The 56,208-nt window shown below is 68.7% G+C and carries 55 protein-coding genes and 1 pseudogene (2 of these 56 running past the window's edge); 33 read left to right on the top strand and 23 right to left on the bottom strand.

The features are described from left to right. On the top strand, positions 1–684 hold the 3' end of the coding sequence (locus AC0VYB_RS01525; protein ID WP_475384944.1) for an FAD-binding and (Fe-S)-binding domain-containing protein. 2,211 nt of this gene lie to the left of the window's left edge; 684 of the gene's 2,895 nt are visible here — the last part of the coding sequence; its start codon lies beyond the left edge, outside the window; its stop codon occupies positions 682–684. Between the two features lie 3 nt (positions 685–687). Here the strand turns inward: AC0VYB_RS01525 and AC0VYB_RS01520 are convergent, their stop codons facing one another. Together AC0VYB_RS01520 and AC0VYB_RS01515 are read right to left on the bottom strand one after the other, a co-directional pair. Next, entirely contained in the window at positions 688–1,077 is a 390-nt protein-coding gene (locus AC0VYB_RS01520) for a universal stress protein (RefSeq protein WP_009377457.1), read from the bottom strand. 43 nt (positions 1,078–1,120) lie between these two features. Then, entirely contained in the window at positions 1,121–2,089 is a 969-nt protein-coding gene (locus AC0VYB_RS01515; protein ID WP_063250441.1) for a helix-turn-helix transcriptional regulator, read from the bottom strand. Positions 2,090–2,223: 134 nt separating this feature from the next. On the opposite strand from AC0VYB_RS01515, the gene AC0VYB_RS01510 reads away from it, so the two are divergent. Beyond that, positions 2,224–2,811, top strand: a complete 588-nt coding sequence (locus tag AC0VYB_RS01510) for a DinB family protein (protein WP_009377461.1) — start codon at positions 2,224–2,226, stop codon at positions 2,809–2,811. A gap of 141 nt (positions 2,812–2,952) precedes the next feature. Here the strand turns inward: AC0VYB_RS01510 and AC0VYB_RS01505 are convergent, their stop codons facing one another. Further along, positions 2,953–4,557 (bottom strand): malate synthase, encoded by a 1,605-nt coding sequence (locus AC0VYB_RS01505; RefSeq protein ID WP_082834980.1) that lies wholly within the window; start codon positions 4,555–4,557, stop codon positions 2,953–2,955. Positions 4,558–4,760: 203 nt separating this feature from the next. Beyond that, complete coding sequence (gene aceA / locus AC0VYB_RS01500; RefSeq protein WP_009377464.1) at positions 4,761–6,050, bottom strand: isocitrate lyase; 1,290 nt, start codon at positions 6,048–6,050, stop codon at positions 4,761–4,763. A gap of 177 nt (positions 6,051–6,227) precedes the next feature. On the opposite strand from aceA, the gene AC0VYB_RS01495 reads away from it, so the two are divergent. Then, positions 6,228–7,679, top strand: coding sequence for a helix-turn-helix transcriptional regulator (locus AC0VYB_RS01495; RefSeq protein ID WP_082834979.1), 1,452 nt, complete (start codon positions 6,228–6,230; stop codon positions 7,677–7,679). A gap of 79 nt (positions 7,680–7,758) precedes the next feature. Then, positions 7,759–8,040: a hypothetical protein gene (locus tag AC0VYB_RS01490; RefSeq protein ID WP_063250438.1), complete on the top strand. Its 282-nt coding sequence runs from the start codon at positions 7,759–7,761 to the stop codon at positions 8,038–8,040. Positions 8,041–8,119: 79 nt separating this feature from the next. Here the strand turns inward: AC0VYB_RS01490 and AC0VYB_RS01485 are convergent, their stop codons facing one another. Then, entirely contained in the window at positions 8,120–9,610 is a 1,491-nt protein-coding gene (locus AC0VYB_RS01485) for an FAD-dependent oxidoreductase (protein ID WP_475384943.1), read from the bottom strand. Between the two features lie 36 nt (positions 9,611–9,646). On the opposite strand from AC0VYB_RS01485, the gene AC0VYB_RS01480 reads away from it, so the two are divergent. From AC0VYB_RS01480 to AC0VYB_RS01465, 4 genes are all read left to right on the top strand, one after another. Next, positions 9,647–10,936, top strand: a complete 1,290-nt coding sequence (locus AC0VYB_RS01480; protein WP_475384942.1) for a site-specific DNA-methyltransferase — start codon at positions 9,647–9,649, stop codon at positions 10,934–10,936. A 265-nt stretch (positions 10,937–11,201) separates the two neighbouring features. Further along, positions 11,202–11,486 carry an FmdB family zinc ribbon protein gene (locus tag AC0VYB_RS01475; RefSeq protein WP_009377477.1) on the top strand — a complete coding sequence of 95 codons (285 nt, stop codon included), beginning with the start codon at positions 11,202–11,204 and terminating at the stop codon, positions 11,484–11,486. A gap of 155 nt (positions 11,487–11,641) precedes the next feature. Continuing rightward, complete coding sequence (gene fmdA / locus AC0VYB_RS01470; RefSeq protein ID WP_475384941.1) at positions 11,642–12,892, top strand: formamidase; 1,251 nt, start codon at positions 11,642–11,644, stop codon at positions 12,890–12,892. A gap of 344 nt (positions 12,893–13,236) precedes the next feature. Next, positions 13,237–13,533: an antibiotic biosynthesis monooxygenase family protein gene (locus AC0VYB_RS01465; protein WP_475384940.1), complete on the top strand. Its 297-nt coding sequence runs from the start codon at positions 13,237–13,239 to the stop codon at positions 13,531–13,533. A 114-nt stretch (positions 13,534–13,647) separates the two neighbouring features. On the opposite strand, the gene AC0VYB_RS01460 is transcribed toward AC0VYB_RS01465, so the two are convergent. Next, a complete protein-coding gene (locus AC0VYB_RS01460) occupies positions 13,648–14,223 on the bottom strand; it encodes a TetR/AcrR family transcriptional regulator (RefSeq protein ID WP_475384939.1) in 576 nt (191 codons plus the stop codon). A 142-nt stretch (positions 14,224–14,365) separates the two neighbouring features. Here AC0VYB_RS01460 and AC0VYB_RS01455 point away from each other — a divergent pair, with 142 nt between their 5' ends. Together AC0VYB_RS01455 and AC0VYB_RS01450 are read left to right on the top strand one after the other, a co-directional pair. After that, entirely contained in the window at positions 14,366–15,310 is a 945-nt protein-coding gene (locus AC0VYB_RS01455) for an ABC transporter ATP-binding protein (RefSeq protein ID WP_475384938.1), read from the top strand. Continuing rightward, a complete protein-coding gene (locus AC0VYB_RS01450; RefSeq protein ID WP_475384937.1) occupies positions 15,311–16,144 on the top strand; it encodes a hypothetical protein in 834 nt (277 codons plus the stop codon). 57 nt (positions 16,145–16,201) lie between these two features. Here the strand turns inward: AC0VYB_RS01450 and AC0VYB_RS01445 are convergent, their stop codons facing one another. Together AC0VYB_RS01445 and AC0VYB_RS01440 are read right to left on the bottom strand one after the other, a co-directional pair. After that, positions 16,202–16,936: a potassium channel family protein gene (locus AC0VYB_RS01445; RefSeq protein WP_475384936.1), complete on the bottom strand. Its 735-nt coding sequence runs from the start codon at positions 16,934–16,936 to the stop codon at positions 16,202–16,204. A gap of 46 nt (positions 16,937–16,982) precedes the next feature. Next, complete coding sequence (locus tag AC0VYB_RS01440) at positions 16,983–18,284, bottom strand: TrkH family potassium uptake protein (protein WP_232252546.1); 1,302 nt, start codon at positions 18,282–18,284, stop codon at positions 16,983–16,985. Between the two features lie 193 nt (positions 18,285–18,477). Here AC0VYB_RS01440 and AC0VYB_RS01435 point away from each other — a divergent pair, with 193 nt between their 5' ends. Together AC0VYB_RS01435 and AC0VYB_RS01430 are read left to right on the top strand one after the other, a co-directional pair. Next, on the top strand, positions 18,478–19,935 hold the full coding sequence (locus AC0VYB_RS01435) for an APC family permease (protein ID WP_095375137.1): 1,458 nt from the start codon (positions 18,478–18,480) through the stop codon (positions 19,933–19,935). 106 nt (positions 19,936–20,041) lie between these two features. Next, on the top strand, positions 20,042–20,761 hold the full coding sequence (locus AC0VYB_RS01430) for a class I SAM-dependent methyltransferase (RefSeq protein WP_259800869.1): 720 nt from the start codon (positions 20,042–20,044) through the stop codon (positions 20,759–20,761). A 225-nt stretch (positions 20,762–20,986) separates the two neighbouring features. On the opposite strand, the gene AC0VYB_RS01425 is transcribed toward AC0VYB_RS01430, so the two are convergent. Then, entirely contained in the window at positions 20,987–22,207 is a 1,221-nt protein-coding gene (locus AC0VYB_RS01425; protein ID WP_082834859.1) for a glycine cleavage T C-terminal barrel domain-containing protein, read from the bottom strand. 256 nt (positions 22,208–22,463) lie between these two features. On the opposite strand from AC0VYB_RS01425, the gene AC0VYB_RS01420 reads away from it, so the two are divergent. The 3 genes from AC0VYB_RS01420 to AC0VYB_RS01410 all read left to right on the top strand — a co-directional run bounded on the left by AC0VYB_RS01420 (position 22,464) and on the right by AC0VYB_RS01410 (position 24,873). Next, a complete protein-coding gene (locus AC0VYB_RS01420; RefSeq protein ID WP_095375140.1) occupies positions 22,464–23,324 on the top strand; it encodes a methylenetetrahydrofolate reductase in 861 nt (286 codons plus the stop codon). 165 nt (positions 23,325–23,489) lie between these two features. Beyond that, a complete protein-coding gene (locus tag AC0VYB_RS01415) occupies positions 23,490–23,951 on the top strand; it encodes a carboxymuconolactone decarboxylase family protein (RefSeq protein ID WP_095375141.1) in 462 nt (153 codons plus the stop codon). A gap of 31 nt (positions 23,952–23,982) precedes the next feature. Beyond that, on the top strand, positions 23,983–24,873 hold the full coding sequence (locus AC0VYB_RS01410; RefSeq protein ID WP_375545982.1) for a sigma-70 family RNA polymerase sigma factor: 891 nt from the start codon (positions 23,983–23,985) through the stop codon (positions 24,871–24,873). Positions 24,874–24,880: 7 nt separating this feature from the next. Here the strand turns inward: AC0VYB_RS01410 and AC0VYB_RS01405 are convergent, their stop codons facing one another. Together AC0VYB_RS01405 and AC0VYB_RS01400 are read right to left on the bottom strand one after the other, a co-directional pair. Further along, a complete protein-coding gene (locus AC0VYB_RS01405; protein ID WP_063248993.1) occupies positions 24,881–25,630 on the bottom strand; it encodes an IclR family transcriptional regulator in 750 nt (249 codons plus the stop codon). 98 nt (positions 25,631–25,728) lie between these two features. After that, positions 25,729–26,910, bottom strand: coding sequence for a CaiB/BaiF CoA transferase family protein (locus tag AC0VYB_RS01400; RefSeq protein WP_119296849.1), 1,182 nt, complete (start codon positions 26,908–26,910; stop codon positions 25,729–25,731). A gap of 75 nt (positions 26,911–26,985) precedes the next feature. Between AC0VYB_RS01400 and AC0VYB_RS01395 the strand changes: the two genes are divergently transcribed. Further along, complete coding sequence (locus AC0VYB_RS01395; RefSeq protein WP_009377501.1) at positions 26,986–27,399, top strand: acyl-CoA thioesterase; 414 nt, start codon at positions 26,986–26,988, stop codon at positions 27,397–27,399. Between the two features lie 120 nt (positions 27,400–27,519). After that, positions 27,520–27,921 carry a VOC family protein gene (locus AC0VYB_RS01390; RefSeq protein ID WP_009377502.1) on the top strand — a complete coding sequence of 134 codons (402 nt, stop codon included), beginning with the start codon at positions 27,520–27,522 and terminating at the stop codon, positions 27,919–27,921. A 21-nt stretch (positions 27,922–27,942) separates the two neighbouring features. On the opposite strand, the gene AC0VYB_RS01385 is transcribed toward AC0VYB_RS01390, so the two are convergent. Next, positions 27,943–28,635 (bottom strand): helix-turn-helix domain-containing protein, encoded by a 693-nt coding sequence (locus AC0VYB_RS01385; protein WP_009377503.1) that lies wholly within the window; start codon positions 28,633–28,635, stop codon positions 27,943–27,945. A gap of 100 nt (positions 28,636–28,735) precedes the next feature. Between AC0VYB_RS01385 and AC0VYB_RS01380 the strand changes: the two genes are divergently transcribed. The 6 genes and pseudogenes from AC0VYB_RS01380 to erm form a co-directional block, all read left to right on the top strand. Continuing rightward, a complete protein-coding gene (locus AC0VYB_RS01380; RefSeq protein WP_144588875.1) occupies positions 28,736–29,353 on the top strand; it encodes an HAD domain-containing protein in 618 nt (205 codons plus the stop codon). Beyond that, the gene (locus AC0VYB_RS01375) at positions 29,350–30,207 is read left to right on the top strand and encodes a glutamate racemase (RefSeq protein WP_144588873.1); all 858 of its coding nucleotides are present in this window, start codon (positions 29,350–29,352) and stop codon (positions 30,205–30,207) included. Before AC0VYB_RS01380 ends, AC0VYB_RS01375 begins: the two co-directional genes overlap by 4 nt. A gap of 102 nt (positions 30,208–30,309) precedes the next feature. Then, on the top strand, positions 30,310–31,590 hold the full coding sequence (locus tag AC0VYB_RS01370; protein ID WP_119296848.1) for a slipin family protein: 1,281 nt from the start codon (positions 30,310–30,312) through the stop codon (positions 31,588–31,590). 56 nt (positions 31,591–31,646) lie between these two features. After that, positions 31,647–32,243, top strand: a complete 597-nt coding sequence (locus tag AC0VYB_RS01365; RefSeq protein WP_009377507.1) for an HdeD family acid-resistance protein — start codon at positions 31,647–31,649, stop codon at positions 32,241–32,243. A 63-nt stretch (positions 32,244–32,306) separates the two neighbouring features. Further along, positions 32,307–32,780 carry a VOC family protein gene (locus AC0VYB_RS01360; protein WP_009377508.1) on the top strand — a complete coding sequence of 158 codons (474 nt, stop codon included), beginning with the start codon at positions 32,307–32,309 and terminating at the stop codon, positions 32,778–32,780. Positions 32,781–33,339: 559 nt separating this feature from the next. Beyond that, positions 33,340–34,113 (top strand): annotated as a pseudogene (gene erm, locus AC0VYB_RS01355) (23S ribosomal RNA methyltransferase Erm); the annotation flags it as partial. Positions 34,114–34,581: 468 nt separating this feature from the next. Here the strand turns inward: erm and AC0VYB_RS01350 are convergent. Beyond that, positions 34,582–36,318 carry a thiamine pyrophosphate-dependent enzyme gene (locus AC0VYB_RS01350; RefSeq protein ID WP_205772276.1) on the bottom strand — a complete coding sequence of 579 codons (1,737 nt, stop codon included), beginning with the start codon at positions 36,316–36,318 and terminating at the stop codon, positions 34,582–34,584. Between the two features lie 301 nt (positions 36,319–36,619). Here AC0VYB_RS01350 and AC0VYB_RS01345 point away from each other — a divergent pair, with 301 nt between their 5' ends. Next, entirely contained in the window at positions 36,620–36,829 is a 210-nt protein-coding gene (locus AC0VYB_RS01345; RefSeq protein ID WP_009377511.1) for a hypothetical protein, read from the top strand. A 15-nt stretch (positions 36,830–36,844) separates the two neighbouring features. Here AC0VYB_RS01345 and AC0VYB_RS01340 read toward each other — a convergent pair whose 3' ends face one another. The 5 genes from AC0VYB_RS01340 to AC0VYB_RS01320 form a co-directional block, all read right to left on the bottom strand. Further along, on the bottom strand, positions 36,845–37,507 hold the full coding sequence (locus AC0VYB_RS01340; RefSeq protein WP_119296846.1) for a metal-dependent transcriptional regulator: 663 nt from the start codon (positions 37,505–37,507) through the stop codon (positions 36,845–36,847). 116 nt (positions 37,508–37,623) lie between these two features. After that, positions 37,624–38,619 carry a sucrase ferredoxin gene (locus AC0VYB_RS01335; protein ID WP_009377513.1) on the bottom strand — a complete coding sequence of 332 codons (996 nt, stop codon included), beginning with the start codon at positions 38,617–38,619 and terminating at the stop codon, positions 37,624–37,626. A 56-nt stretch (positions 38,620–38,675) separates the two neighbouring features. Next, complete coding sequence (locus tag AC0VYB_RS01330) at positions 38,676–39,884, bottom strand: cupin domain-containing protein (protein WP_009377514.1); 1,209 nt, start codon at positions 39,882–39,884, stop codon at positions 38,676–38,678. Beyond that, the gene (locus AC0VYB_RS01325; protein ID WP_081590988.1) at positions 39,881–40,270 is read right to left on the bottom strand and encodes a BatC protein; all 390 of its coding nucleotides are present in this window, start codon (positions 40,268–40,270) and stop codon (positions 39,881–39,883) included. Before AC0VYB_RS01325 ends, AC0VYB_RS01330 begins: the two co-directional genes overlap by 4 nt. Before the next feature lie 177 nt (positions 40,271–40,447). Beyond that, a complete protein-coding gene (locus tag AC0VYB_RS01320) occupies positions 40,448–41,110 on the bottom strand; it encodes a hypothetical protein (RefSeq protein WP_063248983.1) in 663 nt (220 codons plus the stop codon). Positions 41,111–41,362: 252 nt separating this feature from the next. On the opposite strand from AC0VYB_RS01320, the gene AC0VYB_RS01315 reads away from it, so the two are divergent. After that, positions 41,363–42,898: a lipase maturation factor family protein gene (locus AC0VYB_RS01315; protein ID WP_144588863.1), complete on the top strand. Its 1,536-nt coding sequence runs from the start codon at positions 41,363–41,365 to the stop codon at positions 42,896–42,898. A 226-nt stretch (positions 42,899–43,124) separates the two neighbouring features. On the opposite strand, the gene AC0VYB_RS01310 is transcribed toward AC0VYB_RS01315, so the two are convergent. After that, positions 43,125–44,384, bottom strand: coding sequence for an Nramp family divalent metal transporter (locus AC0VYB_RS01310; protein ID WP_040341612.1), 1,260 nt, complete (start codon positions 44,382–44,384; stop codon positions 43,125–43,127). Between the two features lie 129 nt (positions 44,385–44,513). Between AC0VYB_RS01310 and AC0VYB_RS01305 the strand changes: the two genes are divergently transcribed. From AC0VYB_RS01305 to AC0VYB_RS01280, 6 genes are all read left to right on the top strand, one after another. Then, entirely contained in the window at positions 44,514–45,131 is a 618-nt protein-coding gene (locus AC0VYB_RS01305) for a TetR/AcrR family transcriptional regulator (RefSeq protein ID WP_063248981.1), read from the top strand. Between the two features lie 52 nt (positions 45,132–45,183). Then, positions 45,184–45,543: a DoxX family protein gene (locus AC0VYB_RS01300; protein WP_009377520.1), complete on the top strand. Its 360-nt coding sequence runs from the start codon at positions 45,184–45,186 to the stop codon at positions 45,541–45,543. A 219-nt stretch (positions 45,544–45,762) separates the two neighbouring features. Beyond that, complete coding sequence (locus AC0VYB_RS01295; protein WP_009377521.1) at positions 45,763–46,578, top strand: class I SAM-dependent methyltransferase; 816 nt, start codon at positions 45,763–45,765, stop codon at positions 46,576–46,578. A gap of 385 nt (positions 46,579–46,963) precedes the next feature. Further along, entirely contained in the window at positions 46,964–47,395 is a 432-nt protein-coding gene (locus AC0VYB_RS01290) for a hypothetical protein (protein ID WP_095375159.1), read from the top strand. 69 nt (positions 47,396–47,464) lie between these two features. Then, entirely contained in the window at positions 47,465–48,958 is a 1,494-nt protein-coding gene (locus AC0VYB_RS01285) for a cryptochrome/photolyase family protein (protein ID WP_101624343.1), read from the top strand. A gap of 347 nt (positions 48,959–49,305) precedes the next feature. Further along, a complete protein-coding gene (locus tag AC0VYB_RS01280) occupies positions 49,306–50,712 on the top strand; it encodes a uracil-xanthine permease family protein (protein WP_101624342.1) in 1,407 nt (468 codons plus the stop codon). Here the strand turns inward: AC0VYB_RS01280 and AC0VYB_RS01275 are convergent. The 3 genes from AC0VYB_RS01275 to AC0VYB_RS01265 all read right to left on the bottom strand — a co-directional run bounded on the left by AC0VYB_RS01275 (position 50,700) and on the right by AC0VYB_RS01265 (position 54,042). Further along, positions 50,700–51,767: a LacI family DNA-binding transcriptional regulator gene (locus AC0VYB_RS01275; RefSeq protein ID WP_095375162.1), complete on the bottom strand. Its 1,068-nt coding sequence runs from the start codon at positions 51,765–51,767 to the stop codon at positions 50,700–50,702. The two genes, AC0VYB_RS01280 and AC0VYB_RS01275, sit on opposite strands and share 13 nt — an antisense overlap. A 65-nt stretch (positions 51,768–51,832) precedes the next feature. Beyond that, a complete protein-coding gene (locus AC0VYB_RS01270; protein WP_095375163.1) occupies positions 51,833–52,543 on the bottom strand; it encodes a sulfite exporter TauE/SafE family protein in 711 nt (236 codons plus the stop codon). Beyond that, complete coding sequence (locus AC0VYB_RS01265; RefSeq protein ID WP_131248166.1) at positions 52,540–54,042, bottom strand: amidohydrolase family protein; 1,503 nt, start codon at positions 54,040–54,042, stop codon at positions 52,540–52,542. The genes AC0VYB_RS01270 and AC0VYB_RS01265 overlap by 4 nt, the downstream gene beginning before the upstream one ends. 211 nt (positions 54,043–54,253) lie before the next feature. Here AC0VYB_RS01265 and AC0VYB_RS01260 point away from each other — a divergent pair, with 211 nt between their 5' ends. Together AC0VYB_RS01260 and AC0VYB_RS01255 are read left to right on the top strand one after the other, a co-directional pair. Further along, positions 54,254–55,528, top strand: coding sequence for a methyltransferase domain-containing protein (locus AC0VYB_RS01260; protein WP_415711549.1), 1,275 nt, complete (start codon positions 54,254–54,256; stop codon positions 55,526–55,528). A 138-nt stretch (positions 55,529–55,666) separates the two neighbouring features. Beyond that, positions 55,667–56,017 (top strand): hypothetical protein, encoded by a 351-nt coding sequence (locus tag AC0VYB_RS01255; RefSeq protein WP_131248167.1) that lies wholly within the window; start codon positions 55,667–55,669, stop codon positions 56,015–56,017. 56 nt (positions 56,018–56,073) lie between these two features. Here AC0VYB_RS01255 and trpS read toward each other — a convergent pair whose 3' ends face one another. Then, on the bottom strand, positions 56,074–56,208 hold the end of the coding sequence (gene trpS / locus AC0VYB_RS01250; protein WP_366231874.1) for a tryptophan--tRNA ligase. Its footprint extends 912 nt past the window's final position; 135 of the gene's 1,047 nt are visible here — the last part of the coding sequence; its start codon lies beyond the right edge, outside the window — the gene reads right to left on this strand; it ends in the stop codon at positions 56,074–56,076.

Raw genomic sequence — 56,208 nt, 5'->3', positions numbered from 1 at the left:
GTCCTCGAGCATGCGGGCGTGCGGGTACGGGTGGTCGAGCAGACGGTGTGCTGCGGTCTGCCCCTCATCTCGACCGGCCAGCTCGATGCCGCGCGCAACCACCTCGGCGAGACGGTCGCCGCCCTCGATGCGACCGGGGATGCGCCGATCGTCGGGGTCGAGCCCTCGTGCCTGGCCACACTGGCCGACGATGCGCAGAAGCTGCTCGCGAGCGATGCGGCCGAGCGGGTCGGGTCGCGGGTGCAGACGCTCGCGGAATATCTCCTCGGGATCGGTGTCGAACTGCCCGACCTCGCCGGCGTCGACGCGGTCGTCCAACCGCACTGCCATCAGTCGGCGGTGCTCGGGACAGCCCCAGACCGAGAGCTCCTCTCCCGGGCGGGAGCGAGCGCCGACTTCCTCGGCGGGTGCTGCGGGCTGGCGGGGAACTTCGGGGTCGAGGCCGGTCACTTCGAGACCTCGGTCGCCGTGGCCGAACTCGCGCTGCTGCCCGCACTGCGCGTCGAGCGCGAACGCGCCGACCGCGAACGCGCCGAACGAGAGCGGGACGACGACGAGCGGATGCGCGTCGTCCTCGCCGACGGCTATTCGTGCAGGACGCAGATCGCCGATCTCAGTGACTCAGCCGGGGTCTCCTTGGCCGAGCTCCTCGCGTGGGGGCACGGTCTCGAGGTGGGGCGCTGAGTCTCAGGCCTTCGCGGTGAGGACGGGGACTTCGGCTTCGAGGAGGATGCGCTGGGCCTGGGATCCGAGGATGAACTTTCCGATCGCCGAGCGCTTCCGCAGGCCGATGACGATGAGCTGGGCATCGTGCTCGGCGGCGAGGTCGTTGAGGGTTCCCGGGACGTCGTCCTCATGGTCGGGCTGGAGCACGGTGACCGCGACTCCCGCCTCCTCACCGAGGGCGACGATGCGATCGATGTCGTCCTTGTCGATCTCGGTCGGGGTGCCGCTGGCACCGCGTCGCTGTGAGTTGACCACGACGGCGTCGCACGTGCGCAGCGCGGCCTCTGCGAATCCCGCGCGCAGCGCCGCCTCGCCTTCCGGGGCAGGGAGATAGCCGATGAGAATCGTCATGGCATCAGTATATGGACGACTCCCGTTGTCGTTCACCGTCCGGTCACTTCCCGGACACCTCGGTGTCACTTGCGGCCATGATCGCGCCGATCCGCCCGCGCATCACTGAGAGCTCCGCGACGAACTCCGGCGGATCGACGACGCGGCACGGGAACGGGATGTTTGCGGTGTAGATCGCCGCCGCGCCGAGGTCTGGCACCCCGAACGTCACGCGCACACCCCCGCTGACCTCGGCGATCGTCGCGGCACGGGTGGAGAACCATGGCTCGATCTCGGCCGGGGTGGCCTCGAGGTCGAGGACGATCGTGTGCTCGTACGCGGCGACGGTGACCGCGCGACGCACCGCCGCCTCGGCGTCGGGGGCAGGTCGCAGCGGAAAGCCGAACGTCGTCACATGGACCTCGCTCAGCCGGTCGAGACGGAAGACCCGCCAGTCGCTGCGGTCGAGATCCCACGCGTAGAGGTACCAATGAGAGCCGAGCACGACGAGCTGGGCGGGTTCGACCCGTCGGACGGCCGGCGCGGCGTCGGTCCACGGCTTCGCGTAGGCGAAGGTGATGCGACGGCGGGCGGCGATCGCCGAGGCGATGGCCCCGACCGCGGCATGGTCGACGTCGGGCTCGTTGCCGGGGGCGACGGTGACCGCGGTCCCGATCTCCCTCACCGCGGAGGCGGCCGTGGTCGGGAGCATCGCCTCGAGTTTCCCGCTCGCCGAGGCGGTGTCCGCACTTCCGAGGCCCGCGCCAGCGAGGAGTGAGAGACCGAGCGCGGTCGCGAAGGCCTCCCCAGATTCGAGTTGAAGGGGCGGCAGCACGGTCCGGCTGCCGGCCCGGTACCCGCCGTCGACTCCGGGGGCGGCATCGACGGTGTAGCCGAGCTCGCGCAGGGTCGCGATGTCGCGTCGGATCGTCCGTTCGGTGACGCCGAACTCCACGGCGAGGTCAGTCGCGGTGAACGACCGACCGGTCCCGAGCCGCGCGAGGAGGGAGAGGAGGCGGGATTCGGAGCTCATGGGCACCTGGCCGGATCATCGTGCATGCGGACATCATATGTCCGCAATCGGTCGGATGATGGTTTCAAGCGCATCGCCGATCGCGCCGAGCCGCTCACCCCACACCAGGCCGGACCCGACCATCAGGAGTCGTCATGCCCTTCTTCGCCCCGCCCGTGACCACCGAGACCGACGCCCAGCTGAGCTTCCTCGAACAGCAGTGCCAGCAGCTGCGCCTCACCGCCGCAGGCCTCACCGACGAGCAGGCCCGCAGCACCCCGACGGTGAGTTCGCTGAGCATCGCCGGGCTGCTCGCCCACTCAGCCCACGTCGTCTATGGCTGGCTGCAGCAGGTCCGCGACCCGTCGCTTGTCGCCACCGAGGAGGACTACGCCGCGTTCGGTGAGGAACTCGGGCTCTTAGGATCCTTCGAGGGCGCGACCCTGCCGGATCTGACCCTGGCCGAGGTGCTCGCCGCCTTCGACCGCGCCGTCGCCGAGATCACCGCCACCCGCACCCAGGCCGCGGCGGACGGGATCGACCTCGACGCGAAGGTCCCGGTGAACAACCCGTGGATGCCGAAGGACTTCGACATGTCGGTGCGCTGGATCCTCGCCCACCTCAACACGGAGATCGCGCGGCACGCCGGCCACGCCGACATCATCCGCGAATCGATCGACGGCGCGGTCTCGTACCAGCTCAACGCCCAGGCCGAGGGGCTGCCGTGGCCGCCCGAGGGCTGAGCCGAACCCACACATCGGCACCCCGTTCCTGCCGTGACTCGCTGTGCAGTGCGAGTCCGAACAGGTCCAGGGTGCCGATGCGGATCGATGGTCCCCGCCGAGACGGTCCGCCGTCTGACGTCTCCCGCCGAGGCGGACCACTCAGGCTGCGCTGACCGCGGCCTTGGCGACGCGGTCGACGAGGTGCTCGGTGTAGGCGGGCACCGTGAGGAACTCGGGGAAGTCGTCGGTGAGCGCTGAGGCCCGGAAGATCTCGACCGCCTCGGTGACGTGGTCAGCGGGGGTGCGCTCCATGAGCGCGAGCTCCTCGCCGAGGTAGCGCTCGACGAGCTGCCGCGTCACCGGCTGGCCGTTGTCGAGGGTGACCTCGTGGTGGATCCACTGCCAGATCTGCGACCGGGAGATCTCCGCGGTCGAGACGTCCTCGAGCAGGTTCTCCAGCGCCACGTTGCCGTTGCCGCCGAGCCACTCGTTGAGGTAGCCGATGGCGACGCGGATGTTGACCCGCACGCCCTCTTCGGTGACGACCGGCTCTAGTCCGGTGATGTCGAGGAGGTTCTCGGCGCACACGCGGACGTCGGGGCGCATGTTCTCCAGCTGGTGCGCCTTCTCACCGAGGGCTGCGTCGTAGACGGCGAGTGCGGCCGGGACGAGGCCGGGATCGGCGACCCACGTGCCGTCGAAGCCCTGCCAGGCCTCACGGGCCTTGTCCTCACGCATCCGCGCGAACTCGGCGGCGACGAAGCCTTCGTCGGGGTGGCTGGTCATGAGGTTCGTCATCGTCCCGATCGCGTGGGCGCCGCGGCGGTGGCAGGTCCACACGAGACGGTCGGTGAAGGCCTTCATCAGGGGCAGCGAGTTCGTCAGACGGTCGCGGTCGGGGAGGATGAACTCCGTCGAGTGGCGGAGGTTCTTCACCACCGAGAACAGGTAGTCCCAGCCGGCGGCCTGGAGACCGGCGCAGTGGTCGCGCAGCTCCCAGAGGATCTCCTCCATGTGGAATGCGGCGGCGATCGTCTCGATGTGGACGGTCGCGCGGATCGTGCCCTGCGGGATGCCGAGCTCATCCTGCGCCCAGACGAAGATCTGGTTCCACAGCCGGGCCTCGAGCGAGGACTCGAGCTTGGGGAGGTAGAAGTACGGTCCCGAACCGGAATCGATGAGCGTCTTCGCGTTGTGGAAGAAGTAGAGGCCGAAGTCGACGAGCGCGCCGATCGCCGGGGTCTGCTCACCGTCGTCGCCGGTCACCATGAGGTGCTTCTCCGGCAGGTGCCAGCCGCGGGGGCGCATGCCGATGGTCGGCTGGTTGCGGTTGCTCACGCCGGGCAGCTGGTCGCGCACGGCCAGGTAGAGGGCGTGCTGTCCGCCGAGGATGTTCGCCCACGTCGGGCTCGTCGAGTCCTCGAAGTCGGCGATCCAGACCTTGGCCTGGGAGTTGAGCGCCCGGACGACCTCGGGTTCGGTGACGGGGCCGGCGAGTTCGACCCGGCGGTCCTCGAGTCCCGGAGCGTCCTGAGAGCCGGCGACCTGCCAGGTGCGGTCGGCGCGGACGGCGGCGTAGTCGGGGGTGAAGCGGGGCAGGGTGCCGTCGTTCATCTCCGCCGAACGGCTGCCGCGCTTGGCCATGAGCCCGCCGAGGCGGTCGGCGAAGTTCTCGTGGAGGCCCGCGACGAAGTCGAGCGCCTGTGCCGAGAGAACGGTGTCGTGTCCGGGTGCCTCAGGTGCGTTGATCGTGATGCGGGACATTGTTTTCTCCTCACTCATTCGAGTGCTGTGTGGGACCGTGCTGGTGGGAACTGGAGTGGTGCGGTTGGTCGGGGTGGGTGCTGGGCGGAGGTGCCGGCGCGGATCGACGATGCAAACCCCGTGAAAACATCGCCGAACCGCGCCGAGTCTGGTGGGTCCTCACCTGCCGGGCCGTCTGGGCCCGGCAGGTGCGGAGCGGCTGCTCAGTGGAACTGGGCTTCCTCGGTCGAGCCGGACAGGGCGAGGGTCGATCCGTCCGGGTTGACTGCGGTCGAGACGAGGTCGAAGTATCCGGTGCCGACCTCGCGCTGGTGCTTGGTCGCGGTGTAGCCGCGATCCTCGGCGGCGAACTCGCGCTCCTGCAGGTCGACGTAGGCCTTCATCTGCTCGCGGGCGTAGCCGTGGGCGAGGTCGAACATCGAGTAGTTGAGGGCGTGGAAGCCGGCCAGCGTGATGAACTGGAACTTGTAGCCCATCGCTCCGAGCTCGCGCTGGAACTTCGCGATCGTGTCGTCGTCGAGGTGCTTCTTCCAGTTGAACGACGGCGAGCAGTTGTAGGCGAGCAGCTGGTCCGGGTGTTCGGCGTGGATCGCCTCGGCGAACTGCTTGGCGACTTCAAGGTCGGGCAGGGAGGTCTCCATCCACAGCAGATCCGAGTACGGGGCGTACGCGTTGCCGCGGGCGATGCAGGCCTCGAGTCCGTTGCGGACCTTGTAGTAGCCCTCAGCGGTGCGCTCTCCGGTGATGAACGGCTGGTCGCGTTCGTCGACGTCGGTGGTGATGAGCGTCGCGGCGTCGGCGTCGGTGCGGGCGATGATGACCGAGGGGACGTTCTCGACGTCGGCGGCCAGACGGGCCGACTGGAGGGTGCGGATGTGCTGCGAGGTCGGGATGAGGACCTTGCCGCCGAGGTGACCGCACTTCTTCTCGCTCGCGAGCTGATCCTCCCAGTGGACGCCGGCGGCGCCGGAGTTGATCATGCCCTTCATGAGCTCGAAGGCGTTGAGCGGACCGCCGAAGCCGGCCTCCGCGTCGGCGACGATCGGGACCATCCAGTCCTCGACGGTCTTGACGCCTTCGGCGTGCTCGATCTGGTCGGCGCGCATGAGTGCGTTGTTGATCCGGCGGACGACCGCGGGAACCGAGTTCGCCGGGTAGATCGACTGGTCCGGGTAGGTGTGGCCGGAGAGGTTCGCGTCGGCGGCGACCTGCCAGCCGGAGAGGTAGATGGCCTTGAGGCCGGCCTTGACCTGCTGGACGGCCTGGTTGCCGGTCAGCGCGCCGAGGGCGTTGACGAAGTCGAGGTCGTGGATCTCCTCCCAGAGCTTCTCGGCTCCGCGGCGGGCCAGCGTGTGCTCCTCGATCACCGAGCCGCGCAGCTTGACGACGTCTTCCGGCGAGTACTCGCGGGCGACTCCCTGCCAGCGGGGGTTGGTGGCCCAGTCGCGGCGGATCGCTTCGACGTCGTGCAGTTCGTTCGGCGTGGTGTTCATGGTTCTCTCCTGTGTCGTTCCGAGGTTCGTGTGATCCATCTTGCTGGGCGCGCAAGCCCTCCGACAGAGAAAAGTGAGGAGAAAATTCTGCGTTCTTCCCATTGGTGAAATTTCCCGGTTCTGTCATACTGGTCACATTCGCAATGCACCATCCGGATCGACGCCTCGGAGGCGGTTGTGACCAGTGTTCAAGCTTCAAAGTCGGAGTCGAAGCAGTCCGTCGACAGCCTCAGCATCGGCAGAAGAATCCGATTCTTTCGCAAACAGGCGGGGATGACGCTCGCCGAGCTCGGGGAGAAGGTGGACCGTGCGGCCTCGCAGATCTCGACGATCGAGAACGGCAAGCGAGAAACTTCTGTCACCCTGCTCACCGCGATCGCCGAGGCCCTGGGAACCGAAGTCGCGGACCTTCTCGACCCAACTCCCGTCGACGGTCGGCAGGGCCTCGAGCTCGAGGCCGAACGGAATCAGGCCTCCCCGATGTACTCGTCCCTCGGACTGCCGCAGGTGCGCATCAAGTCGCTGCCGCAGGATGCGCTCGAGGCGATCGTCGGCCTCCAGCGCCAGCTCGCCGAGGTGCTGACCAGGCGGGCGGCGACCCCGGAGGAGGCACGGCGAGCCAACCGTGAGCTGCGGGAGACGATGCGCGAGAAGCACAACTACTTCGCCGACCTCGAGGAGCAGGCGGCCGAGCTGCTCAGCCTCGCCGGCTACGAGTCGGGGACCGTGTCCCAGCGCGAGACGGCGACGATCGCGGAGAAGCTCGGCTTCAGCCTCCATTACGTCTCCGACCTGCCGAGCTCGACCCGGTCGATCTCCGACACCGCGAATCGGCGCATCTACCTGCCCAATGCCGATGCCGCGTTCGATCCGCGCACGCACCTGCTCACGAGCCTTGCCCCGCACGTCCTCGGGCACGGGGCGCCGAAGGACTTCCGCGAGTTCCTCCAGCAGCGCGTCGATGCGAACTACCTCGCCGCAGCCGTCCTCCTGCCCGAGAGCGCGGCGGTGCCCGTCCTCACCGAGGCGAAGCGGAAGCGCGAGCTGTCGGTGGAGTACCTGCGCGACATGTTCGGCGTCGGCTACGAGATGGCCGCGCACCGGTTCACCAACCTCGCCACCGAGCACCTCGGTCTGCCCGTCCACTTCATGAAGGTCCACGCCTCGGGCACGATCCACAAGGCGTACTCGAACGACGGGCTCCCCTTCCCCACGGACCCGCTCGGGGCCATCGAGGGGCAGTTCGCGTGCAAGCGGTTCACCTCGCGCACGGTCTTCCGGGTCGCCGACCGGTTCAGCCCGTACTACCAGTACACCGACACCCCGCAGGGGTCGTACTGGTGCACGGCCAGGGTGCTGCCGGGAGGCGACTACGCGATCAGCGTCGGCGTGCCGTTCGCCCACGTCAAATGGTTCGAAGGCCGGGAATCCTCGATCCGTTCGCAGTCACGCTGTCCCGACCCCTCGTGCTGCCGCACCGCCCCGGAGGAGCTCGCCGCGAAGTGGGAGGACAACTCCCTGCCCTCGGCGAAGATGCACGCCTCCCTCCTCGCTGCCGTCCCGCCCGGTGCCGTCCCCGGCGTCGACGACACCGAGGTCTACGAGTTCCTTGAGCGCCACTCCGGCTGAGGTCGCGCCCCGCGGACGATCCTTGAATGGCCTCCCACCAGCCACTACCGTGAGGTTGAGAAACGTGGGAGGTTGAGCAGTGCCGTCGTCGGAGAAGAGCGCGATCCGCAGATTCTTCACAGAGCGTCCGCAGACTCGCACGGACTTCGTCCTCACATGGGTCGGCATCTCCGCCGTGCCCATCATGATGTGGCCGATCCTCGGATTCCTCACCGGCGAGATGGGCGAGGCCTTCACCCGAATCCTGCCAAGCCTCATCGTCGTTCCGATCGTGTCCGGGCTTGTCCTCACCTATGTCTATTCGACCCAGAAGAAGGACTCGTCCCTGAGGAAGCGTTCCGCCGGAGATCCTGAGCGATAGTCCGCTCGATTCGGCCGACCTCAGCGACCGACCGCCGTGTCCCCTGTCCTCTCCGCTGACTTCAGCGAGCCGTCAAGCCTCACCGTCTCCCCGCGGACTTCAGGGCCGCGGTGACGACGTGCTCGGCGATCGCCAGCGCCGAGGTGGCTCCGGCCCGCGGGGTGTTCCGCACCTGAGTGAGCCGTCCGCGGGCGGTGACGACGAGCCCGGTGACGAGTTCGCCCTTGCCATCGATCGCCTGGCCGCTGACTCCCTTGGGTCCGGCAGCCATCCCCGCGGTGTCGAGGTCGGGGGCGTACTTCCTGATCCGCTCGACGAACGCCGAGGTGCTCGCCGCCGACCGCACTCCCTCCGCGGCCGAACGGACGTTGCGCTTCGCGAACTTCCAGAACCCGGAGAATCCGAACGAGGCACCGAGGTCGCCGAGGTCGATGTCGCCGACCGAACCGTCGCTGCGACCGAGCGCGATGTGCGTGTTCGGCCCGAGCAGCAGCCCACCAGTGACGGTCCGTGCGAGCACGGTCTCCTCGAACGGCTCCTCCGGGTCGGGCACGGACGAGATGATGCCGTGGACCGCCTCGGCGGCGGGAGCATCGAGTCGCGAATACGTCGTCGAGAACGGAACGATGCGCGGATCGGCGGAGAGCCCGGACGCCGCGGCGAGTCGATCGGACTGGAGTCCCACGGCGACGAGGACGAGGTCGAAGGTGCCGGCATCCACCTCGGCGCCGGTGGGACGGTTCCGATCGGACCACCCGTCGATCCGGTCCTCGGCCTGCTTGAACCAGTCCTTGTCGCCGAACCGGGTGCGCAGCTCATCGCCGAGGCGACCGCGCAGACCGCCCCGTGCCGACGCATCGGCGACGGCCTCGTCCTCACCGCCGCGGTAGGTGCGGGGACGGTCGTGGACCTCCCCGTCGGGGTCGGAGTCCGATTCGACGACGCGGTCGGTCGAATAGCCGGACTCGCTGGACACTCCCGAGTCGTCTTTGGGGCTGACGGCGCGGGTGCGGATGCGCACCTCGTTGCTCAGAGCGTCGATGCCGGTGACCTCGGTGAGGAAGCGGAAGCGTCCGCCTGCGTCGCGGACCTCGGAGGCGAGCGCCTCGGTGACGGCCTCGAAGTCGGTGATCGCGGTGTGCGGCGAGTAGAGAGCCTGGACTCCCCTGGCGGCCGGTTCGATCTCGCGCATCTCGGCCCGATCGACCATGCGCACCCCGGGCACGTCGTTCGCCTTCGCCCTGGTGAGCAGGTCGTCGAGGCGGTCGACCTCGTCGGTGTCCTGCGCGACGACGAGCTGCCCGCACTCTCGGTAGGCGAGTCCCTGCCCGACGAGGTAGGGGATGAGGAGTTCGAGCCCGCGGCGGGCGAGCGTCGCGTCGAGGGATCCGGGCTCGGCGTCGAGACCGGCATGGACGATGCCCGCGGTGTGACCGCTCTGCGCCGTGGCGATTCCCGGCCCGCGGTCGAAGACCGTGACCTCGGCGTCGGGGAGCTGACGGGTGATCTCGCGGGCGAGCGCCACACCGATGATGCCTGCGCCGACGACTGCCACTCGTGAAATACTCATACAGCAATCTTGGCATCGTCGAGGGAGTTGGAGAAGATGGCGACCGCTCTGAGCTGGCCCGGCAAGGAGAAGTCGCTCACCCTCGGACGGGAACTCAGCGCCACGGCAGGTCCGGGATTCACGGCTGCCGGCGGCCGCCTCGGCGAGGGGATGGATCCGAGTGCGAAGACAGCCGGGCCACGGTCGGTCGTGCCGGATCCGGACGAGAACCTCCTCATCGTCGGGGACAATCTGCCCGGCCTGCAGAGCCTGCTCGCCACGCATCGGGGGCGGGTCAAGGTCGTCTACATCGATCCGCCGTACAACACGGGCAATGCGCACGCGTACCGCGACCGCGGGCACGACCACGACAGCTGGCTCGACTTCATGGCGCCGCGGCTCATGCTCGCGCGCGAGCTCATGCGCGATGACGGGGTGCTCTACCTCCACCTCGACGACGGGGAGAGCGCGTGGGCGCAGCTGCTCGGGCACGAGGTCTTCGGGGAGGCGAATTCGCTCGGCACCCTCATCCACCAGCGCGCGAAAGGCGGGGGCAATTCGCCGTCGTTCGTCCGCGGGCACGACTACATCCACGTGTGGGGCAAGGACGCCCGGTCCGCGGGGACGTTCCTCACCGAGAAGAAGGCGCCGGCGAAGGTGGAGGTCATCGACGGGCGCAAGATGCTCGTCGAGACCGACGTCCTCCGTGCGAGCTTCGGCCGCTATGCGCGGGGGTCGGAGCGGCGGCTCATGTACGAGGACATCCTCGCGGTCAAAGGAGAGAAGAAGCTCGCCGAGGTGGACGCGAAGCTGGCCTCGGGCGAGTTCGTCCTCCGCCCGTGGGGGCCGGGCAAGCACGCGGTCGTGCGGGTGACGCCGTACGAACTCGCGAGTTCGAAGCTCTACTCGATCATCAAGGCGCTCGGCGGGCAGAACGACCTCGAGGACCTCGGGCTCGGCGGTGTGTTCGGGTATCCGAAGCCCGTCGAACTCGTCAAGACGCTCATCACCGCGCAGACCTTCTTCGACCCCACGGCGATCGTCCTCGATTTCTTCGCCGGATCCGGGACGACCGCGCAGGCGGTGATGGAGGCCAACCGCCGCGACGACGGGCAGCGGTCCTTCATCCTCATCCAGACGCCGGAGGAGCTGCGCGGCGGGCGCGGGGCCAGTGGCGGGCGCGGGGGCAGTGGCGGTCGTGGGGACGACGAGAACACGGCCCGCCCCGAGTTCGCGACGATCAGCGAGCTCACCGCCGAGCGCATCCGCCGCGCCGCCGAGGCCTCGGCGCCGGGCCTCACCTTCACCGAGGTGGCCGTCGCCGACAGCGCCGCCGCGCGGACCTGAGGACCCGCCGCCGCGGCCTGAACCGTCGGCGAAGTCACGGCCACCCGGCGAGTCGAGGACGCTCAGTGTCGATTCGCGGCGCCGGAATCGTCACTGAGCGTCCACCTTCCCGGCGCGGCCGACTCTCCGCAGCCCAGAAGCGCACGTGGGCAGGCGCGACCGCGACTGCACGCGATCGCGCAGGGATTTGCCCCACACCTCTTCCGTGATGGCGATCACACTGACAGAATGAGATTCCTCCGACGCTGATGACAGGGGTGGTGCAGTGCCCACGTATCTCTTCCGCTGCGACGCGTGCGGCGACTCCGAGCGTGCCTATCCGATGGCCGACAAACCCGGTTCCATCCCCTGCCCTGGCTGCGGCGGCAGTGCACGGTCGATCGTCGGGTCGCCCCACCTCGGCGCCGGATCATCTCAGGCGAAGCGACTCATCGAATCCACGGAACGCTCCGCCGAGTCTCCCGCCGTCGTCTCACGCCTTCCCGGTTCGAGCCGTCGGCGCCAGAAGGTCAGCCGCGATCCTCGGCACGCAAAGCTTCCGCGCGCCTAGCCGAACCGCGCCTCCACCTGCACGACCCGCACCGCCAGCCCCGCCCGCACGACCTGCACCACTCACATCGCCAGCTCCACCCGCCCCATGCGTACTGCCCGCACCATCCCCGCGGTCGACCGCGACCGCGGACACCCCAGAGGAAAGGAAGTGCCATGCCCGACGTCGTCTTCCCGCTCGATTCGACCAAGCCCTTCACCGACCAGAAGATCGTCGGCCACAACCGGTGGCACCCCGACATCCCCGCCGCCGTCCACGTCAAGCCGGGACAGTCCTTCCGCGTCGACTGCCGCGAATGGTTCGACGGCTTCATCAAGAACGACGACAGCGCCGATGACGTCCGCGATGCCCCGGTGGACATCGTCCATGCGCTCTCGGGACCGATCGCCGTCGAGGGAGCGAAGCCGGGCGACCTCCTCATCGTCGACATCCTCGACGTCGGGCCGATCCCGCAGGAGGAGGGCCCGCTCGCCGGTCAGGGATGGGGATACACTGGCATCTTCGCGAAGCAGAACGGCGGATCATTCCTCGTCGACCAGTTCCCCGACGCGTACAAGGCGATCTGGGACTTCAGCGGCGGGACCGCGACCTCCCGCCATGTCCCGCACGTCTCGTTCACCGGCATCATCCACCCCGGCCTCATGGGCACCGCGCCGAGTGCGGACCTGCTCGGAACGTGGAACACCCGCGAGGCCGCGCTCATCGCCACCGACCCCGACCGCGAACCCCCGCTCGCGCTGCCGCCGGAGCCCAACGGTGCGATCCTCGGGTCGCTCACCGGTGAGGACTTCGACCGGGTCGCCGAGGAGGGGGCGCGGACCGCTCCCCCACGGGAGAACGGCGGCAACCAGGACATCAAGAACCTCACGAAGGGCACCCGGGTGTTCTATCCGGTGTTCGTCGAGGGCGCGAACTTCTCCGTCGGCGACCTCCACTTCAGCCAGGGTGACGGCGAGATCACGTTCTGCGGGGCGATCGAGATGGGCGGGTTCATCGACTTCCGCGTCGAGATCATCGAGGGCGGCATGGACACGTACGGGGTGAGCGAAAACGCGATCTTCCAGCCGGGCAACACCGATCCGCAGTATTCGGAGTGGCTTGCGTTCTCCGGCACCTCGGTCACCCTTGACGGCGAGCAGCGCTACCTCGATTCGCAGCTCGCCTACCAGCGCGCGTGCCTCCACGCCATCGACTACCTGACGAAGTTCGGCTACAGCGCGGCACAGGCGTACCTGCTCCTCGGCGCGGCACCGATCGAGGGACGGTTCTCCGGCGTCGTCGACATCCCTAACTCGTGCGCGACGGTCTACCTGCCGACGGCGATGTTCGACTTCGACGTCACCCCCGGCCCCGGCGGTCCCGTGCAGATCGATCCCGGACAGGGGGCGCCGCACTCGACGTTCTGAGCGGGGTGGGGGCGCTGCGCGCGGCAGAGTGCTGGCGCCGCCGGCGGAGGCGGTGGGCGCGGCCGGCGGAGGCGGCGGGCGCGGCCCCGACCACCCGCCGAGTCGAGGACGCGGAGTGTCGATTCGACGCGCCGAAATCGTCACTGAGCGTCCTCGATTTCGCTTGAGCGCCGCGTCAGCGGCCCGGTTTCGCGCCGCCCCCGGCGAGTCAGCGCACTCCGCCCGGTGCCCTACGGCGACGAGACGCAGCGCGATCGCATGCGGACAGCCCAGCTCCGGCCCAGGGTGCGGTCGTAGTGTCGGAGGCGACAGCAGCCACACCGTCGATCACCCAAGGAGAAGACATGTCGGTCGTCGCCATCAACACCCTCACCGTCCCCGAGAACGCGGGACCCGAGCTCGAGAAGCGCTTCGCCGCGCGCAAGCACTCGGTCGACAACGCCCCGGGCTTCGAAGGCTTCCAGCTGCTGCGACCCACGGCCGGCGGCGACCGCTACTTCGTCTACACCCAGTGGGCGACGAAGGAGGACTTCGAGAACTGGAAGGCCAACCGCAAGTCCGCGCACGAGTCGACCGGCAAGGAGCCCGTGTCGACGGGTGCCGAACTCCTCGAGTTCGAGGTCGTCGACCTCGGCGACTGAACGGTCAACGACTGTGCAGCCTCGCAGCGACCCCTCCCGCAACGGGACGCTTCCTTTCTCATCTCAGGCGACCGGGTTTCCACCCGGTCGCCTGAGTCGCCACTGCCGAGCCGCTTACGCCACGACCCGTTCGACTTCGTCATCGAGGATCCGATAGGCCGAGGCCGGCAAGCGGACGTCGAGCATGACGTCCTGGGCCAGCCCCTTGGCGAGTGCGACAAGACGCACTGCGACATCGGCAGCCGACAGCACCGACCCGTCGCCCTTCACACCTGCTCGCTCCACCTTCGCCGTCGCCGCCTCCTCCGTCCTGCGATCGTTGGCGACGACGATCTCGGCGATGTCCGGGTCGCCGACCGCTTTGGCGACGTAGGTGAACCAGACGGACGCACCCATCCTCCTCGCCTCACTGCCCGGAATGAAGGCATGGAGGAACTCCGTGAGCTCAGCGACCCGATCCCCCGCATCCTCTCCGTCGCCGAGCTCGGCACTTGCCACCAGCTGCCGGCATCCCTCGAGGATGAGCCCTTCGCGTGAGGGGAAGTAGTGCTGGACTCGACCGATGGAGATCCCAGCGGCATCGGCGACGGACCTGAAGGTCACGGCGTCGATGCCGCGGGCGTAGATGACCTGCCACAGCCCATGGACGATCTCTGTGCGGCGGGCGGCGTGATCGACGATCTTCGGCATGCCGCCATTTTACAATATGCTTAACTTGCATCTTTACAATATGTCTAACTTGCATCAGTATTGCAGTATGCATATACCGCAAAAACAGACTCCGCCCTCGGGTACGGCGGACATGTCCGGCTTGCTCCGCACACCCCTCCGGGTGCCTCCGCAACCACCCCTCACAGAGGGCATCAGCGTCCGAGGACTGACGAAGAGTTTCGGCCGCTCGCGGGTCGTCGACGGACTCGACTTCGATGTCACTCCCGGACATGTCACCGGATTCCTCGGACCGAACGGAGCCGGGAAGTCGACGACTCTGCAGATGATCCTCGGTCTCACGACTCCGGACTCCGGGACAGCTCTCATCGGAGGTCGCCGCCTCGCCGAGCACTCGGCACCCGCGACTGCCGCCGGGTCCCTGCTGACGACCGAAAGGATGCTGCCCGGACTCACCGCAGAGGCTCATCTCGACGCGATCGCCAGAATCTCCGGCATCTCCGCCGCGCACCGCAGCCGGCGAATCTCCGAGCTCCTCGACCGTGTGGGCTTAGCCTCAGCACGGAAGAGGCGCATCGTCCACCTCTCTCTCGGCATGCGGCAGCGCCTCGGTCTCGCGGCCGCCGTGCTCGCCGACCCCGAGGTGCTCATCCTCGATGAGCCGCTCAACGGCCTCGACCCCGAAGGCATCACCTGGCTGCGAACGTTCCTTCAGGACTTCGCCGCCGCCGGACGCACCGTCTTCTTCTCCAGCCACCTCCTCTCGGAGATGGAACTCACCGCCGACCACGTCATCATCATCGGCAGAGGCCGGCTCGTCGCCGACGTCTCCTTAGCCGAACTGCGGTCGCACACCGACCGGGGCGTCTCGGTCACTGGGCCCGAGCTCGATCCGCTCATCGCGAGCCAGCGTGCCGCCGGGCGCACGGTCACCGTCACCGACGGCGGCACCACAGCACTCATCGCCGGCGCGAGGCCGCGAGACGTCCACCGCGACAGCATCCGTCTCGAGGTCGAGCTCGACGAGCTGCGCACCGTCGATCCCGGCCTTGAGGACATCTTCCTCCAGCTGACGAACCGTATCGAGCCCGCGACCGAGGAGAGCTGAATGCCGTCCCTGACCCTGCCTGCCACCCAACCCGCATCCGCAGGACGACTGCGTGACGTCCTCGGCTCCGAATGGGTGAAGTTCCGCAGTCTGCCCACCGCACGACGACTCACCGCAGCCGCCGTCATCCTCGGCACTGTGGCCGCAGCCGTGCTCATCCTCAGTTTTCCCGTCACCCGGGGCACCGCTCTCGCCGACGCCGAAGCGGTCGATGTCCTCTCGGCCAGCGTGCTCGGGCTTGACGTCGCCGCCATCGTCCTCGTCGTCCTGGCGTCGTGGTTCGTCGGCATCGAGTTCCGCACAGGAGCGATCACCGAGGCGCTCGTCCGTCTGCCTCGCCGCTCCGTGGTGATCACAGCGAAGGCGGTGGTCGCCGCCGGTGTCTCAGCCGGTGCCGCGCTGCTCACCGCCGCCGCGGTCACCCTCGTCGCCGTCGGGTTCTCCACCGCTGTCACGGGAGCGCCATGGTCAGTCGCCCTCGCCGAGGCGACCGCCCCCGATCATGTCCGTCTCCTTCTCGGCAGCATCCTCATGCCGGTCGAGTTCGCGGTGCTCGCGGTCTTCATCGCCGCAGCCGCCGGTTCTCTGGCCGCCGGGCTGCTGGGAGCCCTCGGGCTCATCGTGGCATCGACGCTGGCGTCGTGGCTGCCATCCGCGCTCGCTGTGCTCGTTCAACCCCTGCTGCCGCTGGCGGCTGTTCACACGATCAGCGGTGCCGCCGAGGTGGGATCGGCCGAGAACCTCGGCGTCGTCCCAGCGGTCGTCGTCCTTGCTGCGTGGGTGGCCGTCGGATGGGCGGTGGCAGCCTGGCGACTGCGTCGTCGGGATCTCTGAGGCTCGCATCGCGGGCCGCGCAGTTGCCCCCGTGGACTCGTCAGCAGACCGGCCAGCTCACCCGTCGCTGTCCTTGTCGAGTTCGCTGAAGGCCTCGACTTCGCGGGGGTGGCCGGCGATGAGGATCTCGTCGTCGGCGTAGACCGTCATGTCCCGGTCGGCGATGTCCCACGTCGACCCGCCGGCGCGCTTGACGGCGACGATCGTCACGCCGTACGCGGCGCGCACGCCGAGGGAGGCCAGCGGCACATCGGAGACCCGGACGGGCGGGGTCGTGCGGGCGAGGACGAAGTCCTCGTCGATGGGCAGGAAGTCGGAGATGTGCCCGCGGATGAGGTGGGCCAACCTCCGACCCATGTCGTTCTCGGGGCGGACGACGTTGCGGATGCCGAGCTGGTGGAGGATCTCCGCGTGCGTCTCGCTGATCGCCTTCGCCCAGATGTGCCGGTTGCCGAGCTTGAGGATGCGCGAAGCGGCGAGGATGCTCGCCTCGAGGTCGCTGCCGATGGCGATGACGACGCGGCTGACGTCATCGATGCCGAGCTGACGCAGCACCTCCTCGTCGGTGGCATCGGCCCGGGAGACGTGCGCGAGCTTGTCGGCGTACTCGGCGACGACGGCCTCGTCGCTGTCGATGCCGATGACGTCGACGCCGTGTTTGGCGAGCTCCATCGCCAGCGAACCCCCGAAGCGGCCGAGGCCGATGACGCCGACGGCACCGGCTTCGGCCATCGGCTTGGCGTCCCCGGCGAAGAAGGCCGCCGGACGGGCGAGCCAGGACTTCTCGTTCATATCAGTGTCCTTTCACGTGGTCACAGTTCACTGTTGACAGCGCCGGTCAGCCGATGAGCGGGCGCTCCTTGGGCAGTTCGTAGCGGATCGGCCGGGAGCGCAGAGCCAGCGCCGAGGCGACGGTGACAGGTCCGAGGCGACCGAAGATCATCGTGACGATGAGGACGGCCTGGCTGAAGGCGGGCAGCTGCGCGGTGATGCCGGTCGACAGGCCCACGGTGCCGAACGCGGAGACGACCTCGAAGAGGATCCGGTCGAAGCGCAGGTCCGGGGCGTTGAGCATGATCGCCATCGTCGAGACGACGATGAGGCCGAGGGCGAGGACGATGACCGTCGTCGCCTGACGGTGCACCGAACGGGAGACCCGGCGGCCGAAGAGGTTGACCGCCCGGCCGCCGCTGACCTCGGTCCACGTCATCGCGGCGAGGACGACGAAGGTCGTGATCTTCACGCCGCCGGCGGTGCCGGCGGGACCGCCGCCGATGAACATGAGGATGTCCATGCCGAACCACGACGCCGGGTGCATCTGAGAGATGTCGATCGAGTTGAAGCCGGCGGTGCGGGTGATCGTCGACTGAAACGACGCCGCCTGGATCTTCCCCCACCAGTCGAGGGCACCGAGCGTGGCCGGGTTGGTCCATTCGATCGCGGCGATGAAGACGGTGCCCGTGAGAAGGAGGATCGGGGTGACGACGACGACCGCACGCGTCGTCATGTTCCACGTCAGTGGGAAGCGGTACTTGCGGAAGAGCTCGATGAGGACGGGATAGCCGAGCCCGCCGAGGATGACGGCGAGCGCGATCGGACCGGTGACGAACGGGTCGGCGACGTAGGCCATGAGACTGTCGGCGTTGAGACCGAAACCGGCGTTGTTGAATGCGGAGATCGAATGGAAGATCGCACTCCACACTGCCTCGCCGACGGGGTCGCCGTAGAAGAACCGGAACCGCAGGTAGAGGAGGACGGCGACGATCGCCTCGGTGGTGAGGGTGAGCGCGATGATGCGCAGGACCATCGGCTTGATTCCGCCGATCCCCGAGCTCTTCGTCTCCGAGGCCACCGACTGGCGCAGGCGCAGGCCTGCCCGGCCTGCGACGACGAGGGCGAGCAGCGTCGTGAGGAGGAGGACGCCGAGGCCGCCGACCTGGATGAGGCTGAGGATGACGATCTGGCCGAAGAACGTGAAGTCCTGACCGGTGTCGAGGACGACGAGCCCGGTGACGCTGAGCGCCGAGGTGGCGGTGAAGAGTCCGGACAGCAGGGAGATCCCGCCCGGCGCCACGGTCGCGGCGGGGGTCATGAGCAGACCGGTCCCGACGACCAACGCCGTCAGGTAACCCAGCACCACGCGGACGATTGCATTTCGATGTGTGCTCTGCACAGAGGAAATCTAGCACCTGCCGCGATCAGGCCCCGAAATCCCTCAACTACCACCGAGTAAACTCCCAGAATCCTGTTACTGTGCATGTACCCACGGGGACGGGCAAGGGCCGCTGTCGGCCACCTCGGCGGGGTCAGCGGCACACGATGAGGGAGACGCCATGAGCACTCAGCAGGCAGAGACGGACGACCGGGGCCACGGCTTCGTCAAGGCGCTCGGCACCGTCGACGCCCTGTTCATCGGCTTCGGCGCGATGATCGGCTTCGGCTGGGTGGTCCTCACCGGGGAATGGCTGACCGGGGCGGGGACCCTGGGGGCGATCCTCGCGTTCGCCGTCGGCGGCATCATCATGTGCTTCGTCGGCACCGTGTACTCCGAACTCGTCGCCGCGATGCCGCACGCCGGCGGCGAGCACAACTACCTCATCCGGGCGATGGGCCCGAAGATCTCCCTCTTCGGCTCGTGGGCGATCACCGGCGGATACATCAGCGTCGTCATGTTCGAAGCCGTCGCCGTGCCGAGGACCGCGCTCTACCTCTTCCCCGACCTCGAGTACATCAAGCTGTGGACGATCGCCGACACCGACGTCTACCTCACGTGGGCCCTCATCGGCACGGTCACCGCGATCGTCATCGCGTGGATCAACATCCGCGGCGTGCGGCTGGCCTCCCTGGTCCAGACCTTCGTCGTCTCGTTCCTCATCATCGTCGCCCTCCTCCTGCTCACCGGCGGCCTCGTCGGCGGTGACCCGGCGAACACCGAGCCGCTCTTCACCGGCGGTGCGGCCGGGTTCATCGGCGTCGTCGCCGTCGTCCCGTTCCTCTTCGTCGGCTTCGACGTCATTCCGCAGTCGGCGGAGGAGATCAACCTGCCGGCGCGGAAGATCGGCAAGATCGTCGTCATCTCGGTGCTCATGGCGATCGCCTTCTACATCGTCATCATCTGGATGACCTCGCTCGCGATCCCCGCCTCCGAGCTCACCGCCCACGACCTCGTCACCGCCGATGCGCTCTCGGCGATGTTCGGCTCGGACGTCTGGGGCAAGATCGTCATCGCCGGCGGCCTTGCCGGCATCATCACCTCGTGGAACGCGTTCCTCATGGGATCCTCGCGGCTGATGTGGGCGATGGCTGTGGCCGGGATGATCCCCGCATGGTTCGGCAAGCTCCACCCGAAGTACCGCACCCCGGTCAACTCGATCATCTTCATCGGCATCCTCTCCGCGCTCGCTCCGTTCCTCGGCGCCGCGGCGCTGGGCTGGATCGTCGACGCCGGGTCGCCGGCGATCGTCATCGCCTACTTCCTCGTGAGCATCGCCTTCATCGTCCTGCGGAAGAACGAACCCGACATGGCCCGTCCGCTGCGCATCGGCGGGGCCGGGGGCGGCGGTATGGTCATCGGCGTCATCGCGGCCGTCCTCACGCTCGTCCTCTTCATCCTCTACATTCCCATCACCCCGTTCTCCGCGCAGCTCGCCTGGCAGTCGTGGGCGATGTTCGCCGCCTGGCTCCTCGTCGGCATCATCTTCATGCTCCGCCTCCCCGGCGGGGTCAAGGCCGGCCCCAACGCCGAGGCGGAACTCCTCGCCAAGGTCAAGTCCCGGTCCCAGCGGCGGTGAGTCCGACGGGTTCCGGTGAGTCCGGCGAGCTGGGTACGTCGGGCGCCGAGGCGGCGGGTCGGCCGGGCGCCGAGGCGGTGGGTCGGCCGGGCGCCGAGGCGGGCGCATGAGATCGCGGATGGCGGAGCGGATGATTCGGATCCTCGATCGGGCAACCCCCGCCCTCGACCGTCTCAACGACCGGTTCCCCTGGAGCCACAACGACCACTTCCATCCCTGGATCCGTGCGAATCTGCCCGCCCGCAGGCGCGGGGCGATCGACCTGGGATGCGGGCAGGGTGAACTCCTCGCCCAGCTCGCCGAGGAGTTCCGGCACGTCCACGGCACCGACACCTCTGCGCAGATGCGCGCCGATGCGCGGGCTCGCTGTGTGGGGCTGGACAACGTCGTCGTCGACGATGCGCAGCTTCCCGATCTCGGCCCGGAAACGGAGCCCGAGCCGGTCGACCTGGTGACGATGGTCGCCGCCCTCCACCACGTCGATGTCGACGAGACCCTCGCCGAGGCGGCCCGCCTCCTCTCCCCCGGCGGTCGGCTCCTCGTCGTCGGCCTCGCGCTCTCGGCCACGCCCCGCGACTACCTGTGGGAGGGGATCTCGGCGGTGACGAATCCGGTCATCGGGATCGCGAAGAACATCCCGCCTCGGCGAGGGGATCTGCGGCGGCCCGGATCCGCTGGGGGCCAACCCGATCCGTTCCCCGTCACCGATCCGACGACGACGTTCGACCAGGTCGCCGAGGCGGCCCGCCGTCACCTGCCCGGCGCGGACTTCCGGCATCGGGTGGGGTTCCGATACACGCTCGCGTGGACGAAGCCCGCCCGGTGAGGCACCGGCACCCGCAGCAGCAAATCCTCCCCGTGCAACAGGAGGATTCGGCACTAAGGGTGCGGGGTGCCGAGCCGCGGGGGCGATTTAAGCGTCCGGGTGCGGAGTGCCGCTAAGGGTAGGACGTGTCGCTGCGGGTGCGCACTGCCACGAACCCGTCCGGACATGCGAACGCGGCCACCGGCTTCTCGCACAGTGACCGCGCCCGGATCGGAGGGCGGCTTCTCAGATGGCCGCGTCGAGGCCCTTGACCTTGAGTCGCTCCCGCTGGTTGGGGTTGACGCTCGGGCGGAACGGCATCTCCACCACCTCGGCGCGCACGGGCTCACCGGGAGTGTCCGCGTACGGCTCGGGCAGATGCACCCAGAACTCGGTGCCGAGCTCGGCCTGCGCGACGGGGACGTGGGCCATCGCGATGTTCGACTCGAGCTCCGGCGAGTACCACGGCGAGGTCACGTAGCCGACAGCCTCACCGTCCGGAGTGTCGCTGACGAGCCAGAAGTCCGGCGCGTAGTCGGTGATCGGTTTGCCGCCGACGACGAGCCCGACGAGCTGCGTCTTGTACGGCGGCTTGCCTGCTTCGATCTCGGAACGGACCTGTTCGAGCCTCTCCTTGCCGATGTAGTCGGCCTCCTTCTTCCGCGGCACCTGATAGCCGAGGTTGACCTGGAACGGATAGGTCTCGAAGTCCATGTCCTGGCCCCACGAGAGGATGCCTGCGGCGATCCGCCTGTGGTGGCTCGGCGCGACGACCCGGAGGTTGTAGGGCACGCCGGCGGCGAGCACGGCATTCCACATGTCCTCGGCGTACTTCGTCGCATCCTTGAGGTAGATCTCATACCCCTTCTCACCGGTGAACCCGGTCTGGGAGATGATGACGTCGTGACCGCCGACCTGGGCGTCCATGAGCCCGTAGCTCGGCAGCTCACGCGCCTCCTCGCCGACGAGGTCGGCGATGACGTCGACGGACTTCGGTCCCTGCACCTGCACCGGCGCGACATCGATCTCCCGGATCGTCACGTCGAACTTCTTGCCGACGTTGACGCCCTGGAGCCAGAGCATGAGATCGGAGTCGGAGAGGCTGAACCAGAACTCGTCGACCGCCACGCGCAGGAGGATCGGGTCGTTGAGGATCCCTCCCGCCTCGTTGCACAGGATGACGTACCGGGCCCGCATCACCGGGATCTTCGTCGCATCCCGGGTGATGACGTAGTCGACGAACGCTTCGGCGTCGGGTCCCTTGACTTGGATCTGCCGCTCGACGGCGACATTCCACAGGGTGACGTCATTGACGAGGGGCTGGTACTCGGCCATCATTCCGCCCTCTTCACGAGGGATGTAGCCGCGCGGGTGGTACATGCGGTTGTAGATCGAGGCCCTCCAGCAGCCCTGCTGCATGGACAGCTCCCAGTACGGGGACTTGCGCACCCGGGTGTCGATGAGCATTTCCACTGGGGTCGGGCCGGACTGTCTCAGGTTGATCGGGACGGCTCTGTCGCTCTGATCAACGGATGGAACGTTATTGTCCATGGTGTTCCCCCTGCATACACAGTTCTATATTATGGAACTCAATTCCCATATTATGGGTGGTTTGAGTGTAGAATCGACGGCACAGAAGACGCAAGGACATCCGGCCGGAAATTTCAGCCGGGGGATCGCAACCGATCTTCACCACACGTTGCCTTGCTGGAAGGAGACACCGTTGTCTGCCTCTGCACTGCGCTCGCTGCTCACTTCCGCGCGCTACGAGATCCTGCCGACCTCAGGCATCATCGACCGCATCACCGACCACGTCGCCCCAGGTCGGACGATCACCGTCACCGCATCGACCGGGCTCGGCCTCGATGCGACCCTGTCCACGGCCGAGCAGCTCCAGGCCCTCGGCTACGACGCCGTCCCCCACATCGCCGCCCGCATGGTCCAAGGACGGACCGAGCTGACGGAGATCATCGACCGCATCGGACACGCCGGGATCGACACGATCTTCGTCCCCGCCGGCGACGCCACCCCACCGGCCGGCGGATATGCGAGCGCCCTCGACCTCCTCGTCGACCTCACGAGCATGGCGCCCCCGATCTCACGGATCGGGGTGAGCGCGTACCCCGAATCGCACCCGCTCATCCCCGACGACGTCACCGTCCAGGCGATGTGGGACAAACGCGACTACGCAACCCACATCGTCTCCAACCTCTGCTTCGATCCCGGGGTCGTGAGCACGTGGCTCGCCCGCGTCCGCGCCCGCGGCATCGAACTGCCCCTCATCCTCGGCATCCCCGGCAAGGTCGAGCTCGCCAAGCTCGCCAAGGTCGCCGCGAAGATCGGCGTCGGTGAGTCGACGCGCTTCCTCCGCAAGAACACCGGAACCTTCACCCGCATGGCTCGGCCCGGCGGCTACAACCCGCGGAAGTTCCTCGACCGCCTCTCCCCTGTCCTCGCCGACCCGTACATGGACGTCTCCGGCCTCCACATCTACACGTTCAACCAGGTCAAGGACACCGAGGCGTGGCGGCGCAAGCAGCTCGAGCTCCTCGGGGACCCCGACTCCTCGTCGTTCGTCTCCTGACCCGGTTCGCCTCCGCTGCCCCACCTCGCCGAGGGGGTCGTCTCGCACCCGTCCACCGCGGTTCTTCGCTCAGCTGTCACACTTTTCGTGCCCCATCCGACATCTCTGGTGCCGGGTGCGCGAGTGTGCCCGACAGACCGACACCAACGAACCGAAGGGAATCCCATGACCCGCATCAGCCTCGACCAGGTCAACCAGAAGGCGTACGCCGCCGTGGCGCGGATGGACACGTACTGCCGGGAGGCGCTCGGCGCCGAACTCTACGACCTCATCAAACTGCGCGCCTCGATCGTCAACGGCTGCGGCTTCTGCGTCGACATGCACTCGACCGACCTCGCCGCCCTCGGCGTTCCGGCGCGGACCATCAACGCCGTCGCCGCGTGGGAGCACACCGGCGCGATCTTCGACGACCGCCAGCGCAGCGTCTTCGCCCTCACTGATGCGGTGACCAGGATAAGCCCCGACAGCGTCACCGACGAGATCTGGGAGGGCGTCGCCGCGCACTTCGAACCCGAGGCGCTCGGCGACCTCCTCATGGCGATCTCGACGATCAATGTGTGGAACCGGCTGGCGATCTCGACCGAGACGGTCCCCGTCGTCGACGCCGAATCCGCGCAGCCCCGGTGATGTCCCGCCGAGGTGGTCTACATTGATGTCCGTGGACATCACCGACACCCGGTCGCCGGCGACCGTGGCCTGGGAGGAGAGCCGGGGGCGCCTCTTCGGCATCGCCTACCGCATGCTCGGCGACGTCGGCCATGCCGAGGACGTCGTCTCCGAGGTCGGCATGGCAGCGATCGTCGAGGAGCGCGACTCCCCTGAGCGCGTGCGCTCGTGGCCGGCGTGGCTGACGACCGTGGGCGTGCGCAAGTCGATCGACCGCGCCCGGCACCTCGCGAGCATCCGCGAGGACTACCCCGGCCCGTGGCTGCCCGAGCCCATCGCCACCGACCAGCTCCCCGAGGAGGCCGTGGCCAACCGCGAGCTGCTCTCGATCACGCTGCTCCACCTGGCCGAACAGCTCGCCCCGGAGTCCCGCGCGGCCCTCGTCCTCTCCAGGGCCTTCGCGATGCCCGCCGAGGAGGTCGGCCGGATCCTCGGCAAGTCCCCGGCCGCGGTGCGGCAGCTGATCTCCCGTGCCGCACGTCGCCTCGACCTCGACCGCGAGGTCTCGCGGCCGGCGGACCCGGCGGCGCTGCGGCGCCTCGGCGACGCCATCCACAGCGCCGATCTCGAGGCCACGCTGCGGGCACTGCTCGCCGATGACGCGGTGTACTGGAGCGACGGCGGCGGGAAGGTGCCGAGCGCGTTCAACCCGATCTTCGGCGCCGAGAAGATCGTCCGTTTCCTCGCCGGGGTGCTCACCCCCGAACTCCTCGACGGCGACCACTTCTCGAGGTTCCTCGAGGTCAACGGCGGTCTCGGTCTCGCGGTCGTCCACGAGGATCAGGTGCGGGTGCTCGAGATCGAACTCGGGACGGGCGGCCTCATCCGCGGGATGCGCCAGGTGAACAATCCGGACAAGCTCGACCACCTCGGCGAGGGGTGAGGGAGACCTACCGGCTGCTCACCTTGCGTTTGAGGCTGCGGGAGAGCAGACCGGATTCGGCGATGAGGAGTTCGCCGAACCGGTCGTGGTTCTCGGCGATGCGCATCGTCGGTCCGGAGATGCCGACGGCCGCGACGACCTGGTCGTCGGTGCCGAACACGGGCGCGGCAAGCGCATCGAGGCCCGGTTCGAACTCCTCGTGGACGACGGCGAAGCCCCGGTCGCGCACCTCGGCGAGGTCGGACATGAGCTCCCTGCGCGACCCCAGCGTCCGCTGGGTCAGGCGTTCGAGTCGGCCGGTGGGCACGGGAATGGCGCCGAACGCATACATCACCTTCCCCAGCGCCGAGGCGTGCGCGGGCACGGTGACGTCGGCCCAGTTCGTCGCCCCGAGGACGAAGGTCGAATCGACCTGCGCGACCTGGACGACCGCGTTCGAGCTCGGCACGGCGAGGTTGACGGTCTCCCCCGTCTCCTCGCTCACCCGCTGGAGGATCGGGTCGGCGGCGGCGACGAGGGTCTCGACCCGGTCGAAGCGGGAGGCGTACGTCGCGAAGAGGGATCCCCCGCGGTAGAGGCCGGCGGAGTTGCGTTCGACGAGGCCGTTGCGCTCGAGCGCGGAGAGCAGCCGGGACACCGTCGATCGGGCCAGCGACGTCGCCTCGACGACGTCGGTGTACGAGATCGGCTCGTCCGCGGTGACGACGAGGGAGAGGATCTCTGCCGCCCGGTCGATCGACTGCGTCCCATTGCTCATACTGCTCAGCTCCGTCGGGGAAAGTTCAGCCGTCCGCGCCTCAGCGCTCCGGCGCCCCTCACCCTACCGCACCGTCCGGACGGGGCGGGTCGTGGTCGTCATCGGTCGAGACCTGCGATCACCTCGGCGGTGTCGTCCCCGATCCGCGGTGCCCGCCGAGGCGACCGCCCGGTCCCAGCGCCTGCGAACCGGGGCGCGGGGGCGGGCTGGTCGACGCCGTCGGCGTCGGGGGCGAAGAGCCCGCGCGCGACGTTGTGGGCATCGGCCTTCGCCTCGGCCATCGTGAGGACAGGTTCGACGCACGCGTCACGGTCGGCGAAGAGGGTCTCGAGTTCGGTCAGGGAGCGCGCAGCGATCGCCGGGGCGATGATCGCGCGCAGGGCCGGCCAGTGCTGCGGCTGCCAGTGGTCGAGGGACTCGAGCGGTTCGGGAAGCTCGTCCTCGAGGCCGAGAGCTCGGACGAACTCGTTGAAGAAGGGCCGCTCGATGCACGCGACGGAGAGGTGGCGACCGTCGGCGGTGGGATAGACGTCGTAGAACGGGGCCCCGGAGTCGAGGAGGTTGTGGCCCCGGGCGTCGTGGCGCCACAGGCCCATCGCGGCGAAGCCGTGCATCATCGCATAGAGGAGGTTCGCGCCGTCGATCATCGCCGCATCGACGACCGTGCCCTCCCCGCTAACCCGGGCCCGGGTGAGTCCCGAGAGGACGCCGACGACGAGGAGCATGCCCCCGCCCCCGAAGTCGCCGAGGAGGTTGGCCGGGAACTGGGGCGGACCGTCCGCGCGCCCGAGCTGCGCGAGCAGACCGGTCGAGGCGATGTAGCCGAGGTCGTGGCCGGCCTTCTGCGACTTCGGCCCGTCCTGCCCGTAGCCGGTGATGCGCCCGTAGACGAGGGCGGGGTTGAGGGCCTGGAGGTCGTCCGGTCCGAGGCCGAGGCGCTCCGCGGCCCCGGGTCGGAAGCCTTCGACGACGATGTCCGATCGTGCGGCGATGGCCCGGGCGAGCGCGATTCCCTCAGACGTCTTGAGGTCGGCGATCACGGACTTCTTGCCACGGTCGAGGACGGGGTTCATCGCCTCCCCCGTGGCCTGGGGCGGGTCGAGGCGGATGACCTCGGCACCGAGGTCGGCGAGCATCATCGTCGCGAACGGACCCGGCCCGATGCCGCCGAGGTCGAGGACGCGGACCCCGTCGAGCATGCCCGGGTCCGTCGCCGAGGCGGTCGGGTCCGTCGCCGTCGTCGGCGCGCTCCTCGTGCCCGTCTCCGGTGGCATCGTCATCGATTTCCCTTTCCTCGGCCCATCCTGATTTACTGTAGAACGTTCGATCAGTTTCGACAACGGAAGCGGTGCGGCGTGAAGACATTCGAGTACTCTCCCGAGGTGCGCTGGTCCGACCAGGATCTGCTCGGGCACGTCAACAACGCGCGGATGATCACGCTCATCGAGGAGTGCCGCGTGCGCTGGCTCCACGAGGAGAAGGCCACCCACATCACCGGCGGCGGGCTCCTCGTCGCCCACCAGTCGATCGACTATCTCATCCCCGTCATGTACGGCCCCGAACTCAGGCTCACGGTGAGCGTCAAGCGCATCGGCACCTCGTCGTTCACGGTGAATACGATCGGCGAGCAGAGCGGGAGGAAGGTCTTCGACTCCGACGTCGTCCTCGTCCACATCGACCGTCGGACCGGGCGCCCGACCCCGCTCACCGATGAGATCCGCGCCGTCTTCGAGCCCTACCTCGCGATCGAGGACGGCCTGAGCGAATAGGGCACGTCTACCCCAGCGAAACCCGGAGGCAAACCCCGAAGGCAAACCCTGCCGGCGCACCCCGCCGAGGATGGCCGTTTCGTTCATGCCCGCACCGGTTCCCCGCCCTAGGCTGAGGCCATGAAACTCGACGCGATCTCGATCGTCACCGCAGACATGGCCCGGGCAGTGGATTTCTACACCGCGCTCGGCCTCGACCTCACCGACGGCGGGCCGGAGGCTCCGCATACGGAGTTCTCGACCGGCACCATCCGCCTCCTCCTCGACACCGAGGCCGTCATGCTGAGCATCGACCCGGCATGGACACGGCCGACCGGTGGACATGTCATGGCCCTGGCCTTCGACTGCTCCAGCGCCGAGGCGGTCGATGCGACGTTCGTCCAGCTCACATCGCCGGGGGCTGGGTCCGCCCCGGTCGCTCAACCCGTGAAGGAACCGTGGGATGCCTTCTGGGGTCAGCGCTACGCCGTCATCGCCGACCCGGACGGCAACACGGTCGACCTCTTCGCCGCCCTGAGCTGAACGGCGTCACCGCCGACCGGATCATCGCCCCAGCAGCGCCCGCTCCTCGCGCCACAGGTGCGCGGCATCGGAGTACCCCGACCGCGCCGCGGCCTCGGTGCGGGTGAGTCCTGCGTCGATGAGGGCCCGGGCCCGCCGCCACCGCAGGATCTTCGCGAGATGCTTCGGCCCGTATCCGTACCACTGCGCCGAGAGCCTCCTCAGCTGCCTGGGCGAGTACGCGAAGTCGGCGGCCGCCTCGGCGATGCTCACCGAGGAACCGTCACCACGGGCGGCGAGGGCGTCGGCGAGCGCGAGCGGGCGACGATCGATCTCGGTTCGCGCGAGAAGATCCTCGGCGAGCCCGAGGAGGGACCGGACGCGCACGCTCGGTGAGGTCGCCTCGGCGAGGCGGGCACCGGGGATACGCACCCGCTTAGGTGGGGCCACCTCGGCGAGCGGGGTGAGACGATCCGCCAGCTCCGCCGCCGATGTCGCGAGCAGCTGCGGCAGCACCCCCGAATCGAAGCGCAGGCCCGCGATCGTCTCCCCGGTCGCGGGCACGGTCCGCGCCGCGGTGTCGGCACCGGCGATGACGACCCCGGAGCCGGTGGCGAGGAGATCCATGCACCCGTCGGGGGTGATCGTCGCCGTCGAAGGCTGGGCATCGACGGCCTCGGGCGCGTTGACCCAGAGGACGGCGTGGAGCCGGTGAATGCGGATCTCCCGGTACATCCCGACCCGACTCCTCTCGGCTGGTGGGCGGTATCCTGGGATCGAACGTCGACCTGGGCTCAGACTAGCCGGTCGCCCCCGCCGCTCTCAGGAAGGAACGATGGCAGCTGCATCCTCGTCGCCGGTCTCGGCGCGTCGGCAGGCCCGCCATGTCACCGTCTTCCTCGACGTCGACGGCGTCCTCAACTCCTACCCCGTCCCGCAGCTGCGTCTCATGACCGAAGGCCGGAAGAAGCTGCAGGCCTGGGACTTCGAACTCCACTACCGGCCCGCGGTCATCGAGTTCTTCGACCGCCTCGTCGAGACCCACGAGGTCGATGTCGTCTGGCTCTCGACGTGGTCGAGGCGGTGCAAGACCGAACTCGAGCCGAAGTTCGGTCTGCGCAACTCCTTCGACGTCATCGAGATGCCCGACGACACGCACAACCGCTACGCGAACGACCCAGAGAAGTGGTGGAAGGCCCGCGCCATGGAGGAGTGGCTCGACTCGCACGGCCATCAGCGGGCCGTGTGGATCGACGACGATCTCGCCGCCCCTGTGACCAGGCAGTACTTCACGGAGAGGTACTCGGCGCAGCGCCTGAAGATCATCGCCCCCGACTTCGCCCACGGTCTGACCAAAGCGCATCTCAAGGAGATCAGGGAGTTCGCGCACCCGCGCTCGAAGCCGGTGACCGCCGACGATGACGCCTCTGACGAGGACACCGAGCGCCCATGACCCGCATCGGACTCCTCGACTCGGGTCTCGGGCTCCTCGGCACCGCTGACGCGCTCTTCCACCTCGCCCCGCACGCCGACCTCGTGCTCGCGATGGACCCCGACCACACCCCGTACGGCAGCCTCAGCCCGCAGGCGCTCGAGGAGCGTGTGCTCACCTCGGCGGCTCTGCTTGCCGAATGGGAGCCCGACGCGATCGTCATCGCCTGCAACACCGCCTCGGTGCAGGCGCTCGAGGCCGTGCGCGCCCGCTATGAACCTACGATCCCCGTCATCGGCACGGTCCCGGCGGTGAAGATGGCCGCCGGCACCGGGCAGGACTTCGCGGTGTGGGCGACCCCGGCGACGACCGGCAGCTCCTACCAGCGCACGCTCATTGAGACCTTCGCCGGCGACCTCTCCGTCGCCCAGATCGCCTGCCCCGGACTCGCCGAGGCGATCAACGCCGCCGATGTCACCACGATCGATGCCGCGATCGAGGCGGCGCTGTCACAGATGGACCCAGGGATGGAGACGATCGTCCTCGGCTGCACGCATTACGGCCTCGTCGCCGACCGGATCACCGCGGCCCGCGCCGGCGCGATCACCCTCTTCGACTCCCCCGTCCCCGTCGCCAAGCAGACCCTGCGCCGGATCGGACTCGAACCCGGCGGGCAGGCAGCTCCCGCCGGGCAGCAGGCGCACGGCGCTTCGGCTCCCGGCGGAGCTGGGACCGAAGGCGACGACGGCACGGAGGGCCGCCTCGGCGAGATCCTCGCAACCTTCGCCTCAGGACGACGCGTCCACCTCCCCGCGGAACTCGCCGCCTACCCCGCAGGTCGGCGCCTCCTCGCTCGGGAGCGGCAGGAATCTTGAGGTAACTCGGCAATCGGCCGAGGATTGCACAGATGCCGGGTGCAAATCCGCCTCCCGGTGCTAGCGTTGTAAGGACAGCATTCGTCAGGGGAGGCGATCGTGATGCTGTTCCTCTACATCCTCATCGGTCTCGTCGCCGTCGGCGCCATCACCGCCGCGAACAGCCTCAAGATCATCCGGCAGTACGAACGCGGAGTGCTCTTCAGACTCGGCCGAGTCAGAGGCGAGGCGAAGGAACCCGGGCTCACCGCGATCATCCCCTTCGCCGACCGACTCCAACGCGTGAGCATGCAGATCATCACCATGCCGATCCCCGCACAGGACGGCATCACCCGCGACAATGTCACCGTCCGGGTCGACGCGGTCATCTACTTCAAGGTCGTCGACCCCCGGAAGGCGATCGTCGACGTCGAGGACTACAATCTCGCCGTCGGGCAGGTCGCGCAGACCTCGCTGCGCTCGATCATCGGGCAGAGCGAACTCGACGATCTGCTCACCAACCGGGAGCGCCTCAACCAGGGTCTGGCGATCATGATCGACAGTCCCGCCGTCGACTGGGGCATCCACATCGACCGCGTCGAGATCAAGGACGTCGCCCTGCCCGAGGCGATGAAGCGCTCGATGTCCCGCCAAGCCGAGGCCGAACGCGAACGCCGCTCACGCATCATCATCGCCGACGGTGAGCTGCAGGCGTCGAACAAGCTCTCGCAGGCGGCGGGTGCCATGGCCGACACCCCGGCAGCCCTCCAGCTGCGCCTGCTCCAGACGATCGTCGAGGTCGCCTCGGAGCGGAATTCGACCCTCGTCCTTCCCTTCCCCGTCGAACTCCTCCGGTTCCTCGAGGCGAACACCCCGCAGTCACCCGCGGGTGCTGCGGGTGCCGGGCAGGGTTCCTCGGGTGCTGCGGGATCCGGGCAGGGTGCCGCGGGTGCTGCGGGTGCCCGGCAGGGTGGCGGGTCGGACAGCCTCGCCGAGGCGGTCCCCGACCTCGATGTGGCCCACCTCATGGAGGCCGCGAAGCTCTCCCTCGACGACCTCGATTCGGTCGTCCGGGCGCTCGCGGATTCCGCGCCCGACGAAGAGCGCACCGACGGACTCGACGTCGACCTGCCATGGCTCGACGATTCCGCCGACCGCCCGGCACCGCCCGCCCGGCCGACCGGGCAGCCAGAGGTCCCCGTCTCCGACATCCCGCAGATGCCCGGGACGCCGCAGATGCCGGAGACCCCCGACGTCCCCCGGCCGGCGACGATGGGGCCGGCGTCGAGCCCGCGGACACCGTGGCATGCGGTCAGCCCCGCCGAGGTGGGCATCCCCACCACAGTCACGCCGCGGACCCAGCGCCGCAGCGCCCGCAATCGGGAGCGCAAGCAGCCGACGTGAGCTTCGCGAGGGCCGGTGCTCAGCCTCCTTCCATTCCCGCTGACTAGGCTTGGTCCATGGAACTCAAACGCACCGGAACCGTCGTGATCGTCAACGGGGTCATCGCCTTCCTCGTCGGAGTCCTCATGCTGGGTTGGCCGCATGCCACCGCCGAGGTGGTCGCCCGCATCTTCGCCTGCTGGGTCGCGCTCATCGCCGTCACCTCGCTCGTCCTCGCCCCGCGCGGAGGACGCTCGGGCGCGCTCGTCCTCCGGTCGGTGCTCATGATCGTCTTCGCGGCCGTCGTCTTCCTCGCCCCGATGCTCTTCGCCGCCGTCGTCACCGTCCTCGCGGGGCTCGCCATCATCGCGCTCAGCGTCTTCGGCATCGGCATCTCACTCTTCGTCCGGCAGATGGGCGTGCGCGCGTGGTGGCTCATCACCGTCATCGCCGTCGCCGGCATCGTCCTCGGCATGGTGTTCCTCTTCTCCCCGCAGACGGGCATCACCGCCCTCATCGTCACTCTCTCGATCTTCATCGCCGTCGTCGGCCTTGCGCTCATCTGGGTGGGCAGCCGGCTGCGCGCGCTCGAGTCGCGCATGGCCGCGGACCCGCGCTTCACCCGCCGCGACGACGGCGGAGGCGAGACCATCCGCGGAGAAGTCATCGAATAGCCACCGACACGCCTGCCGCGCGACCTGCGGCAGGCGGAGACCACCTCGGCGAAGGGACAGATCATGTCAGGGATCCAGCAGCTCTCACCGTTCCTCATGTTCGAGAACGGGCGCGCCGAGGAGGCGTTGAACTTCTACGTCGACCTCTTCGGCGGCGAGGTCGTCCTCATCGACCGGTACGGGCCCGAGAACCCGGCGATGGACGGCAGAGTCCGCCTCGCCACGTTCGCGATCGCAGGCACGCAGGTCAACATCATCGACAGTCCCGTCCCGCACGGGTTCGGGTTCACCCCGGCCCTCTCGCTCTTCTACCGGGCGACGTCGCAGGCCGAGCTCGACCGGCTGTGGACCGGCCTCCTCGGCGGGGGTGGGCACGCGCTTATGCCGCTGGGCGACTACGGGTTCGGGCCCTTCGGGTGGCTCAACGACCGGTATGGAGTGTCGTGGCAGCTCAACCTCGCTGCCGCGGACGCAGGGGTCGGTGACGGCGCTGACGGCGGGGCGGCCGGCGGCGGGATGGCCGAGCGGACCGCGTAACGGCGAGGGGACCGCTCCGGGACGGTCCCCTCGCGCCCGCCTGGTCCCCTCGGCGAACGCCGGCCGGCGGCCACCGGCTCAGCGGGCAACTGCATGCACGGTACCGGCTCAGCGGGCACCGGGGCTCAGCCCGACGAACTTCGCGCGAACCCTGGCCCGCGCGCGGCCACCTGTGCTACCTTGGCGCTCATGGGAACATTGAATCGCGGCGCAATGACTGCGCTCAACTTCTACATCCGTGACCGCCGCGCCTGACAGCGCGCACGTTCCTCGATCTTTCCTCAGCCGCTGAGCATCGCCCTCAGCCGGAGCTGACCGCGTCGGCACTCATACCCGTCGCGACCTGAACAGGAACCCCGATCCTCTCTCGGGTCGGGCTGTCACCGATCACGCAGTTGCGCGCTGTCCTCCCGGATAGTCATCGGCATCCGGGCGACGCGGCAACCACCGAAGACACACCGTCCGATCCCGCCATCACGGTCGGATCCCGGCATCTCACCAGTGTCTTCGCATTCCGCAGCCTCGGGTGCTCTCCATCCCATTCCTGGAGCACCACGCCATGCGACCCCATTCCCAGCGTCCGCATTCGCGGGCCGGCGGCCGAGAGGAACTCGGCCAGAACTTCCTCCGCGACCACAGCCACATCGCCACGATCGTCAGCCTCACCCGCGGCACCGAGGGCTCGATCCTCGAGATCGGACCCGGCGCGGGTGCCGTGACCGCCGAGCTCTACCGGCTCGGAAGGCCGCTCACCCTCGTGGAGATCGACGAGACGAGGATCAGTGAACTCTCACACCGATTCCCCCGCGCACGAGTCGAGCACGCCGATGCTCTGAGAACTCGGTTCGACGCCGAGGTGGTCGTCGGCAACCTGCCCTTCCACCTCACCACGCCCATCCTCCGGCGACTGCTGCGCGCTCGCACGTGGCGCACAGCGGTGCTCCTCACCCAGTGGGAGGTCGCACGCAAACGCGCCGGAGTGGGCGGGGCGACGATGATGACCGCACAGTGGAGCCCCTGGTTCGACTTCCGCCTCATCGAACGGGTCCCGGCCCACGCGTTCTCCCCGAAGCCGAGCGTCGACGGCGGCATCCTCACCGTCGACCGCCTCCCGACCGGGCTGGTCCCCCACCGGGACCGGTCCTCCTACCAGCAGTTCGTCCACGCGGCCTTCACCGGTCGCGGACGCGGAATGAAAGGAATCCTCACCCACATGAAGCTCACCGACCGACGACGACTGCAATCGACCATGGACCGCCATCACATCAGAGGAGACGCATTGCCCCGCGAACTCACCTCCGAACAGTGGGCCGGGCTCTACACCGCCCTGTCTGCCAGCAGCCCTGCGACACCGGCCGGACGACCGACCGGACGCCGGACGCAGAGGACCACCACCACGCCGGAGAAGGCACGAGGAAAGGAAGAGACAATGCGCAACGACAAAGGTGCGAAGAAGAACGCTCAGACGAAGGACAAGCCCGTCATCACCGGTGAGCTGCCGATCGTCGGCGTCGAGAAGCCGGCCGCTCGGCTCGACGCCCCGATCCCGGGAGTCGACACCTCGGCGAAGAGCCACGACAAGGCCCACCTGCAGGCCGAGCGCGGCTACATGCCCCAGCACGGGAAGAAGAGTCAGCCGCAGCCGCGGTGGAACCTGCCCCGCCGACAGGGGTGAGTGAATCCGCCGAGGTGGGTCGGCCGTTCGCGGTCGCCCCACCTCGGCGCTCCATCCCCCGACCGACCGATCGACGGCGATGACGAGTCCACCTCGGCGATGAATCCGCTCAGCGGCGAATGATCGTCACAGGAGGCGGATGTTGTCCTTCGCCTCTTCCCACAGCTCGGGGATCTCACCGTGGAGTGCGCGCTTGAAGACGCTGAGCGTGAACTTCCCGACGAGCTCGGCGTCGACCGTCGACGGCAGCGCGAGCGCGCGCTTGTCGACGACGACATCGACGACGACGGGCCCGTCCCTGTGCGCGAGCGCCTCGGTGAGCTGGTCGCGCAGGCGGGCAGGGTCCTCACACCGGATGCCCTTGACCCCGAAGCCTTCGGCGATGGCCGCATAGTTCGCCGCCGGGAAGCCCGTGCCCCAGGGCCGGAAGCCGGCTTCCTGTTGTTCGATGTTGACGAAGTCGAGCTCTTCGTTGTTGAGGACGACGTGGACGATCGGGGACCTGTGCTGGCGTTCGGTGAGGAGATCGCCGAGGCCGAGCATCGAGAATCCCCCGTCACCGCAGAACGCGATGACCTGACGGCCCGGCACCGCCTTCGTCGCGCCGAACGCATACGGGGAGGCGTCGGCCATCGAGGCCCACGAGTACGAGCCCAACTGGATCCGGTCGCCGCCGAAGCTCATCTGATGGGCGACCCAGATCACTGAGGTGCCGGTGTCGGCGGTGACGATCGCGTCCTCGTCGATGAGCTCGTCGAGCAGCGAGGCGAGGTACTCGGGGCGGATCGGCGAGCGCTTCTCTCCCCCGTCGACGTAGTGCCGCAGCCGCTTGGTCCAGCCCTCGGTCGTCTTCTGTGCGGTGCGGAGGAACTCGTCGTCGGACTTCCGTTCGACGAGCGGCAGGAGCTTCTCGAGGAAGGCCCGCACATCGGCGGGCACACCCATCTCGAGCGCGACACGACGCCCGAGGTGGGAGGCCAGGTTGTCGACCTGGACGACCTTCGCATGCCCGCGGTCGAGAAACCCGGGGAACGGGAAGTCGGCGCCGAGCATGACCATGACGTCGGCGTGCTTGATGCAGTCGTTGGCCGCCCCGTAGCCGAGGAGCCCAGTCATGCCCACGGCGTTGGGGTTGCCTGCCTCGAGCCAGTTCTTGCCTTTGAGCGTGTACCCGACCGGGGCACTCACCTTGTCGGAGAGCTCCTGCACGAGGTCAGCGGCGTGCTCGGTGCCGTTGCCGCCGAAGAGGAAGATCTTCTCGCGGGAGTTGATGAGGTCGGCGACCGCGCGGACGTCCTCATCGCGTGGGGTGAGCACGGAACGGCGCGAGGGCGTGTACTTCGGCGGTGCGTCCAAGGGCGACTTCGCGCTGGCGACGTCGCCGGGCAGGGCGATGACGGTGGGACCGAGGTCCTCGGTGGCGATCGTGATCGCCTGCTGGAAGACGGCCCGCGACTGTTCGGGGCTGACGACGCGCCCGGTATAGAGGGAGGCGGTGCGGAAGAGGTCGTACGGGCTGATCTCCTCGACGGCATCGGTGTCGATGATGCTCGTCTCGACATCACCGGCGATCGCGATGACCGGAGCCTGTTCGTGGAGGGCGTCGAGGAGACCATTGAGCAGATGGGTGACGCCGGGTCCCGCGGTCCCACAGACGACGACGGGCCCCGCGCTGAGCTGGGCGTCCGCCGAGGCGGCGAAGGCGCCCCACTCCTCGTGGCGGACGTGGATGAACTCGATCTGCGGGTGTCGGGAAAGGGAGTCGATCGTCGGGTTGAGTGCGTCTCCGACGATGCCGTAGACCCGTTCGACGCCTGCGTCGATGAGCATTCCCCACAGGTCGTCGGCCACTGTTCTTGCCATGTTCGCTGCTCCTCTACATCCGGAGCCGGCGCTCTCGTCGGCTGGTGACTGCGAGCCTACTCCCGTCTCGCGACGGCACGTCGGGTGGTTCCTGCGAATTCATCGAACGTCGATGCGCGCGGGCCGGCACACGAACCTCACCGATGGGGACGAGGCTGCAGATGCTCGCATCGCCGCAGTGTTCACCGCCTCCGGGCGGTACCCACGGCACGAGCCCAAGGCAGAATGACCTACAGGTCGCCACCCATCCGCCGACTATGCTGACGAGAACACTTCGCTGTCTGATGATCTTGGAGCAGAAATGGTGTCGAATATCGGTTCGCATATCCACCGGTACATCAACGGCTGGTGTCCGAGTTGCAATGAGTCCAGCAGCCTCAGCCCGGGCCCACTCAATGATGACGGCACCATCGAGTTCCGAACCTGCGTCGATTGCGGGACGACTGTCGAAGACCACGACCCGCGGTTCTGGTCGACCGATGCGGATGCCGAAGAGGACGGAATCGTCTGAGCGACAACTGATTCCCTAGGACAGATAGACCGCCGAGGCGGCCGCCGACTCGATCTCGGTCGGTGCGCCGCCGTCGACGGCGACCGCGACCATGCCCTCACCTGCACCGGGGACGACCATAACGGCGGCACCTGGGCGGAGTCCCGCCTCGGCGAGGATCGCAAGCATCTCCGGATCGGCGTCGGAAACTCGCAGCACCACGTACGTGCCCGGGTCCGCCTCGGCGAGGAGGAGCGAGGTCCTATGTGACTCGACGGCACCGTCGGGGCCGGGGATCGGGTCCCCGTGCGGATCCGCGGCGGGGTGCCCGAGAAACTCGTCGATCCGGTCGATGAGGAGGTCGGAGGCGGCGTGCTCGAGGGACTCGGCTTCGTCGTGGACCTCGTCCCAGCTGTAGCCGAGCGACTCGACGAGAAACGTCTCGATGAGCCTGTGGCGCCGAACCATCGACACGGCGATCGTCTCCCCCGCGGCAGTGAGCTCGGGCGGACGGTAGGGCACCCGGTGGATGAGGCCAAGCTCGTCGAGCCGCTTGAGGACCTCGGTGACGTTGGCCTTCGTCGTGCCGAAGCGCTGGGCGAGCTCGGTCGCCGTCATCGGGTCCCCGCCCCACTCGCGCGCTGACCAGATCGCCTTGAGGTAGTCCTGGCTGACCTCGGACACTTCGCCTGCACGCATGGGCTCAGCGTAGCGGATCGTCCTCCGCCGAGGCGGTCGGTCGGTGGGTCGAGCACGGCGTCGCCGAGTCAGCCCGGCAGTCGTCGTCGAGACTGCGGAAGAGGCGATGCGCCGGCTCAGGTCGCGCCGGCGGGCCTCACCTCGGTGACGGTGAAGACGTTGGCCACCGCCCGTTCGACCCCGCGGCAGGTGAGGAAGTTCGGGGCCGACCGGCTCACCCCGATGACGACGTCGAAGGATCCCAACTCAGGTCGTGTGCCCTCGACCCTCACCGTCCACACCCCACCCGCCGAGGTGGTCGCACCGATCGCGTAGTCGAAGCGTCCGGCCGGTCCCGCATGCTCGAGGACGGCCGCGACCGCGACCTGCTCGAGGGAGTTGAGGTCGGTGTATCCGCGCAGGTGAGACCCGTCGATCTCATCGGCGAGGTGGCCGGAGATGACGTCGAGCGCAGATTCCTCGTCGAGGTTGCCGTAGTAGACGCCGTCGGGGACGACGAGGATGTTCGCGGCGAACCGGTCACCGCCGACGTGCGTGCACTCCCACACGAGGTCGGGCCACTCCTCGGCGAGGACTGCGGCCACGGGCCTGCCGCGCACGGCGCAGCAGACATCGTGCTGACCGTGCGCGCAGACGAGGACGACCGGGGGCAGGAGCCCGGCGTCGTACGTCTCGTCGAGTTCGACGGAGGGGAGGTCGACCGCCTCGGCGAAGGGTGCCTCAGGGATCGCACCCGGAGTCGACTCCGCGGGTCGGTTCCGGATCGCCTCCAGGGCGCCGACGATCTCGAGGAGATCGGAGTCGTCGTCCCACGACCCCCACATCTGGTGAAGGCGCCCCGGTCCGGCGAGGTGCATGACACCCCAGACGCCGGGACCGCCGCGCGTGCGCCGGCCGGGACGGCGGATGAGGAGGATCCGCGCGCGCAGCGCTTGCGCGGCGTAGAAGACCTCGGAGCGGACGCGCCAGTCGATGTCGAGGCCCTCGAAGCCGTTGAGCGGCCAGCCCCCGCGATGCTCGATGAGCACCCAGAACGTGCCCATCGGCGCGGTGCCGACGATCCCGTCGCCGCGGTCCCGGGCGGCGTTCGAACAGCGGAAGGCCTGCGTCATCGTCGTCTGCTCATCCTCGGTGCTGCTGGTTCCGGGCCGGTCGGGAGTTCACACGCTCAGACGAGGGCAGGGACGAGGGCGCCGGCGGCCAGCAGCCGTTCGGCCAGGGGGCGTCCGATCTCATCGACCGAACGTGGGACGCCGTCGAGAAGGGCGCGCACGGCCGCGAGGTCGTCGGCGGTGAAGTCGAACCAGCCGATGCGCGTGTGCAGGCGCTCGCCGTTGAGCGTCGGGTCAAGTCCTGCCCGAAGCCGAAGGGGGGTGTCTCCGCTCAGCGACTTCATCGCCTCGTGCTGGGCGAGGGGGCCGAGTGGTGCGGGGCGGGCCTGCGATCGCCGGGTGCGGTCGATGCCTGCGGTCGGGTCGGCCTCGGTCACGGCGGCGATCATCGCCTGCTTGATGCGCTCGAGCACGTCCGCGTCGGGGCGGGACTCCCCCAGCGGCAGGCTCGCGCGCATCGCCGGGTCATCCTGGAGGTGTGCGAGCGCGACCTGGGCGAGCTGTTCGGCCACCGCGAAGCGGGTCCAGTTGTGGATGCCGAGGGTGAGATGGATCGAGACCTCACCCTGAGCCGTGGCCGCATGGAGCCATCCGCGAGGCAGGTAGAGGGCATCGCCGGGTTCGAGGACCGCGTCGATCGCCGGCTCTGTCGCGGCGGCCCGACCGACGGCCTCACGGCGGTCCGTCCACGGCTGGTCGCGCAACGGCGAGTCGAAGACCGGTTCGTGGATGACCCAGCGCTTCGTCCCCTGGATCTGGAGGACGAAGACGTCGTGGACGTCGTAGTGGTCGTCGAAGCCCTGGTTCTGTGGCGGGGTGATGTAGGCGTTCGCCTGGACCGGGTTGCCGAGCTCCTCGCTCAGCGCCGAGGAGAAGGCCCCGATCGGCTCCCAGGTCCGCTGCAGCGCCTGGAGGACGAGGGTCGCACCGTCATGGAACTGACGCCACAGGCGGGTGTCGTCGAGCTGGTCGCCGATCGTCGCTCCGACACCGGCGGGAGAGGTGAACGACGAGGTCGGAAGGGTCGCACCGTCCTTGGCGACCCGAAGGAACGGGGACCGCAGTCCTCGTGCGGAGATGAGTTCGTCGACCGCGTCGGCCGAGAACAGGTCGGAGAAGTCGCTGACACCACGGCTGAGCAGGGCGCGCCTGCCCCAGTAGTCATCGGCGAACGTCGTGCGGGGAATGTCGATGAGGCGTGATTCCAACACCCCGGCGCCGTTGTCGACGCCGGGGTGTCGGAGATCAGGGGAGAACGTGCTCAAAGCCGGTCGGCTCCTCCGTCGGCACCACCGTCGTGGACACCCGGCTCACCCGAGGCTCCACCGTCGGCGGGACCTTCGGCACCGCCGTCGGCGCCGCCGTCGTGGACGCCCTGGGTGCCGCCGGCGCCGCCATCGGCCGGACCTTCCGCTCCACCGTCGGCGCCACCGTCGTGGACACCGGGCTGACCTGAGGCGCCGCCGTCCGCGGGACCTTCGGCACCACCGTCGGCACCGCCATCGTGGACACCGGGCTGACCCGAAGCACCGCCGTCCGCGGGACCTTCCGCTCCACCGTCAGCACCGCCGTCGTGGACACCGGGCTGGCCTGCGGCGCCGCCGTCGGCCGGGCCCTCGTTCTCGTTGGGATCGAAGTTGGACTCTGTCATGATTCCTCCTTGATGTCACTTGCCCTCGGCGGCACCCGCGTCATCTCTCGAGTGGTGTGCGGGTCAGCGTCGTCCCCCGTGGAACGAGCCGCCATGCTGACAGGCTACTTGTGAAAACTGCCGTTGTGAACAGGGACGGAGAGGATTCTCACTGCGTTCACCGAACCGCCCTGGGAGTCACCGCCCGGCGAGCTCCTGAGCCTTCTTCTCGATCTCGGGAAGACCCGCGGCACTGAGGTCGATGACCCCGGAGGCGATGACGTGCTCGTGGAGCGGCTCATGCCGGTGGGCGAGGAACTTCTCGAACTCCTCGGCAGCGTTCGACGTGCCGGTCCCGTGCCCAAGGAGGACGAAGTCGCGACCGGCAGCCTCCTTATCGATCTCGGTGACGAGATCGTCGAAGAACCGGTCGAGGTCCTTCTTGTCGTCACGACCGGTCTTCTTCTCCACCGTGCGCATGTGGTGCCCGCGGGAGTCGGGGTTCTTCTCATGCTTGTGCTGGTCGACCTCGACGTCGTGGGCGCTGAGGTCGAAGTCGTAGAAGCGGGCGTCCTCGTCCGTCATCGTCACGACGAAGAGGTGCCCCTGGCCCTCGGTGCTCTCGTGGGAGGCGAAAAGGTGGCGAGCGCGTTCGATGTCCTCGATGCTCACGAGTCCGTCGTGCTGACGGCGGAAGACGACGCGGTGGCCGTTCATGTCCACCGCGAGACGATCGCCCGACTCCTGCTCGACCTTGTCGGCGTAGTTCTCCCACATCGTGATGAAGTGCTTCCACTCGATGTCTCGCGGAGCGGGATGGCCGAGGATGGCCTCCTTCGTCTTCTGCGGGTGATCGCTCATGATGCCTCCTGGGTGCTGTGGGGAAACCAGCCCGGCGGCTCTGCGACCGAGGTCGCGGCAAGCCGACGTGCTTCGACACGGGTTCGCGCCGTAGACCAGAGGATAGCGGTTCCCGCTGTTGCCCACATCACAGAAACGGTCCATAGTCGGAAGTGAGAGGCGTCGCGGCTGCGGCAACCGGCCCTGCGGGCGGGGACGGCAACCGAGCCTGCGGGCGGCTGCGGCGACCGCCTCGGCGGGAAGGAGGAGACGATGGACCTCAGCACACTGCTCGTCCTGCTCGAGGCGCCCGACTACACGATCGCCCGCGAGATCCTCCAACGCGGCTTCGCCGTCCTCTTCCTCATCGCCTTCCTCAACGCGTGGAACGAGTTCCCGGCCCTCCTCGGCGAGAAGGGTCTGCTGCCGGCACCGCGCTTCCTCGCGCTCACCACCGCGAAGCAGGCACCGAGTCTCTTCCGGTGGTCGCGCACTCCGTACTCCGACCGGAACCTGCGGATCGTCTGCGCCCTCGGCATGGTCCTCGCGGTCACCGTCATCGTCGGTCTCCCTCAGGCAGGTCCTGCGTGGGTGCCGATCCCGGTGTTCCTGACGATGTGGTGGTTCTACTTCTCGATCTCGTCCATCGGCCAGCGCTTCTACGGCTTCGGCTGGGAGAGCCTGCTGCTCGAGGCCGGATTCCTCGTCGGCTTCCTCGGATCGCACGCGGTCGCCCCGCCGCTGCTCATGATCCTCCTGCTGCGCTGGTTCACCCTCCGCGTCGAATTCGGTGCCGGGATGATCAAGATGCGCGGCGACAGCTCATGGCGCGATCTCACCGCGATGAACTACCACCATCAGACCCAGCCGATGCCGAATCCGCTCAGCCGCACCGCCCACCTCATGCCGACGTGGTGGCACAAGGGCGAGACCCTCGGCAGCCACATCGTCCAGCTCATCGCTCCGTGGCTGCTCTTCCTCCCCCAGCCGATCGCCTCGTTCGCGGCCACGGCGATCATCATCACCCAGCTCGCGCTCGTCATCACCGGCAACTATGCGTGGCTCAACTGGGCGACGATCCTCCTCGCGTGCGCGGGGATCAGCGACTCGTTCTTCCACTGGATCGTCGGGGGTCCGTGGCCCGAGTGGGGCATCGACGCCGCCGTTCGCCGGGTGGACGAGGCCTCCCTCGCCGAGGCGACCGGCACTCCCGCTGACACCCTGACCTCCCCGTTGTGGTGGGTCCTCCTCATCGTCGCGTTCGTCGTGTGGCAGTGCGTGCTCAATGTTCCCGCGCTGCGCAACCTCTTCTCCCCGCGGCAGCTGATGAACGCGCACTTCAACCGGTGGGGGCTCGGCAACGCCTACGGCGCGTTCGGGTCGATGTCCGAGGTCCGCCACGAGATCGCGATCGAGGGCACCCTCGACCCTTCGGGCACCGATGGGTGGAGAGAGTACGTGTTCAAGGGCAAACCCGGAGACGTCGACCGTCGCGGCCCCGTCGTCGCCCCCTACCATCTGCGCCTCGACTGGCTCATGTGGTTCGCCGCCCTCGGCGACTATCGGGACTCGTGGTTCCTCGCCCTCGTCGAACGCCTCGGCACCGGCGACCCCCTCATCCGCAGGCTGCTCGGCCCCGACCCCTTCGACGGCGAGGCACCGGCGCTCATCCGCGCTCGGATGTTCACCTACCGCTACGCCACCCGGGACGAACGCCGCGCGGCGAAGGCAGCCAGTGAGCCCGTGCCGTGGTGGGTGCGCTCCGACCCGCGGACTATCCTCCGCCCGGTCGACCTCCGCGGGCGCTGAGCCAGGCGAGACCGCCAGCGCGCCTCGTCGAGACCGCCACTCAGCGCCGAGACCGCCACTTCGCATCGAGACAGCCACCTGACGCCGAGACAACCACCTCGCCTCATCGAAACCGACACTTCGCGCCGAGACCGACGCTCAGAAGTGTCGGTCTCGGCGCGAAGTGTCCGTCTCGGCGCACCGGCTCGCGCGGCGCCGAGGCCACAATCGCCCCAGGGCGCCCGGCCTACTCGATGCCGAGGGCGAGCAGCACGAGGAGCGCGACATTGAGGGCGATGATGAGCGCCGAGGCGATAACCGCGGCCGTCGTGATCCACCGCCCGTTGGCGTACTCACCCATGATCGCCCGGTTCGCCGTCAGTCTCACGAGCGGAACCATGGCGAAGGGGATTCCGAGGCTGAGGACGACCTGGCTGAGGACGAGCGCCCACGTGGGATCGGCGCCGATCGCGAGCACGATGAGCGCGGGGATCATCGTCACCGCCCGCTGCCACACGATGGGAATGTCGACCCGCAGCAGCCCCTGCATGATCGAGGCCCCCGCATAGGAGCCGACCGCCGACGACGCGAGCCCCGAGGCGAGGAGTCCGATGCCGAAGAAGAGCCCGACCACCTCGCCGAGGTTAGCCGTGACGACCGCGTGCGCGCCCTCGATCGTGTCGGTGCCGCCCTCACCGCGCAGGGCAGCGGCGGCGAGGAGGAGCATCGCGATGTTGACCGATCCGGCGATGACGAGGGAGGCGACGACGTCCCAGCGGCTGGCCCGGAGCAGACGCGGGATCGCCGTGCGCGGCTGTCCGCCGTGCCGATCGACCGAGAGCGCGGAGTGGAGGTAGATCGCGTGCGGCATGACCGTGGCCCCGAGCATCGAGGCGGCGAGGACGAGCGAGTTCGTCCCCTCGAGCCGGGGAAGGAGCCCGCCGGCGGCCTGCCCCCAGTCGACATCGCCGACGACGAGCCCGGCGAGGAAGCCGATCGCGATGATGGCGAGGAAGCCGATGATGACGAACTCGAAAGGCCGCTGCCCGCGCGAGGACTGGATCGAGAGGAGGACAAGGGAGACGATGCCGACGATGACCCCGCCGAGGAGGAGCGGAAGGTCGAAGAGGATCTTGAGCGCGATGGCGCCGCCGACCACCTCGGCGAGGTCGGTGGCGATCGCGACGATCTCCGCCTGCCCCCAATAGGCGAGCCGACGCCTGCGCCCGAGTCGCCGACCGAGGATCCCGGACAGCGACTGCCCGGAGACGAGGCCGAGCTTCGAGGACAGGTACTGGACGAGGACGGCGATAAGGTTCGCGGCGACGAGGACCCAGACGAGGAGGTACCCGTACTCGGCGCCGGCGGTGAGGTTGGCCGCGACATTGCCGGGATCGACGTAGGCGACGGCCGCGACGAAGGCCGGCCCGAGCAGGAGGAGTGAGGACGTCCCCCGCTTCCTCGCCGAGGCGGTCCCCCGCTGTGTCTCCGACGCGTTCGATGGCATGAAGTTAAGGTACATTAACTCTTCTGTCGCGACAACACAGGGTGGGCGCACCTCCTGTGCGCGCGATCGTCATCTCTTCGACACCTCGGCGACCTTGTGCCGGATGACGCGCGGACCTAGAGTGGATGCATGTCCACTGAACGTGTTCAGTCGAATGCCCGTGCGGCGCAGCTACAGCGGACCGAGGAACGCATCCTCACCGTCGCCGCCGAGCTCTTCCTCGACCGCGGGTACCGGGGAACGACCGTACGGGCGATCGCGGAGTCCGCTGGAGTGTCCGTGGGCCGGGTGATGGCCGTCGGGGACAAGGACGCCCTCCTCATCGCCTGCTACGACCGGTGGATCGCGCAGCTCCAAGCGGGCACGTACGCGCTTCCGCACGCTCGGGCGGAACGGCCGCCCGCCTCGGCGGTCCAGGACCATCTGCTCGGGATCTTCCTCCCGTTCCTCGAGTTCTTCGCCGCGCACGAGGACCTCGCCCGCGACTACGCGGCCGCGCTCATCCGCGTCCACGGCAGGCCCGACGTCTTCGCCGGACTCTCCGAGGCGCTCCAGGCCTCGCTGCGGGACAACCTCGTCTCGATCGGGATCAGCGAACCCAATGCGCGGGCCTCGGCGGCGGCGCTCTACGACTCGTACATGGGTGTGCTCTTCCGATGGGCGGCCAGCGACATGGGCTTCGACGACGCCGTCGCGGCACTCGCCCACATCATCGCCTTCCACACCCGGTTCCGGGGTGCCCCGTGAGCGCGCCCACCGCGGTAGCTGCGGTGACGATCCCCTCGCCGAGGTGGCTGCCGTGACCCTGCTCCCCGATCCGTGGTGGCCGGTGGCGGTCCTCGCCCTCATCGTCTTCGGCGACGGCGTGATGACGTTCCGCCCGCCGAAGGCGATCGCGGCCTGCCTCGACGGGGTCGGGCTGCCCCGGGACTGGTGGTGGGTGCTCGCCGTCGTCAAGTTCCTCGCGGCGGCCGGACTCGTCGCCGGCTTCTGGATCCCCGGCGTCGGTCTCGCCGCGACCGTCGGCATCGTCGTCTACTTCCTCGCCGCGGCGTGGTCGCACCTCCGCGCCCGGTACATCGGTCGGGACTTCTGGCTCAACTGCCTCGGGCTGCTCGCGCTGAGCATCGTCGTCCTCGTCGTCTCCTTCCTCGTCTGAGTCGATCTTCTCGGCGCGTCGCCGGAGGATCCCGAGGCGCCACGTCGGCGATCCGTCGGCGCGCAACCGGCGATGTCGTCGGCGCGTCGCCGGCCACATCGTCGCCCGCCTGCGCCGGAGCCGCCGAGTCCGAATCGTGCTCGAACGGTGCTTCGCATGCCGCGGGGACTCGGCTACGCTCGAAGCAACGGCCGCCGTGCCAGACGAAGGAGCGTCGAGATGCCCGAATTCGCCGACAGCAGCCGCGCTCGCGCCGAATCCACGGCCGAACGCCATTCCCGGTGGACCTGGATCCACGAGACCGCAGCGATGACCGGATGGAACTTCACCGCCCTCGAAGGCCGCCTCATCGCCGATGACCCGCCCTGGGACTTCGACACCATGTGCCTCGACGCGATCGAGGACGCCGACGAGGTGCTCGACATGGGCACCGGCGGCGGCGAGCGCCTCATCTCCATCGTCAAGCGCTTCCGCGGCCGCAATGCCGCCTCCGTCCCGGATGTCGCGATCCACGCGAGCGAGGGGTGGGCACCCAATGTTCCCGTGGCCACCTCGGCGCTCGAGGACTACGGGATCGACGTCACCGAGTACGACAGCGAATCCGGGGACCCCATGCCGTGGGAGGACGGGCAGTTCGACGTCGTCATGAACCGGCATGAGAGCTATGACATCGCCGAGGTGGCCCGCATCCTCGCCCCTGGCGGCCTCTTCCTCACCCAGCAGGTCGACAGCACCGAGGCCGAGGAGTTCCGCCGGTGGTTCGGCGGGACCCCGGAGAACCCCGAGGTCCAGCTCGAACGCTGCGTCGACGAGGTCGAAGCGCAGGGGCTCACGGTCGAGGCGGCGCGGAGGTGGATGGGCACGATGCGGTTCACCGACGTCGAGGCGGTCATCGAGTACCTCGCCTACGTCCCCTGGGATGTTCCGGGCTTCGTCGTCGGCGATCACATCGGCGCCCTCGAACGACTTGCCGCCGAGCGCCGACCGATCGAGGTCACGCAGATGCGGTTCCTCATCGCCGCGACCAAGGGCTGAGAAGGGACTCGGGCGGGAGCAGGTCACTGGTGCCTCAGGGAGTGCTGCCCGCCGAGTGGGATGCACGCCGGGTGGGAGAGGCCGCCGGGTGGGATGCACCCCGGGTGGGAGAGGCGGCCGCACGTCGCTGCGATGAGAGTGTGAGGTTTTCCCGACCCGGGGCATGGGGAAGCCGCATGGGACCCGCGCTCGGGCGTGCGTAGCGTCGTGACCATGACCTCGCCGAACTTCGCGTTCCCCCAGCCCACCGATGACGAGCTCGCGGCACAGGGACCGGCCATCGCCCCGACCGACCCGCCTGCACGCGCCACTCTCGCCCAGCCCGGTGGCACCGTCTACCCAGGCCCAACCGTCTACGGCGGCACCGTCTACGGCGGCGCCACTGGTGCAGCCTCCGTGTCTGCCGACGCCGTCCCGGCGGTCCACCGCCCGGTGCAGACCGGCCCCGTCGACGCCGCCGTCGCATCGGGCACTCCCCGGGTCGTCTCGACTCGGGAGGTGGGCGCTCCTCCTCGCTCTCGCAGCTGCCGGCATCTCCCTCGTCGCCTCGGCGATCCTCGGAGTCACCGCGGGGCCTGCGGAGGCGGCGACCGGCTCGTACTTCGGCGACGATGCGTGGTACACGAACCTCGGGGTGACGCTCTTCAGCGTGCAGGCACTGTGCACGGTCGCAGGCCTCACCGGTCTCGTCCTCGGCATCGTCGCAGCCGTGTCCGACCGGGGCCGCACTCTGGGCATCATCGCAACCGCGGTCGCAGTGGTCGCCCCGATCGTCTCATTCGCGCTCTTCCTCATCCTCAGCTTCGCCTTCCTCTGAGCGCACAGCCTTCCTTCCTCTGAGCGCACAGCCCGCCGAATCGGCAGTCTCGGTGTCATAATCCTCTTCATGGCCTTCACCGATCCGCGCCACCTCACCCTGCTCTGGTTCCGCGACGATCTGCGCGTATCGGACCACGAAGCGCTCAGCGCCGCGCGCGCCGACGGCGACGTCGTCGCGATCTGGGTCCGCGAGGTCCGCGACGAGGAAGGCCGGGGCCCCCGACCGCTCGGCGCAGCCGCCCGGTGGTGGGTGCATGAGTCGCTCACCGTCCTCGAGCGGGAACTCGATTCGCTCGGCATCCCCCTTCTCGTCGCGGCCGGACCCGCGGCCGAGATCATCCCCGCGGTCGCAGCCGACCTCGGAGCGGACACGGTCCGCTGGTCGCGCCGCTACGCACCGGCCTCACGTGCTCTCGACGAGGTCGTCACCGACGCACTCGGCGAGAACGGCATCGCCGTCGAAGCCTCACCCGGCGCCCTCCTCGTCGAACCGTGGCAGGTCGAACCATCCTCGGCGAGCGCGTACTACAAGGTCTTCACCCCGTTCTGGAACGCCGCCCGCGAGGTTCCGGTCGGCTCGCCGCTGCCGGTACCGCCGGCGCAGACACTCGATTCCGACACCGCCGCCCGGATCGAGCAGGTCCGTGAGTCCGACTCGCATCTCGTCGCCACGATCGACGACCTCGCACTCCTCTCACCCGCGGGCCCCGCCGGTGGGGACAGCGGCACCGAGGGTTCGCGCACCTCACCGTTCCCGTGGTGGGAGGACACGATCGCCGGGCACTGGACGCCCGGATGCACTGCCGCCGAGGAGGAGGTCGACGACCTCGGCGCCCGGGTCGACGGCTACGCCGAGGACCGCGACATCCCCGCAGACCGGGACGGCACGTCGAGGCTCTCGCCGCGACTGCGGTTCGGCGAGGTCTCCCCGCGGCAGCTCCTCGCCGCCGTCACCGCTCTCACCGATGTCGGTGCCAGCGATCGCGAGGCGTGGGTGCGGCAGCTCTACTGGCGCGAGTTCGCGTGGCACCTCACCTTCCACGTGCCCGACCTGGACTGGCGTCCGATGAGACCCGAGTTCGCCGAATTCCCCTACGAGGACGACCCCGAGGCGCTCGCGGCCTGGCAGCAGGGCAGGACCGGCATCGCCCTCGTCGATGCGGGAATGCGGCAGCTGTGGCAGACCGGCTGGATGCACAACCGCGTGCGCATGGTCACCGCCAGCCTGCTCATGAAGAACCTGCTGCTGCCATGGCAGTCCGGGGAGCAGTGGTTCTGGGACACGCTCGTCGACGCCGATGAGGCGAACAACCCGGTGTCGTGGCAGTGGGTCGCCGGCTGCGGGGCCGATGCCTCACCGTTCTTCCGCGTCTTCAATCCCGAGCGGCAGCGCGCCCGCTTCGATCCTGAGCGCGTCTATGTCACACGGTGGCTCAAGGAGTCCGGACCCCGTCTCGACGGTCCGGTGGGTGAGGGCGATCCGATCGTCGACCTCGGCGAGTCACGGCAGGCGGCGCTGGCCGCCTACGATGCGATGAAGAGCGCCCAGACCGCGGACTGAGTCGCCCGCGCAGCCCCCTCGGGTCGACGGAACCATCCCGAGGGGACCGCTCCGAGGCGAGCGCACCAGCCTCGGCCGGTCCCCTCGCCGCGACATGGTTCCCGCGCGTCCCCACGACCCCTAAGTCCCCGCACGACCCCCAAGTCCGCGCACGACCCTCCCATCCCACGCCGGCGGCCGACCCGGCATCCCAGTATCCGAATCCGCCCTTGACAGTCGAGTGTGACTCCCGCCACGATTGAACAAATCGATTTGGCTCTAGTGAATCCCTACTCACGCGCCTGCGGCCTCGGCCGCGGTCGATGGGCCTCAGCGACGAGGTCCCTGGCGAAGGAGAGACCCCAGCGATGGCAGCTGACACGAACACCGACCATGCGGCATCCGACCCCTCGCGCATCCACCCTGTCGACCGATTGCGACCGGTGCACACGCTCATCCCGTTTGCGATCCAGCACGTGCTCGTCATGGTGGCGACGCCGATCTCAGCCGTCTTCCTCATCGCCAACGCACTGTCGCTGTCGCCGCAGACGACGTCGGCGGTCCTCTCGGCGGTGTTCGTCTTCTCCGGGCTCGGTTCGATCCTCCAATCGGTGGGCGTGTGGAGGATCGGGGTGCGACTGCCCTTCGTCATGGTTCCCGGCGGTGCGGCGACGATCCTCTTCATCTCGATCGGCCAAGGCACCGACCTCTCCACGGCGGTCGGAGCCGTGCTCATCACAGGCGTCTTCTACATCGTCGCCGTGACGCTGTTCGTCAGACTCCTCAAGTTCTTTCCTCCACTGGTCATCGGCGTCATGGTCGTCGTCATCGGAATCAACCTCATCCAGGTCACCGGCAAGCTCATCGTCGGAGAACCGGGAACCTACTCGTACGGAGACCCACAGAACCTCCTTCTCGGCTGCGTCACGATCGTCATCACCGTGCTCTCCTTCAGATTCCTGCGCGGCATGCTCGGCAAGCTCTCCATCGCCATTGGCCTCGTCGGAGGGACAGTGCTCGCGGCCGTCATGGGAAAGACCACCTTCACCGAACAGCTCGACGGTCCTCTGTTCGCGACCCCGACGCTCCTGCCGCTCGGGGCACCGACCTTCGATCTGGCCGCAGCGATCCCCATGCTCCTCTGGGCACTGGCCTCGATGGCCGAAGCCACCGGCCAGACGATCATCAACGGGGAGATCGTCGGGAAGAAGGTCGAACCCACCCGAGACGTTCCCCGCCTCATCCGGGCCGATGGCCTCATCACCGTGGCCGGAGCCCTCTTCGGCACCCCTGCGCTGGTGACGAGTGGGGAGAACGTCGGAATCGTGCGCGCATCAGGAGTCCGCAGCCGATTCGTCACCGCATTCGCGGGCATCCTGCTCATCCTCATCGGCGTCAGCCCGCTCGCCCGCATCCTCAACGGCATCCCGCCGGCCGTCGTCGGGGGCAGCGCGGTCGTCGTGTTCGCGATCATCGCCGTCCTCGGGATTCAGATGCTCGCCCGTGTCGACTTCAACCAGACCGGCAATCTCATCACGGCAACCGTCGGCCTCGCCGCTGGCCTGCTCCCCGTCCTCCTCCCCGGCATGTACGCACACCTGCCCGCGAATGCGGCATCTCTCCTCGGCAGCGGTGTGGCGATGGCGGCATTCGTCTCCGTCCTCCTCAATCTCCTCTTCCACCACACCGGACGCAGAGACAGGCACCCGAAGTCCCGCACCCCGATCGAGGATCCGAGCCGGCTCGAACAGCGGCCAGGGGACTACCGGATCTGAGGGCGCTCGCCGAGGTGGCCGCCTGGTCCCGCGGTCGACGCCCGGACGATCAGTCGTGGATCCGGCCGGTGGGGCCTCTCGACCTCCGGAGAGGCGGGCGATCCATCGAGCACGGCAAGCAGAAGCTCGACGGCGTCTCGCGCGACCTCGTCGAGTCCGAGATCGACCGCGGTGAGCGGCGGGGTGCTCGTCCGCGCCCGCAGGCCGTCATACCGTGTCGCGACGAGGAGGTCGACGCCGACCGAGCGCCCCGCGGCCTCGGCCGCCCGCACCGCACCCGAGGCGAACGTGTCGATCGGCACGAACAGGGCGTCGACATCCGGGGCATCGCTGAGGATGGCCCCAGCCGCATCGGCACCGGCCGGCTCGCCTTCCTCTTCGTCCGCTTCGGCGATGACGGGTGCGAAGCCGTACTCGGCGGCGGCCGCCAGATACGCGTTTCGCGCGGCCACCTGGGCTCCGCGCTCGCTGGTGCCGACGATGAGGGCGGGCCTGCGAGCCCCCTGCGCGATGAGGTGCTCGACGAGCAGCTCTGCCGTCTGCGCATGCCGGAGGTCGACGACCCCACTGGCCTGCGCAGCCCCGCCGGGACCGTCGATCGTCACGTAGGGGATCCCCCGGGCCTCGAGGGCGGAGGCGATCGGGTCGTCGACGGCGGGTTCGAGGAGGACCGCACCGTCGATGTCGAGGCGGTCGACAGGGTCGGTGCCGCTCACCGGAGGCGTGAGCATGAAGACGTACCCGCGCAGCAGCGCGGTGCGGGCGCAGCTCATGGCCAGCTCTGTGAAGAAGCCGAGTTGCGAGGGGCCCGCTGAGACCGCCGCCGGCATCGAGGACAGGAGGGCGAGACTCTGCGATCTCCCCTTCCGCAGGCCCTGCGCCCGCACGCTCGGACGATAGTTGAGTTCGGCGGCAACAGCCATGACCCGCTCACGCGTCTGCGAGTTGACCTTGCCCAGACCGTTGAGGGCATGGGAGACCGTCGTCCGCGAGACTCCGGCCTCGCGGGCGACATCGGCGATCGTCGCGCGATGCGGACGCGGTTGAGCAGGCATGGGTTCAGGGTACTTGAGGTTGCACGGTGGAACGGCCGGCGCGGGGGACAGCCGAGCCTGTCGCATCACGCCTGGATGATGACGAGGGCACCCGAGACGATCGCGAACCCGAGGACCGTGTAACGGAGCACCGGACCATCGAGGCGGTGGTGGACGTAGCGGCTGAGGAAGGACCCGACGACGAGGAAGGGCAGCAGCATCGCCGTCGTGACCAGGGTCGGGCCGGCGACCTGGCCGCTCAGCGCCAGCACGAGCAGGGAGATCACCTCACCGACGAGGAAGCACACGGCCACGGTCGACCTCAGTTCGGGGCCGGGACTGTGCTGGTAGGCGAGCGCGTACGGCGGGCCGCCGACTCCTGTCGATGTCTCAGTCACCCCCGTGATGAGGCCGACGGCTGCGAGGGCGGTGCGATTCGGTGAGAACTTCGGTGCGAGCAGTGCTGCGACGGCGGCGATGAGCGTCGACCAGCCGATGAGGAGGGAGAGCTGGTGCAGGTTGACGATGAGGAGGATCCAGAGTCCTGCGAATGTCCCCGCGAAGCGTCCGACACTGATCCACTTCACCCCGTGCCAGTCGATGGCGCTCCTCTCCCGAGCCGCGACGTAGGCGTTGAGCGGGATCATGAGCACGAGGAGCATGACCGGGATGAGGGTCGGGTCGATGAAGCTGACGACCGGGGCGACGATCATCGCGAACCCCATACCTGTCGACCCCTGGACGAACGCGGAGATGAGGACCGTCGCTGCGACGATCGAGAATGCGAGGACCGTCATCCGCGGACCCCTGAGGCACCGCGGGCGCTCAGAGGCCCCGGAGTCTCGTAGGGATCGACTGCGCGGACAGCGGATTCCGCCTGAGCCACCTCGGCGCCGTGCTCCTTCATCCAGGACGCCCGATGCTCGGTGGACAGCGGGTCCACGCGGATGATCGGCGAACCGCCGACGACGCGATCGGCCGCCTGCCGGGCACGCTCAAGCAGACCGTGCCCGTCCCAGTCGACGGGCCACCCTCGGTGCAGGCGCACACGCCCGGCGACGATGACCGACTCGATCTGGTCGCGGTTGCCGAGGCGCACGAGTTCCCACGGAAGGTCCCACGAGGGCACGAACTCGGGCACATCGAGGTCGACGACGAGGAGGTCGGCATGGGCGCCGGGAGCGATCTCGCCGACTCTGCCGGCGAGTCCGACGGCGTCGGCGCCTCCGCGCAGGCCCTTCTCCAACCAGGTCCACCCACCGCCGCTCGAGGAGTCACCGGATGCCACGCCGGTCGTCAGCCGCTGGGCGGTCTCAGCGGCATCGAGGAGGCGGAACGCGTCGGACCGGGTGCCGTCCGTGCCCAGGCCCATGCGCACCCCGAGTTCGTGGAGGAGCAGGGCCGGGGCGACGGCGTTGCCCTTCCACGAACTCGCGACGGGGTTGTAGCTGATCGCCGCTCCGGACTCCGCGAGCAGGCGGATCTCCCGGGGAGTGACAAGGGTCGCGTGGGCGGCGAGGAGTTCGGGACCGAGCACGCCGAGGCGGTCGAGTCGTTCGAGCGGTCGTTCGCCGCCCGTGATGAGCGAGCGCTCGACCGCCGCCAGGTGCTCGTTGAGGTGCGTCTGGAAGACCGAACCCGCCTCGCGGGTGAGTTCGGCGAGGACGACCAGCGCCTCGTCCGAGGCGGCCTCGGGAATGGAGACGGCCAAGGACGGATGGACGAGGTCGGCATCGTCCCACCTGCTCAGATGGTGTTCGGCGGCGGCCCTCACCTCGGCGACGGAGGCCGTGCGCACCCCGCCGCCGAGGTCGTTGCCGATGATCCCGAGGACGCACCGGAGTCCGACCTCGTTCGTGGCTTCGGCCATCCTGGCGACGTCGACCCCGGCCCTCGTCCCGGCGTCGGCGACCGTGGTGAAGCCTCCGCGCAGCGACTCCCATGCCGCCAGCCTGGTGGCGACCTCGATGGCCTCCGCATCCATGTGTCCTTCCATGGGGACCCAGACTCGGGCGAAGATCTCGGACGGCTCTCCGAAGACGAGTGACTTGCCGAACGCCTGCGAGAGGTGATGGTGGGCGTCGATGAATCCCGGCATGAGGAGTCGGCGCGGAAGGTCGATGCGGTTCGCGCCCAGGCAGGCCGGGCGGGAGGCGAGGGCATCGAGGGAGTCGACCTCCGCGATCCTTCCGTCGACGACGAGGACCGCGCAGTCGCGCTGCGGGCCGTGGGGCATGAGGACCTGCTCGGGGACGAGGAGCGTCGGAGCTTCATGGAGGGTGCGCAGAGGATTCATGATGTCCTTCGGGATTCTCCGATGCCGTGGCAAACCGTAAGACAAATCGATTTGGTTACTCCGAGTCTAGGGCTCCTCTGTGAGGCGGTCAATGCATTCGGCCCTCCCCAGGTCGACGGAACCATTCCGAGGGGACCGCTCCGAGGCGAGCGCACCAGCCCCAGGCGGTCCCCTCGCCGCCACATGGTTCCCGCGACGTAAAATGGCGGTCATGACCACGCTGCCCCTCACCCCCGCCTCGGCGACCTCCGGGGGCCTGGTCTGCCCGTACTTCGAGGCGCACCGCTGCCGGTCGTGCACGCTCATCGAGACTCCGCACGCGCAGCAGGTCACCGATAAGGAATCCTGGTGCCGCGACGTCCTCGCCGATCACCCGCCGCGCACGTGGCTGCCGGCCGCCGCGGGTCCCGACCACGACTTCCGCAACCGGGCGAAGCTCGCCGTGGGCGGCAGCGCCGGTGCGGTGACGCTGGGCATCCTCGATGCCGAGTTCGACGGCGTCGACCTCCGCGACTGCGGCATCCAGGCACCGGCGATCTGCGCGGTCATCCCGACCCTCGCGGACTTCCTCGACGACACCGGACTCGACCCCTACGATGTCCCCAGCCGCCGAGGCGAACTCAAGTTCGTCCACGTCACCGCGGCCCCCTCGGGGGACCTCATGATCCGGTTCGTCGTCCGCTCCCAGTTCGGACTCGAGGTCATCACCGCACGTCAGGACCGGCTGCTCGCCGCCCTCCCGCAGGCGACGGTCGTCTCCGTCAATCTGCTGCCCGAGCACAAGGCCGCACTCGAGGGCAGTCGGGAGGTCATGCTCCGCGGAGAGACGCTGCGGATGGACCTCGAGCGCGTCGACCTGCACCTGCGCCCGCAGAGCTTCTTCCAGACGAACACCGAGGCGGCCACGCTCCTCTACGATCAGGTCGCGACCTGGGTCGACGAGATCGCACCCCGAACCCTGTGGGACCTCTACTGCGGCGTTGGCGGGTTCGCCCTGTGGTGCGCGGTGCCCGGCACGGGTGCAGACGCCGACCTTGGTCCGGGCGCCGACCCGAGACCCGGCATGGACACGGCCGCGGGAGACGACCACGGACTGCCGCCTCGGCGGGTGACCGGCATCGAGGTGAGCGAACAGGCGATCGAGTCGGCTCGAGCGAGCGCGGACGAACTCGGCGTCGACGTCGAGTTCACGGCCGCCGATGCCACGGAGTTCGCGCAGTCTCGGCTGGCGGACTCCCAGCAGGCGGACGGGGACCGGCCGGACTGCGTCATCGTCAATCCGCCTCGGCGAGGGATCGGGGCGACGCTGTCGACGACCCTCGAGGACTCCGGGGTCGAGCACATCGTCTATTCGAGCTGCAACCCCCTCACCTTGGCCAAGGACCTCGACCGGATGCCGAGCTACGTCGTCGAGCAGGCGCGCGTCTTCGACATGTTCCCGCACACGAAGCATCTCGAGGTCGCCGTCCTCCTCCGTCGACAGTGAGGACGCTTCGCCGGTACGGAAGGACGGGCGGTGAGGTCGCGGCGACGGCGAGGCAAGGACACCCCCACCGAGGCGGCCGGAGAAACTGTCAGCGGAAAACCCGTGCGCTTTCCCCATTCGGCAGGCTACATTGACTCCATGACGATCTCACTCAACACCGATGCCGTCGAGCACGCTCGTGAGCTCATCCGCGCCGGCAAGGTGGACAGCAACGACCTCGGCGACTGGTCGGCGGAGAAGCCGACGGCCGAAGGCGAAGACGTCTTCATCGCCAACAACGGCTGGGACGCGTACGCGAAATGGCACCTCGGCACCGACAAGGATGCGGATCCGCGGACGAAGAAGGCGTATTCGTTCCCCTACGGCGACTTCGTCGAGGTCCACCGCGCCGCCGTCATCGCCGCGGAATCTCGGGCCGGCGAGTACAAGCACACGGAGATCGAGAAGGCGGCGAAGGAGCTGCTCGACCTCATCGACAAGGACAAGTAGCGGGCGCACGTGTGGCGGAGTGCCGGCTGACCGGCCCCCGTCACGCTCCCTCCCGATCAGCGCCCGTAGTCCATGCCCATCGCCGTGCGCACCTCGGCGAGCGTCTCCTCGGCGATGACGTTCGCCCGGGCGTTGCCCGCTGAGAGGATCTCACGAACCGCGGACGGATTGCGTTCGAGCTCGCGCCGTCG

The organism is Brevibacterium sp. Z349TD_9 (assembly GCF_056173565.1).
This window is presented reverse-complemented; position numbering and strand designations above follow the sequence as displayed.

Coding starts and splice junctions, on each gene's coding strand:
- AC0VYB_RS01520 (WP_009377457.1), bottom strand. CDS start 1,077: ATGACGATTCTCATCGGCTATCTCCCTGCCCCGGAAGGCGAGGCGGCG.
- AC0VYB_RS01515 (WP_063250441.1), bottom strand. CDS start 2,089: ATGAGCTCCGAATCCCGCCTCCTCTCCCTCCTCGCGCGGCTCGGGACC.
- AC0VYB_RS01510 (WP_009377461.1), top strand. CDS start 2,224: ATGCCCTTCTTCGCCCCGCCCGTGACCACCGAGACCGACGCCCAGCTG.
- AC0VYB_RS01505 (WP_082834980.1), bottom strand. CDS start 4,557: ATGTCCCGCATCACGATCAACGCACCTGAGGCACCCGGACACGACACC.
- aceA (WP_009377464.1), bottom strand. CDS start 6,050: ATGAACACCACGCCGAACGAACTGCACGACGTCGAAGCGATCCGCCGC.
- AC0VYB_RS01485 (WP_475384943.1), bottom strand. CDS start 9,610: ATGAGTATTTCACGAGTGGCAGTCGTCGGCGCAGGCATCATCGGTGTG.
- AC0VYB_RS01480 (WP_475384942.1), top strand. CDS start 9,647: ATGGCGACCGCTCTGAGCTGGCCCGGCAAGGAGAAGTCGCTCACCCTC.
- fmdA (WP_475384941.1), top strand. CDS start 11,642: ATGCCCGACGTCGTCTTCCCGCTCGATTCGACCAAGCCCTTCACCGAC.
- AC0VYB_RS01465 (WP_475384940.1), top strand. CDS start 13,237: ATGTCGGTCGTCGCCATCAACACCCTCACCGTCCCCGAGAACGCGGGA.
- AC0VYB_RS01460 (WP_475384939.1), bottom strand. CDS start 14,223: ATGCCGAAGATCGTCGATCACGCCGCCCGCCGCACAGAGATCGTCCAT.
- AC0VYB_RS01450 (WP_475384937.1), top strand. CDS start 15,311: ATGCCGTCCCTGACCCTGCCTGCCACCCAACCCGCATCCGCAGGACGA.
- AC0VYB_RS01445 (WP_475384936.1), bottom strand. CDS start 16,936: ATGAACGAGAAGTCCTGGCTCGCCCGTCCGGCGGCCTTCTTCGCCGGG.
- AC0VYB_RS01435 (WP_095375137.1), top strand. CDS start 18,478: ATGAGCACTCAGCAGGCAGAGACGGACGACCGGGGCCACGGCTTCGTC.
- AC0VYB_RS01430 (WP_259800869.1), top strand. CDS start 20,042: ATGAGATCGCGGATGGCGGAGCGGATGATTCGGATCCTCGATCGGGCA.
- AC0VYB_RS01425 (WP_082834859.1), bottom strand. CDS start 22,207: ATGCTCATCGACACCCGGGTGCGCAAGTCCCCGTACTGGGAGCTGTCC.
- AC0VYB_RS01415 (WP_095375141.1), top strand. CDS start 23,490: ATGACCCGCATCAGCCTCGACCAGGTCAACCAGAAGGCGTACGCCGCC.
- AC0VYB_RS01405 (WP_063248993.1), bottom strand. CDS start 25,630: ATGAGCAATGGGACGCAGTCGATCGACCGGGCGGCAGAGATCCTCTCC.
- AC0VYB_RS01400 (WP_119296849.1), bottom strand. CDS start 26,910: ATGACGATGCCACCGGAGACGGGCACGAGGAGCGCGCCGACGACGGCG.
- AC0VYB_RS01390 (WP_009377502.1), top strand. CDS start 27,520: ATGAAACTCGACGCGATCTCGATCGTCACCGCAGACATGGCCCGGGCA.
- AC0VYB_RS01385 (WP_009377503.1), bottom strand. CDS start 28,635: ATGTACCGGGAGATCCGCATTCACCGGCTCCACGCCGTCCTCTGGGTC.
- AC0VYB_RS01380 (WP_144588875.1), top strand. CDS start 28,736: ATGGCAGCTGCATCCTCGTCGCCGGTCTCGGCGCGTCGGCAGGCCCGC.
- AC0VYB_RS01375 (WP_144588873.1), top strand. CDS start 29,350: ATGACCCGCATCGGACTCCTCGACTCGGGTCTCGGGCTCCTCGGCACC.
- AC0VYB_RS01370 (WP_119296848.1), top strand. CDS start 30,310: ATGCTGTTCCTCTACATCCTCATCGGTCTCGTCGCCGTCGGCGCCATC.
- AC0VYB_RS01365 (WP_009377507.1), top strand. CDS start 31,647: ATGGAACTCAAACGCACCGGAACCGTCGTGATCGTCAACGGGGTCATC.
- AC0VYB_RS01360 (WP_009377508.1), top strand. CDS start 32,307: ATGTCAGGGATCCAGCAGCTCTCACCGTTCCTCATGTTCGAGAACGGG.
- AC0VYB_RS01350 (WP_205772276.1), bottom strand. CDS start 36,318: ATGGCAAGAACAGTGGCCGACGACCTGTGGGGAATGCTCATCGACGCA.
- AC0VYB_RS01345 (WP_009377511.1), top strand. CDS start 36,620: ATGGTGTCGAATATCGGTTCGCATATCCACCGGTACATCAACGGCTGG.
- AC0VYB_RS01340 (WP_119296846.1), bottom strand. CDS start 37,507: ATGCGTGCAGGCGAAGTGTCCGAGGTCAGCCAGGACTACCTCAAGGCG.
- AC0VYB_RS01335 (WP_009377513.1), bottom strand. CDS start 38,619: ATGACGCAGGCCTTCCGCTGTTCGAACGCCGCCCGGGACCGCGGCGAC.
- AC0VYB_RS01325 (WP_081590988.1), bottom strand. CDS start 40,270: ATGACAGAGTCCAACTTCGATCCCAACGAGAACGAGGGCCCGGCCGAC.
- AC0VYB_RS01320 (WP_063248983.1), bottom strand. CDS start 41,110: ATGAGCGATCACCCGCAGAAGACGAAGGAGGCCATCCTCGGCCATCCC.
- AC0VYB_RS01315 (WP_144588863.1), top strand. CDS start 41,363: ATGGACCTCAGCACACTGCTCGTCCTGCTCGAGGCGCCCGACTACACG.
- AC0VYB_RS01310 (WP_040341612.1), bottom strand. CDS start 44,384: ATGCCATCGAACGCGTCGGAGACACAGCGGGGGACCGCCTCGGCGAGG.
- AC0VYB_RS01305 (WP_063248981.1), top strand. CDS start 44,514: ATGTCCACTGAACGTGTTCAGTCGAATGCCCGTGCGGCGCAGCTACAG.
- AC0VYB_RS01295 (WP_009377521.1), top strand. CDS start 45,763: ATGCCCGAATTCGCCGACAGCAGCCGCGCTCGCGCCGAATCCACGGCC.
- AC0VYB_RS01285 (WP_101624343.1), top strand. CDS start 47,465: ATGGCCTTCACCGATCCGCGCCACCTCACCCTGCTCTGGTTCCGCGAC.
- AC0VYB_RS01280 (WP_101624342.1), top strand. CDS start 49,306: ATGGCAGCTGACACGAACACCGACCATGCGGCATCCGACCCCTCGCGC.
- AC0VYB_RS01275 (WP_095375162.1), bottom strand. CDS start 51,767: ATGCCTGCTCAACCGCGTCCGCATCGCGCGACGATCGCCGATGTCGCC.
- AC0VYB_RS01270 (WP_095375163.1), bottom strand. CDS start 52,543: ATGACGGTCCTCGCATTCTCGATCGTCGCAGCGACGGTCCTCATCTCC.
- AC0VYB_RS01265 (WP_131248166.1), bottom strand. CDS start 54,042: ATGAATCCTCTGCGCACCCTCCATGAAGCTCCGACGCTCCTCGTCCCC.
- AC0VYB_RS01260 (WP_415711549.1), top strand. CDS start 54,254: ATGACCACGCTGCCCCTCACCCCCGCCTCGGCGACCTCCGGGGGCCTG.
- AC0VYB_RS01255 (WP_131248167.1), top strand. CDS start 55,667: ATGACGATCTCACTCAACACCGATGCCGTCGAGCACGCTCGTGAGCTC.